The organism is Acinetobacter sp. 24-47-64 (assembly GCF_057737055.1).
Window position 1 is genome coordinate 748,764 of record NZ_CM173215.1, and the last position, 57,671, is coordinate 806,434.

Annotated in this window: 52 protein-coding genes, 1 other RNA gene and 1 pseudogene (2 of these 54 cut by a window edge); 33 read left to right on the forward strand and 21 right to left on the reverse strand. The window is 39.4% G+C overall.

Features of this window, described 5'->3' with window-relative positions; genetic code table 11:
• The 6 genes from dut to AC1M85_RS03650 form a co-directional block, all read left to right on the forward strand.
• On the forward strand, window positions 1-349 hold the 3' portion of the coding sequence (dut, locus tag AC1M85_RS03625; RefSeq protein WP_035267418.1) for a dUTP diphosphatase. It extends 104 nt beyond the left edge of the window; 349 of the gene's 453 nt are visible here — the last part of the coding sequence; its start codon lies beyond the left edge, outside the window; the stop codon is at window positions 347-349.
• Between the two features lie 195 nt (window positions 350-544).
• On the forward strand, window positions 545-1,969 hold the full coding sequence (locus tag AC1M85_RS03630; RefSeq protein WP_488213559.1) for a phosphomannomutase/phosphoglucomutase: 1,425 nt from the start codon (window positions 545-547) through the stop codon (window positions 1,967-1,969).
• A 22-nt stretch (window positions 1,970-1,991) separates the two neighbouring features.
• Window positions 1,992-2,897, forward strand: a complete 906-nt coding sequence (argB, locus tag AC1M85_RS03635) for an acetylglutamate kinase (protein WP_488213560.1) — start codon at window positions 1,992-1,994, stop codon at window positions 2,895-2,897.
• A 171-nt stretch (window positions 2,898-3,068) separates the two neighbouring features.
• Complete coding sequence (locus AC1M85_RS03640; RefSeq protein ID WP_488213561.1) at window positions 3,069-3,917, forward strand: class II glutamine amidotransferase; 849 nt, start codon at window positions 3,069-3,071, stop codon at window positions 3,915-3,917.
• A gap of 108 nt (window positions 3,918-4,025) precedes the next feature.
• A complete protein-coding gene (locus AC1M85_RS03645; protein ID WP_488213562.1) occupies window positions 4,026-5,108 on the forward strand; it encodes a hypothetical protein in 1,083 nt (360 codons plus the stop codon).
• Window positions 5,105-5,428 carry an RnfH family protein gene (locus AC1M85_RS03650; RefSeq protein WP_035267448.1) on the forward strand — a complete coding sequence of 108 codons (324 nt, stop codon included), beginning with the start codon at window positions 5,105-5,107 and terminating at the stop codon, window positions 5,426-5,428. Before AC1M85_RS03645 ends, AC1M85_RS03650 begins: the two co-directional genes overlap by 4 nt.
• Before the next feature lie 45 nt (window positions 5,429-5,473).
• On the opposite strand, the gene AC1M85_RS03655 is transcribed toward AC1M85_RS03650, so the two are convergent.
• A complete protein-coding gene (locus AC1M85_RS03655; protein WP_092768200.1) occupies window positions 5,474-5,872 on the reverse strand; it encodes an outer membrane protein assembly factor BamE in 399 nt (132 codons plus the stop codon).
• Window positions 5,873-5,984: 112 nt separating this feature from the next.
• Between AC1M85_RS03655 and fur the strand changes: the two genes are divergently transcribed.
• Window positions 5,985-6,422: a ferric iron uptake transcriptional regulator gene (gene fur / locus AC1M85_RS03660; RefSeq protein ID WP_035267453.1), complete on the forward strand. Its 438-nt coding sequence runs from the start codon at window positions 5,985-5,987 to the stop codon at window positions 6,420-6,422.
• Window positions 6,423-6,477: 55 nt separating this feature from the next.
• Here the strand turns inward: fur and AC1M85_RS03665 are convergent, their stop codons facing one another.
• Both AC1M85_RS03665 and AC1M85_RS03670 read right to left on the reverse strand, forming a co-directional pair.
• Window positions 6,478-7,602, reverse strand: a complete 1,125-nt coding sequence (locus AC1M85_RS03665) for a PilT/PilU family type 4a pilus ATPase (RefSeq protein WP_481597968.1) — start codon at window positions 7,600-7,602, stop codon at window positions 6,478-6,480.
• A gap of 34 nt (window positions 7,603-7,636) precedes the next feature.
• Window positions 7,637-8,674 (reverse strand): type IV pilus twitching motility protein PilT, encoded by a 1,038-nt coding sequence (locus AC1M85_RS03670; protein WP_092768204.1) that lies wholly within the window; start codon window positions 8,672-8,674, stop codon window positions 7,637-7,639.
• A gap of 122 nt (window positions 8,675-8,796) precedes the next feature.
• On the opposite strand from AC1M85_RS03670, the gene AC1M85_RS03675 reads away from it, so the two are divergent.
• On the forward strand, window positions 8,797-9,483 hold the full coding sequence (locus AC1M85_RS03675; RefSeq protein ID WP_481589484.1) for a YggS family pyridoxal phosphate-dependent enzyme: 687 nt from the start codon (window positions 8,797-8,799) through the stop codon (window positions 9,481-9,483).
• A 116-nt stretch (window positions 9,484-9,599) separates the two neighbouring features.
• A complete protein-coding gene (locus AC1M85_RS03680; RefSeq protein WP_488213563.1) occupies window positions 9,600-10,397 on the forward strand; it encodes a thioesterase family protein in 798 nt (265 codons plus the stop codon).
• A 107-nt stretch (window positions 10,398-10,504) separates the two neighbouring features.
• On the opposite strand, the gene AC1M85_RS03685 is transcribed toward AC1M85_RS03680, so the two are convergent.
• The 3 genes from AC1M85_RS03685 to AC1M85_RS03695 all read right to left on the reverse strand — a co-directional run bounded on the left by AC1M85_RS03685 (window position 10,505) and on the right by AC1M85_RS03695 (window position 16,590).
• Window positions 10,505-14,104 (reverse strand): AAA family ATPase, encoded by a 3,600-nt coding sequence (locus tag AC1M85_RS03685; RefSeq protein WP_488213564.1) that lies wholly within the window; start codon window positions 14,102-14,104, stop codon window positions 10,505-10,507.
• A gap of 9 nt (window positions 14,105-14,113) precedes the next feature.
• Window positions 14,114-15,361 (reverse strand): exonuclease SbcCD subunit D, encoded by a 1,248-nt coding sequence (locus AC1M85_RS03690; RefSeq protein WP_481614290.1) that lies wholly within the window; start codon window positions 15,359-15,361, stop codon window positions 14,114-14,116.
• A 95-nt stretch (window positions 15,362-15,456) separates the two neighbouring features.
• Window positions 15,457-16,590, reverse strand: coding sequence for a hypothetical protein (locus AC1M85_RS03695; protein WP_488213565.1), 1,134 nt, complete (start codon window positions 16,588-16,590; stop codon window positions 15,457-15,459).
• A gap of 365 nt (window positions 16,591-16,955) precedes the next feature.
• Between AC1M85_RS03695 and AC1M85_RS03700 the strand changes: the two genes are divergently transcribed.
• The gene (locus AC1M85_RS03700; RefSeq protein WP_180028763.1) at window positions 16,956-17,408 is read left to right on the forward strand and encodes an ABZJ_00895 family protein; all 453 of its coding nucleotides are present in this window, start codon (window positions 16,956-16,958) and stop codon (window positions 17,406-17,408) included.
• A gap of 64 nt (window positions 17,409-17,472) precedes the next feature.
• Window positions 17,473-18,384, forward strand: a complete 912-nt coding sequence (locus AC1M85_RS03705) for a TIGR01777 family oxidoreductase (protein WP_488213566.1) — start codon at window positions 17,473-17,475, stop codon at window positions 18,382-18,384.
• Here AC1M85_RS03705 and thiO read toward each other — a convergent pair.
• A complete protein-coding gene (thiO, locus tag AC1M85_RS03710) occupies window positions 18,381-19,487 on the reverse strand; it encodes a glycine oxidase ThiO (RefSeq protein ID WP_488213567.1) in 1,107 nt (368 codons plus the stop codon). The two genes, AC1M85_RS03705 and thiO, sit on opposite strands and share 4 nt — an antisense overlap.
• A 200-nt stretch (window positions 19,488-19,687) precedes the next feature.
• Window positions 19,688-20,698 carry a porphobilinogen synthase gene (gene hemB / locus AC1M85_RS03715; RefSeq protein ID WP_488213568.1) on the reverse strand — a complete coding sequence of 337 codons (1,011 nt, stop codon included), beginning with the start codon at window positions 20,696-20,698 and terminating at the stop codon, window positions 19,688-19,690.
• A 108-nt stretch (window positions 20,699-20,806) separates the two neighbouring features.
• Here hemB and AC1M85_RS03720 point away from each other — a divergent pair, with 108 nt between their 5' ends.
• Complete coding sequence (locus AC1M85_RS03720; protein WP_035266285.1) at window positions 20,807-21,304, forward strand: thioesterase family protein; 498 nt, start codon at window positions 20,807-20,809, stop codon at window positions 21,302-21,304.
• A gap of 52 nt (window positions 21,305-21,356) precedes the next feature.
• Here AC1M85_RS03720 and glpK read toward each other — a convergent pair whose 3' ends face one another.
• Window positions 21,357-22,841, reverse strand: coding sequence for a glycerol kinase GlpK (gene glpK / locus AC1M85_RS03725; protein ID WP_488213569.1), 1,485 nt, complete (start codon window positions 22,839-22,841; stop codon window positions 21,357-21,359).
• A gap of 132 nt (window positions 22,842-22,973) precedes the next feature.
• Between glpK and ssrA the strand changes: the two genes are divergently transcribed.
• Window positions 22,974-23,334, forward strand: a transfer-messenger RNA (tmRNA) gene (gene ssrA / locus AC1M85_RS03730).
• Window positions 23,335-23,430: 96 nt separating this feature from the next.
• On the opposite strand, the pseudogene AC1M85_RS03735 reads toward ssrA, so the two are convergent.
• Window positions 23,431-24,181: pseudogene (locus AC1M85_RS03735) on the reverse strand (tyrosine-type recombinase/integrase); the annotation flags it as partial.
• Window positions 24,182-24,441: 260 nt separating this feature from the next.
• Between AC1M85_RS03735 and AC1M85_RS03740 the strand changes: the two are divergent.
• The 7 genes from AC1M85_RS03740 (at window position 24,442) to AC1M85_RS03770 (ending at window position 32,982) form a co-directional block, all read left to right on the forward strand.
• A complete protein-coding gene (locus AC1M85_RS03740) occupies window positions 24,442-24,621 on the forward strand; it encodes a hypothetical protein (RefSeq protein ID WP_488213570.1) in 180 nt (59 codons plus the stop codon).
• Between the two features lie 707 nt (window positions 24,622-25,328).
• Window positions 25,329-27,263: a TonB-dependent receptor plug domain-containing protein gene (locus tag AC1M85_RS03745; RefSeq protein WP_488213571.1), complete on the forward strand. Its 1,935-nt coding sequence runs from the start codon at window positions 25,329-25,331 to the stop codon at window positions 27,261-27,263.
• A complete protein-coding gene (cobN, locus tag AC1M85_RS03750) occupies window positions 27,263-31,462 on the forward strand; it encodes a cobaltochelatase subunit CobN (RefSeq protein ID WP_488213572.1) in 4,200 nt (1,399 codons plus the stop codon). The genes AC1M85_RS03745 and cobN overlap by 1 nt, the downstream gene beginning before the upstream one ends.
• A gap of 10 nt (window positions 31,463-31,472) precedes the next feature.
• Window positions 31,473-31,976, forward strand: a complete 504-nt coding sequence (locus AC1M85_RS03755; protein WP_092768924.1) for a MotA/TolQ/ExbB proton channel family protein — start codon at window positions 31,473-31,475, stop codon at window positions 31,974-31,976.
• Window positions 31,976-32,281 (forward strand): DUF2149 domain-containing protein, encoded by a 306-nt coding sequence (locus AC1M85_RS03760; RefSeq protein WP_092768927.1) that lies wholly within the window; start codon window positions 31,976-31,978, stop codon window positions 32,279-32,281. Before AC1M85_RS03755 ends, AC1M85_RS03760 begins: the two co-directional genes overlap by 1 nt.
• Window positions 32,282-32,540: 259 nt before the next feature.
• Window positions 32,541-32,720, forward strand: coding sequence for a hypothetical protein (locus tag AC1M85_RS03765; protein ID WP_092768250.1), 180 nt, complete (start codon window positions 32,541-32,543; stop codon window positions 32,718-32,720).
• Window positions 32,668-32,982 (forward strand): transposase, encoded by a 315-nt coding sequence (locus AC1M85_RS03770; protein ID WP_488213573.1) that lies wholly within the window; start codon window positions 32,668-32,670, stop codon window positions 32,980-32,982. The genes AC1M85_RS03765 and AC1M85_RS03770 overlap by 53 nt, the downstream gene beginning before the upstream one ends.
• Before the next feature lie 295 nt (window positions 32,983-33,277).
• Here AC1M85_RS03770 and AC1M85_RS03775 read toward each other — a convergent pair whose 3' ends face one another.
• The 4 genes from AC1M85_RS03775 to AC1M85_RS03790 form a co-directional block, all read right to left on the reverse strand.
• Window positions 33,278-33,997, reverse strand: a complete 720-nt coding sequence (locus AC1M85_RS03775) for a PqiC family protein (protein ID WP_488213574.1) — start codon at window positions 33,995-33,997, stop codon at window positions 33,278-33,280.
• Window positions 33,984-35,633: a PqiB family protein gene (locus AC1M85_RS03780; protein WP_481591909.1), complete on the reverse strand. Its 1,650-nt coding sequence runs from the start codon at window positions 35,631-35,633 to the stop codon at window positions 33,984-33,986. Before AC1M85_RS03780 ends, AC1M85_RS03775 begins: the two co-directional genes overlap by 14 nt.
• 93 nt (window positions 35,634-35,726) lie before the next feature.
• The gene (locus AC1M85_RS03785) at window positions 35,727-36,461 is read right to left on the reverse strand and encodes a paraquat-inducible protein A (RefSeq protein ID WP_481596570.1); all 735 of its coding nucleotides are present in this window, start codon (window positions 36,459-36,461) and stop codon (window positions 35,727-35,729) included.
• A 35-nt stretch (window positions 36,462-36,496) separates the two neighbouring features.
• Window positions 36,497-37,129, reverse strand: coding sequence for a paraquat-inducible protein A (locus tag AC1M85_RS03790; protein ID WP_228143131.1), 633 nt, complete (start codon window positions 37,127-37,129; stop codon window positions 36,497-36,499).
• Between the two features lie 422 nt (window positions 37,130-37,551).
• Between AC1M85_RS03790 and AC1M85_RS03795 the strand changes: the two genes are divergently transcribed.
• The 7 genes from AC1M85_RS03795 to AC1M85_RS03825 are packed head-to-tail and all read left to right on the forward strand — an operon-like array spanning window position 37,552 to window position 45,050.
• Window positions 37,552-38,526, forward strand: coding sequence for an acyl-CoA desaturase (locus tag AC1M85_RS03795; RefSeq protein WP_488213575.1), 975 nt, complete (start codon window positions 37,552-37,554; stop codon window positions 38,524-38,526).
• Entirely contained in the window at window positions 38,523-39,809 is a 1,287-nt protein-coding gene (locus AC1M85_RS03800; protein WP_481591911.1) for an NAD(P)/FAD-dependent oxidoreductase, read from the forward strand. The genes AC1M85_RS03795 and AC1M85_RS03800 overlap by 4 nt, the downstream gene beginning before the upstream one ends.
• 8 nt (window positions 39,810-39,817) lie before the next feature.
• Window positions 39,818-40,606 (forward strand): DUF1365 domain-containing protein, encoded by a 789-nt coding sequence (locus AC1M85_RS03805; RefSeq protein WP_035269389.1) that lies wholly within the window; start codon window positions 39,818-39,820, stop codon window positions 40,604-40,606.
• 1 nt (window position 40,607) lies between these two features.
• Complete coding sequence (locus AC1M85_RS03810; protein ID WP_481610335.1) at window positions 40,608-41,804, forward strand: class I SAM-dependent methyltransferase; 1,197 nt, start codon at window positions 40,608-40,610, stop codon at window positions 41,802-41,804.
• Between the two features lie 20 nt (window positions 41,805-41,824).
• A complete protein-coding gene (locus AC1M85_RS03815; protein ID WP_488213576.1) occupies window positions 41,825-42,604 on the forward strand; it encodes a DUF1295 domain-containing protein in 780 nt (259 codons plus the stop codon).
• An 8-nt stretch (window positions 42,605-42,612) separates the two neighbouring features.
• A complete protein-coding gene (locus AC1M85_RS03820; protein WP_488213577.1) occupies window positions 42,613-43,662 on the forward strand; it encodes an SAM-dependent methyltransferase in 1,050 nt (349 codons plus the stop codon).
• 44 nt (window positions 43,663-43,706) lie between these two features.
• Window positions 43,707-45,050: a sensor histidine kinase gene (locus tag AC1M85_RS03825; RefSeq protein ID WP_488213847.1), complete on the forward strand. Its 1,344-nt coding sequence runs from the start codon at window positions 43,707-43,709 to the stop codon at window positions 45,048-45,050.
• Window positions 45,051-45,099: 49 nt separating this feature from the next.
• Here the strand turns inward: AC1M85_RS03825 and AC1M85_RS03830 are convergent, their stop codons facing one another.
• From AC1M85_RS03830 to AC1M85_RS03855, 6 genes are all read right to left on the reverse strand, one after another.
• On the reverse strand, window positions 45,100-45,783 hold the full coding sequence (locus AC1M85_RS03830; RefSeq protein ID WP_092768268.1) for a response regulator transcription factor: 684 nt from the start codon (window positions 45,781-45,783) through the stop codon (window positions 45,100-45,102).
• A gap of 10 nt (window positions 45,784-45,793) precedes the next feature.
• Window positions 45,794-46,294, reverse strand: coding sequence for a chalcone isomerase family protein (locus AC1M85_RS03835; RefSeq protein WP_488213578.1), 501 nt, complete (start codon window positions 46,292-46,294; stop codon window positions 45,794-45,796).
• Complete coding sequence (locus tag AC1M85_RS03840) at window positions 46,264-46,842, reverse strand: nuclear transport factor 2 family protein (RefSeq protein WP_171260728.1); 579 nt, start codon at window positions 46,840-46,842, stop codon at window positions 46,264-46,266. Before AC1M85_RS03840 ends, AC1M85_RS03835 begins: the two co-directional genes overlap by 31 nt.
• Window positions 46,843-46,982: 140 nt before the next feature.
• A complete protein-coding gene (locus AC1M85_RS03845; RefSeq protein WP_488213579.1) occupies window positions 46,983-48,248 on the reverse strand; it encodes an OprD family outer membrane porin in 1,266 nt (421 codons plus the stop codon).
• A 64-nt stretch (window positions 48,249-48,312) separates the two neighbouring features.
• A complete protein-coding gene (locus AC1M85_RS03850) occupies window positions 48,313-49,659 on the reverse strand; it encodes an MFS transporter (RefSeq protein WP_481594067.1) in 1,347 nt (448 codons plus the stop codon).
• Window positions 49,660-50,024: 365 nt separating this feature from the next.
• On the reverse strand, window positions 50,025-50,834 hold the full coding sequence (locus tag AC1M85_RS03855) for an IclR family transcriptional regulator domain-containing protein (RefSeq protein ID WP_488213580.1): 810 nt from the start codon (window positions 50,832-50,834) through the stop codon (window positions 50,025-50,027).
• Window positions 50,835-50,989: 155 nt separating this feature from the next.
• On the opposite strand from AC1M85_RS03855, the gene pobA reads away from it, so the two are divergent.
• Window positions 50,990-52,180: a 4-hydroxybenzoate 3-monooxygenase gene (gene pobA, locus AC1M85_RS03860; RefSeq protein WP_481590765.1), complete on the forward strand. Its 1,191-nt coding sequence runs from the start codon at window positions 50,990-50,992 to the stop codon at window positions 52,178-52,180.
• 77 nt (window positions 52,181-52,257) lie between these two features.
• Here pobA and pcaU read toward each other — a convergent pair whose 3' ends face one another.
• Window positions 52,258-53,082, reverse strand: coding sequence for an IclR family transcriptional regulator PcaU (gene pcaU, locus AC1M85_RS03865; RefSeq protein ID WP_481587829.1), 825 nt, complete (start codon window positions 53,080-53,082; stop codon window positions 52,258-52,260).
• Between the two features lie 272 nt (window positions 53,083-53,354).
• Between pcaU and AC1M85_RS03870 the strand changes: the two genes are divergently transcribed.
• From AC1M85_RS03870 to AC1M85_RS03890, 5 genes are all read left to right on the forward strand, one after another.
• Window positions 53,355-54,026: a 3-oxoacid CoA-transferase subunit A gene (locus AC1M85_RS03870; RefSeq protein ID WP_488213581.1), complete on the forward strand. Its 672-nt coding sequence runs from the start codon at window positions 53,355-53,357 to the stop codon at window positions 54,024-54,026.
• A gap of 20 nt (window positions 54,027-54,046) precedes the next feature.
• Window positions 54,047-54,700 (forward strand): 3-oxoacid CoA-transferase subunit B, encoded by a 654-nt coding sequence (locus AC1M85_RS03875; protein WP_488213582.1) that lies wholly within the window; start codon window positions 54,047-54,049, stop codon window positions 54,698-54,700.
• 23 nt (window positions 54,701-54,723) lie between these two features.
• Window positions 54,724-55,929, forward strand: coding sequence for a 3-oxoadipyl-CoA thiolase (gene pcaF / locus AC1M85_RS03880; RefSeq protein ID WP_488213583.1), 1,206 nt, complete (start codon window positions 54,724-54,726; stop codon window positions 55,927-55,929).
• Window positions 55,930-55,991: 62 nt separating this feature from the next.
• Window positions 55,992-57,350 (forward strand): 3-carboxy-cis,cis-muconate cycloisomerase, encoded by a 1,359-nt coding sequence (pcaB, locus tag AC1M85_RS03885; protein ID WP_488213584.1) that lies wholly within the window; start codon window positions 55,992-55,994, stop codon window positions 57,348-57,350.
• On the forward strand, window positions 57,347-57,671 hold the beginning of the coding sequence (locus AC1M85_RS03890) for an alpha/beta fold hydrolase (protein ID WP_488213848.1). It continues 458 nt past the right edge of the window; only the first 325 of its 783 coding nucleotides appear in the window; the start codon lies at window positions 57,347-57,349; the stop codon falls past the right edge of the window. Before pcaB ends, AC1M85_RS03890 begins: the two co-directional genes overlap by 4 nt.

The following is a 57,671-nucleotide window of genomic DNA, read 5'->3' on the forward strand; positions in this document are numbered from 1 at the left end:
AGATGAAGCGATCACTATTGAGCCTGGTCAGACTGTTTTAGTTAAAACAGGTATGGCAATTTATATCGAAGACCCAAGTTATGCGGGTTTGATTTTGCCTCGTTCTGGCTTAGGTCATAAACACGGGATTGTATTAGGAAATCTCGTCGGTCTAATTGATTCAGATTATCAAGGTGAATTAATGGTTTCAGTTTGGAACCGCAGTCAAAATGCATTTACATTAGAACCGGGTGAGCGATTGGCTCAATACGTATTGGTTCCTGTTTTACAAGCTGAATTTGATTTAGTTGACGAATTCAAGGCAAGTGAGCGAGGAGCTGGTGGATTCGGACACACTGGAAAACAATAGTATTTTGGATAAAAGCCTGTAAAATCAGGCTTTTATTTATATGTTGCAAAATATTAACAAAGATTATATAAATTGAAATTGGTACACGTTATATAAAGAATAACGATATTTTCTATTACTCAATATATTCAAAATTTATTTGGATCAACTCTCATCACGCTGTTCTGTCTCAGCAGTCAACGGTGTTAATTAAGAATGAATACCCAACCACTTATTTTTCCAAGACAAATTTTCCGCGCTTATGATATTCGCGGAAAAGTCAGTCAATTGGATACAAGAACAATTTATGCGATTGCGCATGGGCTCGCTGCTCAGTATCAATCACGTGGCCAGAAAAGTATTGTGCTAGGTTACGATGCTCGATTGACTGGTCCTACTTTTGCTTGGATTATTGAATCAGTCTTCAAAAACCAAGGGATGAATGTCGAAAACGTTGGATGTTGTTCAACCCCACAAATGTATTTTGCTGCTCGACATAAAAATGGCAATGGCATCATGGTGACCGCGAGTCATAATCCTAAACATGATAATGGGATTAAATGGATTATTGAATACGAACCGCCTTGTCCAGACATGATTCAAAATGTTGGGGAATATGCGGAAGGTTTCTATTTTCAACATGATCACTTTCCAACGCCACCTCAACTGACACATCAGATTGAATCAGAGTATTGCTTGGCTTATCAGCATGCTTTGCTCAAGGATATTCAATTAAAGCGTCCACTCAAGGTTGTATTAGATGGTATGCATGGTGCCGCTGGGCGTTGTGCTGATTTAGTACTACAAAAAATGGGATGCGAAGTCATTTCAATACGTTGTTGTGAAAATGGAGAGTTTCCAGATCATCCTCCAGACCCTTCACAAGCGAAGCATTTGACGCAGTTAAAAGAAAAAATTTTGTTGCATCAGGCGGATTTAGGGATTGCTCTCGATGGTGATGGTGATCGTGCCGTCATTCTGGATGAGAATGCTCACATTGTGTCTGCTGATCGCTTGTTGGCATTATTCGCATCATTGTGTTTAACTCAGCATCCACATCATGAAATTGTTTATGACGTAAAATGTTCAACGATGGTGTCAAAAACCATTGAACAATTACAAGGCATCGCAAAAATGATTCGTACTGGCAGCAGTTTCATGCGCCGTTATATTTCCCAATCCAAAGGTCGAGCTGTTTTTGGGGGAGAATATGCGGGTCATTATGTCTTCAATGATGGTCGTGGTTTTGGTTACGATGATGGTATCTATGCAGCATTACGGGTCATGGAGGCATTGAGTCAACTTAATATCACGCTATCTGAATATCTCGCTCAATTCCCAGATCGCTTTGGTACTGAAGATACCTATATTGAAACTCAAGATGCAAATCCGCAAGACGTCCTAGCCTTGATAGAGCAGAATTGTAAAAGTACTGGGGCTAAAATGAGTAAAATCGATGGTATTCGCCTTGATTTTGACTACGGATTTGGCATTATGCGAGCATCAAATACTGGTGAATACTTCACGGTACGGTTTGATGCAGATAGTCCATCAAAACTTTATGAAATTCGCCAGCATTTTGTAAAAATTTTAAATGAAAAATATCCTGTGCTTGCTCAAAGTATTTTGAATGCACACTAATGTAGGAATGAAGGAGAGGCGAATGCCACACCAACAAACTGGCATCGACAAAGCTCAAATTTTGACAGAAGCTTTGCCATACATCCAAAGATTTACAGGTAAAACACTTGTAGTGAAATATGGCGGCAATGCAATGACTGATCCTGCATTAGAAAGTTCGTTTGCCCGTGATATCGTGCTTCTGAAAACAGTTGGTCTTAATCCGGTTGTGGTTCATGGTGGTGGTCCTCAAGTCGATTCATTTTTGAAACAACTTGGGCGTGAATCAGACCGTATTGATGGAATGCGTGTAACTGATCCTGCAACTATGGAAGTTGTAGAAATGGTGTTGGGCGGAAGTGTAAATAAGTCTATTGTGAATTTGATCAATCAACATGGTGGTCGTGCAATTGGATTAACGGGTAAAGACGGTAACTTAATTCGTGCTCAAAAGTTGTTGATGGAAAAAATCCAAGAGGATGGATCTGTTCAACAAATTGATCTTGGGTTAGTGGGTGAAGTAGTCGGTGTAAAAACTGACGTTCTGGAAATGTTCACTCAAAGTGATTTTATTCCAGTGATTGCGCCACTCGGTGTTGATGAGGAAGGTAACACTTATAATATCAATGCGGATTTAGTTGCTGGTAAAGTTGCTGAAGCTTTGGGTGCAGAAAAGTTAATTCTTCTTACGAATATCAGTGGTGTATTGGACGAGAATAAAAACCTACTCACAGGATTAACAACACAAGAAGTTGATCGCTTGATCGATACAGGTGTGATCTACGGCGGTATGATTCCGAAAGTGGGATGTGCGCTTGATGCGGTGAAAGGTGGTGTAGTGAGCGCGCATATTGTGGATGGTCGTGTTCCACATGCGACTTTATTGGAAATTTTTACGGATCACGGTGTTGGAACATTGATTACCAATCGTTCTAAGTCGGCGCACTAACTCATAATCACATAATAAAAAGTCACTTCGGTGGCTTTTTTGTTTGATAAGAATAATCGTTTTATGTCCCATATATCCGGTATAAAACATATTCAATTGCCATATTCATATTTGCAACATCTATAAGGCTGATGCACAATAAAACTGATAACTAAAGCAAAATGAAAGATTATGTGCCAACTACTTGGAATGAATTGTGCCACCCCTACGGATATTACGTTTTCTTTTCGTGGTTTTTCTCAGCGCGCTGGAATAACGTCAGATCATTCAGACGGTTTTGGCATTGCTTTCTTTGAGGATAAGGCATGCCGCTTATTTGTTGATAACCAATCTGCAGTCGAGTCTCCAATTGCAGAATTCGTTCGTAATTATCCGATTAAATCGCGTAATGTCATTGCGCATATTCGTAAAGCAACACAGGGAAAAATTACTTTAGAAAATTCTCATCCGTTTATTCGTGAATTGTGGGGGAGACAATGGATTTTCGCGCATAATGGTGATCTGCATGATTTTCATCCAAGGTTGTCGGGACAGTTCACACCAGTAGGTAATACAGATAGTGAGCTTGCATTTTGCTATTTATTAGAACATCTCGTACAAAAGTTTAGTTATGTAGAGCCAAGTGTCCACGATGTATTTCATGCCTTAGAAGAAATTTCACCAACAATAGCAGAACATGGGACATTCAATTTTTGTTTATCAAATGGACAGGCTTTGTATAGTTATGCGACCACAAAATTACACTGGATTGTTCGTGAATATCCATTTCAACCTGCACGATTAATTGATATTGATGTTGAGGTCGATTTTAGTCAGGTCACGACACCTGAAGATCGTGTGGCTGTGATTACGACAGAACCATTAACAGATAATGAAGCTTGGTTTGCATATACGCCCGGCGAAATGATTTTATTTCAGGATGGTAAGCCAACACTACGTACCATAACTCACGTTGAGCGATTGGTCAGAGAAGCTCGTGACCCAAGTTTGAAGCGTGTTACTCGCGCGGATCAATATTAAAAATTTAATTTGAAGTGGCTAAGATCTACACTTATTTTTTTACGCTAGACTTTGATTTTAATGATTGAGCTAGGCAAAATAGCGTAAAACTTTTTAATGGAATACCTCATGCAGGACACCGCTATGTCACGATGGTTATCGCCGCTGATGGCATTTTGTTTGTCATTTATCATTATTGTGGGTCTAGCACCAAGCTTAGGCTTGCAAATTGATCGACAACTCGATTTTTGGTTACTTTGGTTTGCAACGATGTTGTTTTTAGCGTTGCCAATTATTTATTTAGAAATTGGATTGGCGAAACGAGCTCAAACTTCAGCGCTGAACGCATTATCAAAATTGACGCGTGAAGCCGATGCAAACCAACGTTGGAGAGTAGTGGGCTGGCTTGCTGTTATTTTTATTCCATTTTTAGCGGGCGGTATATTACTTAATACTTCTAATGCTGTAGCACAACAAAATGATTTTGGTATTGGTTCAAATATTTTGATGGGTATCGCAGCATTCATTGCATTTGGTTTATCATTTCTTCAACGTTCTGTATTGGTTGTACTTACTGCGATTACAACGATTGCAAGTTTAATCGCGGCTCAAGTTTTTGGTGTCCAAGTCAATGATTGGCAGCTGACTCCTGTTGAGTTTAAAGAGTGGGGTAATGCAACTATTCTCGCTTTAGTGGCTTCTGGTCTCGGGCTTGGATTATATTGGCAGACAAATCTCAATCAAGAGAAACAAGATGCTGCAACGCCAAAAACTTTACCGATTTGGCTAGCGCAACTGGTGGCTGTGGCTGGATTTGGATATTTTGCAATTAGTGCTGCAATGCCAGCATATATCGTTTTAATCGCGACAATATTTGCAGTAGCTTTACTCCTGCAACTTGGCAAGGAACAACTCGTACATCGTGGATTAGCACAAGCGGTGCAATATATTTTATTGCTTGCACCACTTTTAATTTGGGTATTCCCTGCAGCCGATCTATTTTTAACTCCGATTTTAATGCTTTGGGGATTAAGCATTTGTTTAATCTATGCAATTTTCGTGGGTTGGATCATGAAAATTAGTCATTTACGTAAAGCGCTGAATTTTAGTAATGAAGCTTTTTATAATATCTGGCGTGTGGCTGTGCGTATTGTGACACCTTTAGCAATTGTGGTTGCGATGATTTCTTACTTAGGTCAATTGTTACCATGATCCAAAATGCAAAAGTTTGGGTTGCTTATGCTGCTGTAGACCAGCAGTTTCACATTGAACTTGAATTTGTGGAAGGCATGTCTGTTGCGGATGCTATTACACAAAGTGGTATTGCGTCGTGTACGCAGTTGCCAGATGAGTATGCTGTTGGAATTTTTGGGATGAAAGTACAAGATCAATCTCATGTTTTGCAGGCAGGTGATCGGGTGGAAATCTATCGGGCATTAACGATTAATCCAAAAGATATACGCCGTAAGCGAGCGGCAGCGAATCCAGTTGGGCGCTATTGTCGTGGCAATCGCTTTAAACAATTGAAATGATATGAAAAACCCCTCTTTGAGGGGTTTTCTTTTATGTCTAATTCTTTATAGTGGTGGCGCGTTCAAAATCGCATCTTTCGAACCTGGTAAACCAGGTTGAGTTTCTGGGATAGTTTCTAAGCCTTCGATTTTATTCACGACGCCAGAACCATCGAAATATACTTTTAGATGCTGACCTTGAGTTGCAGGAATATTTGCTTTTTTAGCATATGTACCTGGGGTATAATTGTAGATGTAATCCCAACGTAAAGGATTCAAAGGATCTGAAATGGTTGGGCTACCAAGTAAAAAACGAACTTGTTGGTAAGTCATCCCGACTTGAATTTTTGAAGCTTGCGCTTGGGTTAATGGTGTTCCTTGAGGAATATCAACTTTGTATACACCAAAGACAGAACAACCACCCAGTAAAGAAGCGACGAATAACGTCAGCATGATTTTTTGCATTTTGCTACACTATCCCAAATTAATTATGATGCAATTGATCCAAGGATAGATCATACTGCATCTCAACTCTGTTGCATATTCCAACTTAAAATTTGTTGAGAGACCTTTTTATATGCCTATTTCAAATCAAGATTTACGCAAAGCTGGACTTAAAGTTACCCTTCCACGAATCAAGATTTTGGAATTACTAGAAAATTCAAGACAGCATCATTTGAGCGCGGAAGATATCTATAAGACCTTACTTGAGCAAGGCGAAGATGTCGGTCTAGCAACTGTATATCGTGTGTTAACTCAATTTGAAGCTGCTGGTATTATCCAACGTCATCATTTCGAGAATAATCACTCTGTATTCGAAATCATGCAAGATGATCACCACGATCATATGGTCTGCCAGAACTGCAACAAAGTAGTTGAATTCCACAATGATTTGATTGAACAAGAACAACATAATGTTGCTGAACAACTTGGTTTTGTTTTAACAGGTCACTCTTTGAATTTATATGGTTATTGCGATGCGCCTGAATGCCAAGAAGCATACCGTAAAAAATAAATCTTGATTTCATTAAAAAAGGAGCAATGATTGCTCCTTTTTTATTCACTATTAATTAATCATCTTGACCATCAAAAGTGAGGCGGGGGCCAGAATTCAACAGATAGTTTGGATCTTCTTCAGAGAGTTTGATTTGTAAGCGTAAATCGTTGGCAGAGTCAGCATGACGTAATGCTTCGTCATAAGTGATTTTCTTAGCTTTATATAAGTCAAATAGCGCTTGATCAAACGTCTGCATTCCAATTTCACGGGAACGCTTCATGACTTCCTTAATTTCATGAACTTCGCCTTTACGCACTAAGTCTGAAATCAGTGGAGAATTGATTAAGATTTCAATTGCGGGATGACGTGATTTTTTATCAGGAGTCGCAATTAACTGTTGCGCAATGATTGCCTTCAAATTCAGTGAGAGGTCCATAAACAGTTGGCTGTGACGATCTGTCTCAAAGAAATGAATAATACGATCTAAGGCTTGGTTAGCATTATTTGCATGTAAAGTCGCAAATACTAAATGACCTGTTTCAGCAAAACTAATCGCATAGTTCATGGTTTCACGTGAGCGGATCTCACCAATAAGAATAACATCAGGTGCTTGACGGAGTGTGTTTTTCAGTGCAATTTCAAAGGAGTCTGTATCAATGCCAACTTCACGTTGAGTAATGATACAGCCTTGATGTTGATGAATAAATTCGATTGGGTCTTCAATGGTAATGATATGACCTTTAGAATTTTGATTACGATGACCGATCATTGCTGCAAGCGAAGTCGATTTACCTGTACCAGTAGCACCTACAAATAAGATGATCCCGCGCTTAGTCATTGCTAAATCTTTAAGTACGGGCGGTAGTTTCAGCTCATCAATACTTGGAATGACAGTTTCAATCCGACGTAAGACCATGCCAGGTTGATCACGTTGCTGAAAAGCACTGACACGAAAACGTGCAGTTTTATCACGATTGGCAATAGCAAAATTACATTCGTGTGTTGCAGCAAATTCAATTCGTTGTCTTTCACTCATAATAGAGTGAATCAATTGACCTATGATTTCACCAGTGAGTTTTGTTTTAACTACAGGCACAATTTCACCATTAATTTTCATTGATGGTTCAATATCTGCACTGATAAATAAATCTGAAGCCTTGCGCGCAATCATCATGTCGAGCAGGTCATTAAAATCCATTATGATTCCCCTAAATCAAATGACGTTCACTTTTTTATAAAAATGATTCTGGTTGTTTAGCCGCAGTACGTGCAACTTGCGGGGTAATAATGCCTTTCGCGACAAGATTTTTGAGACTTTGATCGAGAGTGGTCATGCCATAATTTGCACCGGTTTGTATTGCAGAATACATTTGTGCAACTTTGTTCTCACGGATGAGATTTCGAATCGCTGGAATTCCAATCATAATTTCGTGAGCAGCTACCCGACCGCCACCTGTTTTCTTTAAGAGCGTTTGAGAGATGACGGCTTGAAGCGATTCAGAAAGCATGGCACGAACCATGTCTTTCTCATCGGCAGGAAACACGTCGATAATACGGTCAATTGTTTTTGCGGCAGATGTGGTATGCAGTGTTCCAAACACCAAGTGACCAGTTTCCGCAGCAGTGAGTGCAAGTCGAATGGTTTCGAGGTCACGCATTTCACCGACGAGAATAATATCTGGATCTTCACGCAGTGCAGAGCGTAGCGCTTCATTAAAACCATGTGTGTCACGATGCACTTCACGCTGGTTAATCAAACACTTTTTGGATTGGTGCACAAATTCAATTGGATCTTCGACGGTTAAAATATGGTCGTACCGGTTGTCGTTAATGTAATCCATCATCGCCGCAAGCGTAGTCGATTTACCTGAACCCGTTGGTCCTGTGACCAAAACAATTCCTCGTGGATAGGCGCAAATGTCTTTGAAAATTTGCCCCATGCCCAAGTCTTCCATGGAAATCACTTGAGAAGGAATGGTACGGAATACCGCGCCAGCGCCACGATTTTGGTTGAATGCGTTGACACGGAAGCGTGCTACACCAGGTACTTCAAATGAGAAATCGGTTTCTAATTTTTCTTCATAATCGCGACGTTGTTTATCATTCATGATGTCGTAGATTAAGCGGTGTACTTCTTTGTGTTCTAAGGCTGGTAAGTTAATACGACGAACTTCACCATCAACACGAATCATCGGTGGCATTCCTGCAGAAAGGTGCAAGTCAGACGCCCCGTTTTTCACTGAAAATGCCAGTAATTCTGTAATATCCATAAATTCCCCGAACGCATTAAAATCGTAATTATTTTGATAGAATAATAAGGCTTTCCTACAGCTTAACCAACAGTTAGCGTGCAAGAAAGTAAAAAAAGATAAATTAACTGAGATAGCTATACATGATGAGTCTAGAGCAAGCGAGAAATAGTGTCATTCAACAAATTGAACAAGCCTGTGAAGTTGCTCAACGACAATCTAACGAGGTTAAACTCCTTGCTGTTTCCAAAACGCATCCAGCGGATATTTTGAGAGAAATGTATCAGACTGGTCAACGAGCATTTGGTGAGAATTACCTGCAAGAAGCATTAGATAAAATCAAAGCGCTGAATGATTTAGACATCGAATGGCATTTTATTGGTCATGTACAACGCAATAAAACCAAACAGTTGGCTGAACAATTTGCATGGGTGCATGGAGTTGATCGCTTTATTATCGCAGAGCGACTCTCTAATCAACGCACAATCGAACAGGAGCCTATCAATATTTGTCTTCAAGTGAATATTGATGCTCAAGAAAGCAAAGATGGTTGTGCAGTTTCAGAGGTCGAAGATCTGGTTGCTCAAATGAGCATATTACCTCGACTTCGATTACGAGGATTAATGGTCATTCCAGCGCCTGGCAATGTAGATGCACTCTATGATGCCAAGACACTTTTTGATCAGATGAAAGAGCATCATGCACATCCTTCTGATTGGGATACCTTGAGTATGGGAATGTCGGATGATTTACAAGATGCGATTAGCGCTGGATCGACTATGGTTCGCATAGGGACGGCCTTATTTGGGGCGCGAGATTACTCAAAATGATTGGATTCAGTCTGCACTGAACTTTCGGGTTCAGTCACTGTCATTGTAAATACAACTTTTTATGTATAAAAATAAACCAATATATTTCACATAATCATAAAACAGGGAAGAATTGGATGAGTTCGTATTATCAGCTTTTAGAACGAAACGTGTGTGATGATGGATCAGTACTGGCTAAGTATAAGTCGACTATACATGCTCAAGGTGCATGGAATGCGCACGAACAGCATATGGCGCCCGCAACAGGGATTATTTGTGCAGAGTTGGATCACTTTTCTGCTCGGTCTGACCTACGGATTGGACGTATAAGTTTAGATATTTTGGGCCTGATACCCGCTGGGGAGTTTCAAATTGAAACTCGAATTATTCGACCTGGAAAAACCATTGAATTGATCGAGTCGACCATGTCTGCACATGGTAAAAGCTGCATTCAGGCACGTACTTGGCGAATGATGATGAGTGATACTCAGGCAGTCGCAGGATTAGAAGATCAAAAAGTTGCTGATCCTGACGAGGGGATCTTATGGGAAGAAATTAGAAACTGGCCTGGAGGCTATATTCAATCACTTGAGGCACGCCGTTTAGATCGACGGGCAGGCAAGGGAATTGTATGGCTAACCAATCCTTATGACATGGTTGAAGGACAAATACATTCAGACTTTGTGAAGTTGATGGGAATGGTCGATACAGCGAATGGAATTGTCACACGACAAGGTTGGCCATTTAACTATACTTTCCCAAATTTAGATTTACAGATACATCTCTATCGTATGCCAATAGGTAAGTGGCTAGGTCTGGAAACAGTGCAACAATATGGTGATGACGGTATCGGGTTAACTTCATCTATTCTTCATGATCTGAACGGACCTTTTGGACGAGCTGAGCAAATTTTAACTTTAAGAAAACTGGCTTAGATTAAAGCCGTCATTTGACGGCTTCAACTTATTATCATTAACCATTAACCATTAACCATTAACCATTAACCATTAACCATTAACCATTAACCATTAACCATTAACCATTAACCGACAATATTAATGGTACTCGCACCTGCACCTACAGGTTTGACTTGAATCTGTACAGGAATACGTTCATGCATTTCTTGTATATGAGAGATGAGCACGACCTTACGACCTTGGCTTTGTAAATGATCGAGGGCATTCATGACCATATGTAAGGATGCCGGGTCGAGCGTACCAAAGCCTTCATCAATAAACAGTGATTCAAGTTTCATTGAACCTGATGCCATGTTAGCAATCGCTAAAGCAAGGGCTAAAGACACTAAGAAAGTTTCACCACCTGATAACGACAACACAGGTCGAACTTCGCTGTTCATATCTAAGTCAATAATGGCCAAACTTAAACTGTCAGGAATACGATGCAACTGATAACGTGGCGCAAGCGGCTGTAATTGCTGATTGGCATATTCCACCAAAATATCTAAATGATGCTCTTGAGCAATCTTTTTAAACTTGGTGCCTTCCTTATGCCCAATCAAATCGTAGATACGACCCCAACGATATTCTTCTGCTTTAATTTGCTCAATTTGGCTTTGATACTTAGCATAGTTGGCTTGATTGGCGGAATTCATGCGTAACTGAGTTTCTGTATCGGTGAGCGCTTCTTGTTGAGCGAGCTTTTCCGTTTGCAAGTTCTCAAGTTGCTGCTCGAGCATGCTGAGATCATGTTCAGGCTGATGTTTTAAATGTGCCTGATAACGTTCTTCTAAAACTTGCCAAGCGGTTTTGGCATTCTCTAAAAGTTGTCGCTGCGTATTTAACTCATGGCGTATTTGTTGATGCTGCGCTAAATCAATGCTTAACCATGTGGCAATGTGATCTGTGGTTACGGTTGGATGGCTCAGTTGCCATTGCTGAATAGCCTGTTGTACTTGCTGTAATGCCTGTTCAAGATGATGTAAATCACTGAGCAACTGCTGCTGTTGTAGATTGGCTGCATTTAGCTGTTGTTCAGCATGTGCAGTTTTACTGCGTTGTGCATGAACCTCATTGGCATGGGCGACAGCAGTTTCCTCAAAATGTTTTTGCCAATCCGCAGCATAACGGTAGCTTTGACCGGCATAGTCTTGGGTCAGTTCCGCAAGTTTCGAGCGTAACATTTTGCCTTGCTCAATCAGTTGTTCAATCTGGTGAGTCAGGTGTTGTTCGTGCTTTTGCGCTGCTTCAAAGCGCAGCGTCATTTTTTCAAGTTCCTGCTGTGCTTGCAGCAGTGATGTCTCTACCTGTTTTTGCATGGTGAGCAATGCAACACGTTGCTGTAGCTGCTGTTGTAATTCAGCAACCCAATGTATTGGCATGTCTTGCTGATAGCGAGCAGGCAGTAACTGCACAATGGGTTGAATACCTTGATCAAGTTGCACACGACGTTGAATATTCAATTGTAATTGCTGTTGTTGCTGTTGCTCCTTACGCCATTGCTCAAGCAATTGACCAAGTTGTTGTTCTTGTGCCTGTTGTTGTTCGATATGCGATTGCAGTGTTTCGATCTGCTGCATTATGCGCTGCTGTAACTGAATCGGGTCTGCCGTGTCGAGATCTAAACCCAGTTGTTGTAATGCTGCTTGAATATGCACGATCTGTTGCTGAGTCGACTGCGTCAGCTGTTGCACACGTTGTTGTTGTTGTTCAAGTAAGGTCTGTACTTTGGATTGCTCAATCTGGGCTTGCTGTACCTCACGATTGAACTGTTCCAGTTGTTGACGAGCCTCCTGTAATTGCTGCTCGTGTAGTTGCAATAAACCTTGTTCTAAGCGTTGCTGACTTTGTAAAAACGGATGTTCATGGCTCCCACAGACCATACACGGTTGATTGGCTTTGAGCTGTTCACGTAAATGCTGCACGTTTTCGCTATGCAATAGACGCTGTGCCTCCAAGATGCTTTGTAGCTGGGTATAGGCGGCTTCTTGTGTGGCTTTTTCGCTCAAGCGTTTTTCAAGGGTCTGTTGAATAATCTGCAGTTGCTTTTGTTGTTCAGCGATTGAGCCTGTCAGGTCGTGTGTTTCGCTGATATGGGTAATGACTTGATCAAGCTGCTGCTGTTGATGTTGCAGTCGTAATACCGTGCTTTGGTGCTGTTCACGCTGTTGTTGGATGTTTTTCAGCGATTGTGTCAAAGCGTCAAGACTTTTATGTTGAGCCACATAGCTTTGCAGACGTTGTACAACGGTTTGCTGTTGTTGTTCTAAAGTTGCGAAGGATTGTTGTAATAGTTCTGGCTCTTGTTGATGAAGCAACTGATATTGCTCTACATAGTGTTTTAGCGCCTGCAAAGTACTTTGTGGTTCTTGGTCAAAGCATTGTAAAAATTGGCTTTGGGTTAACTCAAAGTTGATTTGTTGCTGTTTGTTTTGCCAAGCCAATACGCTGGTTTTTTGTTGTTCCACAGCATGTTTTGATGGTTCTAACTCATTGAGAACAAGTTGATCTTTATCTGCACTGAGTTTTTTATACTGTTCAGAAATACTGTGAATGTCATGATCCAACTTTAAGCCTTGTTCAAGATGCGGCTTTACATCCAAACGCTGCTGCTCAAATTGCGCTTGGGCATGTTCATAGGCTTTTAAGCGCTGTTGTTCAGTAGTAGCTTGTTGTTGTAAAGAGACAAACTCAGCTTGAAAGGCGAGTTGTTTTTGTTGGACCTCAAGTTTTTGAGGTTCTAAACGTGCACGCTGTACATATTGCTCACGAATGGCTTGAAATGCATCAAGCTGTTGTAACAATTGTTGTTGTGCTGCGGATTTATTTATGGCATCAAGCTGAACCTCATAAATCTCTTTTTTGCCATGGACTTCAGCATACAATTGATCACGCTCAAGATACCATTTACGTTCATTTTCAAGCAGCTTTTCTGATTGTGCCAAATGTACGAGTTGTTGTTTTAACTGCTGATGTTGTTGATTTAAGGCTGCAAGTTGTTCTTCACTCAGAATATCAATATGACCGAGTTGCTTTTCTAAATCAGTACGTTGCTGTTTAATTTCACTAAATTTATCAGCGGCTTTTTTACTGACTTCACTAAAAATTTGCGAATTGGTTAAATATTCGAGTAAGTCTGCACGTTCATGGTCTTTGGCTTTTAAAAATGCACCGACTTCAGACTGTGCTAACAGGACTGCACGGGTAAATTGCTCAAAACTGAGACCAATCAGCTTTTCAATCAGTGGCGTCACTTCCGAGATTTTTTGCGTTAAGGTCGCGCCATCATCTAAACATTGAACAAAGCGCTCGACTTTTAAATTGCCATCAACTTTTTTACGCGCACGGCTAATGTCCCACCGCGCCAAATAGCGTTTACCATCAAGGGCAAGAAATTCAAGTTCAGCAAAACCAGCGGTGGTACCACGACGCAGAATATTCTTCGAATCTTTAATTGAAATGTCTTTACCGCCTACATCTTTCATGCTGCCAGCTGCGCCACGTAAACGAGGGATTTCATCGTACAAAGCTAAACACATGGCATCGAGCAGCGTCGATTTTCCTGCACCTGTTTTACCAGTAATGGCAATCAGACCTGCCTGAGCCAATGGCGCTTGTTCAAAATGGATATGTTGTTCACCGGCTAAAGAGGCCAAGTTGTTTAAACTGAGTCGAATAATTTTCATGACCTGTCCTTAGTGCGCTTTTTGATCCAAATCGTGTTGTGCCGCTTCAAGCAAAGTTAAGAAATCACGCTTCACCGATTCATCCTGCTCATAGCCCATTTTTTCCCACAAGCTTAAAAATAATTTTTCAGGGGTGGGGGGCGCTAAATCGACTTTGTGACTTTCATCGTTTTGCTCCGTTGCTTTTTGATAAATTCGAGCTATACGCAGTAAACGATAACGATTTGGTGGCAGTGCCAGTTCAATCTGCTGACGTAAGTCTACAGGCGGTGGGGCATCTGTCGTATATTCAATCTCTAGAAAATGTCGTGCATTGAGATTGTCAATTTCGCCTTTTGGCAGGGCATGTACCGTAGTGATTAATTCAGACAAGGGTTCACGAATTCGAATCAAATCCACGGTACGTGGAATAACGTGCGCTTGATATTGAAAATGATTTTGTTCATCAGCTTCGGGGTCAATGGTGACTTCAACCACTTGATGTTTATAGTTGCGTTCACTAAAAGACAGTGGAATAGGTGAGCCACTGTAGCGAATATGTTCCTGTCCAACTTTTTGCGGTTTATGCAAATGACCGAGTGCCACATAATCAATCACATCATCAAATAATGCAGTGGATAAAGCCTCTTCGTTACCAATCACAATTGGACGTTCGGAATCTGAGGTTTCACCGCCTTGCATATGGGCATGTGACATCAAAATTAAGGCTTGATTGGGTTGTTTACGCGCTTTAGCTTCCGCAATAAGTTGTTGGTGTAAATAGGCAATCGCATTTTGGCTGTTGGTGGTATTTTCATTTAAGCCTGTAATTTCGGCACTGCGTAAATAAGGCAGGGTTAAGCACCAAGCAACGATATTTTTATCAGCATCATAAATAGGTACCAACAAACGATCGAGATCAAATTCACCATCCTGTTTGCCAATAATACCGACCGCTTTGGCATTGAATTTCGCTAGAAAAGGTTCAACCTGTTCAATGCGGTAACCGGAATCATGATTACCTGCGATCATTAAGGTTTGCATATGCGGGGCAATGGCATGGGCATCGGTAAGAAACTGGTATAACTGTTTTTGAGCAGATGATGCAGGATTGACTACATCAAAAATATCACCGGCAATCAGCAGGGCATTCGGTTGTTTTTGTTGAATTTGCGCAAGTAGCCAGTTTAAAAATTGTGTGTGTTCATAGTCACGATCATGATTGTGAAAAAATTGCCCCAAATGCCAATCTGAAGTATGAAAAAAACGCACTGCCATTACCGAACCCCAAAACATCTCAATTGTCATCTTATCCAATATCGGACTTTAAAACATCGAAATTTTTAACATCTCTATAAGACAGCTTTTAATCGCTATTTTTTATTCGATTTACTCTTTTTTCGTCTTTTTCTCTTGTTTCTATTTTTGATTCTCGAGTTGATCGAGATTTGCTTATGAGAAGAGGATGCATGCAGTTTAGCTGCTGTTAACAATTGATCTATTTTATGATGAAAAAAAGACTGGATGACTAAGGGTACCAATAGAATGCTTAGCCAAATACTCATATTGATGGGAATTATTTGATAGATATAATTTAAAGAATAGACTGAAACCGTAAAAATGAGTGCAAACCGAGCTTCTGTTTTAGAAATTTGATCTTCTGAAAAACGTTTGATATGGATCAGCGTATTTTGTTTGACATCTGAAAAATAAGAAGGCGTGTATTTATTGGGAAAATAGCTGAGAAGCAGCATTAAGTTTTGAAAAAGATATAAAGACGATAAACCGAGTAAAAAATATCGAAATAATAAAATTAAACGCTCAACCCAACGATGCTCAGATGTAATATCGCCCTGTGAATAAAGTTCTATAATTTGATCAATAGACAAAATTAAAATTGAACAACAAGTAAAGAAACTCAGTAGAAAACGGCTTAAATGATGATGCTTAATTTCAAAAAAGGCATGTACAATCGAATAGAGTAAAAATATTAACAAGATTATTGTGATGAATGTCGATAATACTGTATCAACACCAAGCATCTGTTTTTCGAAAAACCAATAGCAAATTCCAAGTGCGAATAAAAAACTAAGCCCTTCACCAAAAGGTGTGGTTAAACTCTGATGATGCTCTACAGAAAAAATCATTAAGTAAGCACCAAGATAGAAATAGACCCAAATTATTAATGGATTCGAGCTAGAACTCTGTATAGAAATAAATGAAAGTGCACTCAGAAATAGACTTAAAATTGAATAAATTAAGATTTTTTCTTTATTTTTAATGATTTGATAACTTTGATAAAAAACACCACAGAGTAAACTGATGATTGTAAGCGGTATGTGAAATTGATGATTAAGAAAAGCTTTAAGAAAAACAGTGCAATAGCAAATTAATACGATACCGATAAGAAAGCGAGTGAAGGGATAATTCAATACATCCCAAAAGTCTGATTTAAAATTTAGACGTTTTTTTAGACTAATTTTATGTTTAATTTTTTCTTTATACATTGCGACTAGGATTTATTCTGATTGTTATCTCATCTTTATGGATAAAAGTATATTTAGAAAATTTATTAAGTTCAAAAATAAAGCCGACGATTCGAGTGATGTGAAATCGTCGGCCAAAATACTTCAGTCATTCAAATTTAGGCTGCTAAACTAAATTTTTCTGCAAGAAGCATGATTTATAGGTCTCATTGGGGTATAAGGTCACCGTGTATCATTGCGGATGCCGGTGCAATGACTACGCGGTTGCTACTGACCTTGTACCTTATATAACGCATAAGGTTGTGATTCGGTTGACAAGAAAATTAAAAATATTTGATTTATTTTCGGTTATGCTTTGTGACAGGAATTTATTGCGTCTGAGAGTTATGGTTTCTTTAAGAAAATATTTTTTATGGTTCTTTTTACTTTGCTTAGGATTAACGCTGGTTGCAGGTATTTTGGCAGCGTTATTGCCTTCGGCAATTGCAGGAATAGTCACTGCACTTCCATATTTAATAGCGATGATTGTTGTTTTATATAAATTTATTGATCAACAACAACGTGCACCTTCGGATCAAGAACGTAAAAAATTCACATTAGGTTTTACGTTGATCTTTTGGGGCTATAACTTTCTTGGTGTTTTTTTAAGTATTTTATTTTTTTCGAGAAAAGACCCTGAAATTTGGCAGAACTTTTTACTCTATGTCCAAAATTCCAGTTTCTTAAGTCTCAGTGTAATTATGATTTTGATGCTAGCGATACCATTATATTTAATTACCTTTTGGTTTTATGGTCCACAAGCGAAGCGCATGGCGAATAAATTGGTGGTAAATAAGTAATCATGAATTGAGCTCAAAGGCATCTTTCACCATGATAGAGAGATCAGATCATAAGAGTATTTCTATGTATCATCCTTGCGTTTTGGTTACTGGTGCAACAGGTTTTATTGGATCTTATTTGGTTGCATATTTGCTAGATCAAGATTATCAAGTGATTGGTTTAAGCCGACAGTCCAATCCAAAAATGAAGCATCCACGTTTGACATGGGTTCAATCTTTCGATGATATCCAACACGCTCAAATTGACTATGTTATTAACTTAGCGGGTGAAAGTATTGGTGATGGTCGCTGGACGCAAAGGCGAAAACAAAAACTCATCGTCAGCCGAGTGAATACGACCGATGCATTATTACATTATCTGCTGACCCATCAGCAACATCCCAAGCGAATTATTTCTGGTTCTGCTGTAGGATATTATGGTATTGATCCTGATCAAGAATGGTCAGAAAAAAACAATGAGCAGGGATTATCTCAACCGATCTTTATGTCCGAACTTTGCCAAGAGTGGGAGAGGTCGGCTCTCCAACACAAAAATCAGTTTGATATTAAGGTCATTCGTTTAGGCGTGGTGTTTGGGCATGGCGGAGGAATTTTACAACAATTACTCTTACCGATTCGATTTAATCTGGTAGGTAAAATTGGTTCAGGTCAGCAGCCCTTAGCATGGATTCATATTCAGGACGTGATTCAGGCGATTGAATTTCTGATGTTGAATGACACTCCAAAAGAAGTTTTTAATTTCGTTGCTCCTGAACAAACGAATCAGGTGTATTTTGTTCGCACCGCAGCAAAAATTTTAAACAAGAAACCGCTTTTAAGTCTGCCTGATTCATTGTTTAAAATCATGTTAGGTGAGCAGTCTCAATTGGTTTTAAATGGACAATACGTTATACCAGAAGCACTTATTCAAGCAGGTTATACATTTCAGTATCCAGAACTCAAAATGGCGTTGGAGCAACTACTTCCATCACATTAAACTTGAAACTTCAAAGATGGGTCATAGGGTCTAGGATCAACGAGGGTGGTCTGATTCAGCATGAGTTGTCGTAGTAACTGCGCTGCAGCTGGCCCCATGCATAAACCATTTCTAAAATGACCAAAATTCGCCCATAAGTTTTTCATTTCAGGCATTAAACCGATATATGGAATTCCATCAGGTGAGCTAGGTCTCAAGCCTGCCCATTGTTGCACAATCGGGAAATTTTTAAGTTCAGGTATGAGTTGAATGCATGCTTGGTAAATGAATTGTTGTGTTTTCAAATTTGGGCGATGTTCAAAACCTAATTCCGCCATACTGGAACCACAGACGATATGGCCATCTCGACGTGGAATCATATACATGACATTGTACATACACATCGTGGGTAGCCAGTTTTCAGGGGTTTTGAATAGGATCATCTGCCCCTGAACAGGTTGAACAGGGATATTGAAATCGAGTTGTGATGCCCAATGTGCCGACCAAGCTCCAGTAGCGATAACATACTGATCAGCTTTAATTTGATGTTGATCATGCAGAACAATGGATTGCACTTGCTGATTTTGAATCAGTAATTTTTCTACCCACTTATGCTCGATAATCTTTACTTTTGAATGTGATTTAAGATAAGTCAGAATAGATTTTAAAAGACGAGGATTACGAACATTAGACAATTGTGGAAAATGCAAAGCCTGCTTGAAAGTATTAGAAACTCGTGGATTCAGATTTCTTAATTGAGTCTCGTCGAGTAAATCGCAATGCTGCATCGGCTCGTTATATTGCGCCTTATAACTGAGTCCAATCTCAAAATCATCTTCATCAAAAATTAACATGCCTGAATCGTGAATTTCGAAATCAATGCCACTCAATGGTTGAATTTTTTGATTCCAAGATTGATATAACGATTTACCATGTTGTGCCAATTGATTGACTGCTTTGGGATAACGCCAAGGATACATAGGTGACAAAATACCACCACCTGCCCAAGATGCAGCTTTAGCTGCTTGTTTTTGATCAATGAGGGTAATTTCACAACCTTGTTCGAGTAATTCAAGCGCTGTTAGTAAGCCGCTAATTCCACATCCAATGATGGCAACGTGCATTTTTATCCACCTTCAAAATGACGGGGTGTATTAGACCATATTCAAGCTCTAATCGTGCAAATAATCTCAATGATGTAAAGAGATCGATGAGATGTAAGATGTTAAATGAGTGAGTTAAAAGTTGGGTCTCGAATACAATGATGATGATTTTAGTAGAAAAAAAGCGCTTTATGGAAAAGCGCTTTTGATTCAATAGTGTATTACATATCTTTAAGCATTTTTGCAGCATCTTCAGCAAAATAGGTCCAAATTCCATCTGCACCAGCACGACGACAGCTCATCAATGATTCTAAAATCACACTTTCAGAAAGCCAGCCGTTTTGGATTGCTGCTGCCAACATGGCATATTCACCACTCACTTGATAAACAAATGTTGGAATGCCAAATGTGTCTTTAACTTCACGTACAATATCTAGATATGGCATCCCTGGTTTTACGATCACCATGTCTGCACCTTCTTGAATATCTAGTGCAATTTCGTGAAGAGCTTCAGCTCGGTTTCCTACATCCATTTGGTAGTTATACTTATTACCACCTTTTAAATTAGATGCTGAACCCACTGCATCACGGAAAGGACCATAGAAGCTTGATGCATATTTGGCAGAATAAGCCATGATATTGGTATAAATATGACCATTTGCTTCAAATGCTTGACGAATCGCAGCAATACGACCATCCATCATATCACTCGGTGCGAAAACATCGGCTCCTGCTTCTGCATGGCTTAAACCTTGTTTAATCAGACACTCAACAGTTTCATCATTCAGGACATAACCTGTTTCATCGATGATGCCATCCTGACCGTGTGTTGTATAAGGGTCTAAAGCGCCATCAGTGATGAGTACCATTTCTGGTAATTCTTTTTTTAGAAGACGGACAGTGCTTTGAACTAAACCATCATCTCTCCATGCTGCTTCAGCAGTTAAACTTTTGTCTTCTTGTGGGGTAACTGGGAATAAAGCTAATTTAGATACACCTAATTCTAAAAGTTTTTCAGCTTTGTTTAACAACAAATCAGCTGAAAGACGGTGAATATTTGGCATACTAGGTATTTCTTGGGTTTGATTTTGACCTGGTAGAACAAATACCGGATAAATGAGATGTTCAGCAGAAAGATGTGTTTCTCTCACCATCGCTCTGAGTTTGTCATTTTTTCGAATACGGCGCATGCGTGTTGCAGGAAAAGCAGGGCGATTAAACGTATAAGTCATCACAATCTCGATGTTTGGTATTTTACTTGGGTCTAATTGTAGCCCCCTTAAGGCGGTTTTTGGGAAAATGCTGATGGTTTTTTCTCATGATGTTAATTTGAGTTTTGTATGAACGATTCCCAAAAAAAATGGATGGGTAACCTCCATTTAGGTGCTAAACCAGATCTTGAAGTGGTATTAAATCAACTCACTCAAGTATTTAATACCTCTCCTTATTTCGCTTACAACGAAATGCAAATGCGTGTCGTAGAAGGTGAAATCCAAGGTTATATTGAGATGAAACCTAATCTCATTGGTAATATTTCTTTCCAAATTTTGCATGGCGGTGTAGCAGCAACATTACTCGATAGTATTGGCGGGATTGTTGCAATGGGCGAGCTTTACAAGCGTGCAGAGCCTGATATGTTGCCTGAAACTTTAAAGAAAGTTTCACGTTTAGCAACAGTGGATATGCGAGTGGATTATTTATCACCAGGGCGCGGAAAGTATTTTATTGCCACTGCTGAAGTCCTACGCATGGGTCGCAAAGGTTGTACGATGCGCATGAATATGGTGAATGATGAAGGTAAAGCAATTGCAACAGGTATTGCTTCATACGCATATTGAAAAATCTATGTATCTCTTATAAGAAAACCGCCCTTGTAGGCGGTTTTTTATACTAAACATCTGATCTTGAACGTTTTAACGCACTATTCCATTGATGTAAATGAAATTGACGTTGATCTTCAGACATTGTTGGCTCAAAGGCTTTTTCCAATTTCCATGATGCCGCAATATCAGACGGATTTTTAAATACACCTGCAGTTAAACCTGCCATTGCCGCAGCTCCCCAAGCCGTTGACTCCAAAAGTTGCGGTCTTAATACAGGAACATTCAGTAAGTCGGCTTGAAACTGCATCAACATATCATTTTGACTCGCACCACCATCTACACGTAATTCTTTTAAAGGGTTTCGAATATCAGATTGCATGGCATTCAAAACGTCAGCGACTTGAAATGCGATTGATTCGAGAGCTGCTCGCGCAATATGTGCTTTATTTGTCCCTCTAGACATACCGCATAATAATGCGCGGGCATCCGTATCCCAATGAGGTGCTCCTAAGCCTGTAAAGGCAGGAACAAGTACGACACGATCGGTACTGTTAACTTGACACGCCAATTGTTCAACTTCTTGGCTACTTTGAATAATTCCAAGTCCATCACGTAACCATTGCACAATTGCACCAGCCATAAAAACACTACCTTCAAGCGCATACGAGGTGTGTTCTTTACATTGCCAAGCTAAAGTGGAGAGGAGTTGATTTTGACTCAGTTGAATTTGATCACCTGTATTGAATAACATAAAGCAGCCAGTACCATAGGTATTTTTAGCTGAGCCTACGTCAAAACATGATTGACCAAATAACGCTGATTGTTGATCACCTAAAATCCCTGTAATTGGAATTTCTGCACCTAAGAGACCTTTTGCTGTATTGGCAATATGGCAATCAGAAGCCACGATTTTGGGTAGTATTGCTTTTGGGATATTAAATAGTGCGAGTAATTCGTCATCCCATTGCTGGGTATGCAGATTCATTAACATGGTTCTTGAAGCATTCGAGACTTCAATCACGTGTTCAGCACCTTGAGTGAGATTCCAAACTAGCCAGCTATCAATGGTTCCAAAAGCCACTTCGCCTTGTTCCGCACGAGCTCTTAAACCATCAATATTTTCAAGTAACCACACTAATTTTCCAGCACTGAAATAAGGATCAATGCGGAGTCCTGTGGTGTAATTTATCTTGTTTTGTAAGTCTTGTTGAATGAGGGAATTACACCAATCACTTGCTCTGCGATCTTGCCAAATAATCGCAGGGGCTTGAGGTTCACCAGTTTTTTTATCCCAAATCACTGTCGTTTCGCGTTGATTGGTTAGGCCTAAAGCTTTGATATCTTTAGGCAGTAATCGCGCATCAGCAATTGCTTGCTGCACTACAGCGATTTGTGAACTCCAAATCTCTTGTGCATTTTGCTCTACCCAGCCTGACTTTGGTGTTCGTATTTTAGTTTCTCTTTGAGCTGTTGCATGAACGTTTCCATGTTCATCAAAAATGATCGCACGACTTGACGTCGTCCCTTGATCCAGTGCAAGTAAATAACTCATAAAATATGCAATTTTGAACTTGAAAAAAGGGATTTTATCTCAATTATTGAACTAAGCGCATGTGTATGTTTAATTGTTGTGAAATTAGAGGTCGTATTTTCGAACTTTTATGCTATGATTGCGTCGTACTTTGGGGATGTTCCTGGCTTCGACGCTGGTGATGAAACTCATAGATGCATGCCGAGAGCGCATTTTCTCTCGTAAATAAAATTTGCATTTTAAATAGTCGCAAACGACGAATCTTACGCTCTAGCTGCCTAAGGGCAGCTTGTCCGCATCTCTGAATACTTGTGGTTAGAGATCCCGACTGAAGCGCACGCACACAAGTCCGTATAACATCAAGCCTTGGGGTGTTGTACTAAACTTAAAGGATCGCTCTCTTAACCCTGTTCGTCGGGTCTTTGAGGGTTAAAGCAATAGACGATATCTAAGCATGTAGTAATCTCGAGTGTAGTGCTTGCGGACGCGGGTTCGACTCCCGCCATCTCCACCAAAATTCTTGTTATAAAAAAGCCACTTTTTTAAGTGGCTTTTTTATTGCTACATATTTGCCACATTTTCACTCCAGATGATTTTGATTTCGAAGTTTTTAAGCTGCACTTGCCACGCTAAGTTTCGTAATTTCTTGCCAGTTCTATATTCATGCAACCATTTAAAATAGCGTTTGATCAGCATGTATAAGCTATGCTCAAGTTGATCAGAGACAAACATTGGATTTAGACATCCATGAGCAACATCATCACATAAGTATGTCTCGCATTGTATGCAGGGCGATGACGTATAGAACACGATTTCATTGCTTCTACAAGACGCTCTCTCGGTGGTTTTTTATTAAATAATGATTCCTTCATCTTGGGACATAGCATTACATAATCTGTTTGGTAGCCTTGATCCTTTTTAAATTGAAGCAAAGCTTTTAAAGCCAAAGTCAAGCGTTCATTCAAATAGACCTCACGAGAAGTATGTGTTTTGGTCACTTTCTTTTCTAAACCACGTACATGACTTTTGTTAACTTTGAATGTGCCATTGAACCAGTCAATAACACTTTTTCTGAGAGCAATCATTTCTGAAGGTCTACAGCCTGTCCAAAAAGCAAATTCAAAATACTAGCCACAAAATTTATCCTCATCATGTAAGCTTTTGTCGAGCCAAGCTAGTAAGGCTTCCATCTCCTTACGTGTGAAGAGGGCAGGTATTTCTGCCTGAACCTTACGATTCTTAATTGTATGCATAGGATTTGGAGAAATCAGATTATGCTTAACAGCCAATTTAAATACCCCGCTTAGCGTAGTTGCACAGTTATTAAATGTTTTCGCTGTTTGAAAATCACGATCGATGATAGATCTGTTTCATAAATCACAAAACGATCTATCTCTTGCTGATTATTTGTACCGAAAAATTTAAAAATCCATACAAAATTTGCGGACTAAAATCATCAACTGAAAGAAACTTTTTGATACACATTTCAAGCGATACACAGGCATCTTATAGTCAACCCTTGATTTAATGGTTGAACTACTAAAAATGCTTGTGCCTGCTAAAGGTAGACTATTCAAGTTAAGTGAAGAAAATCAGGCTTTACTCCGTCTGAGCTATTGGCGTGTCAGAGCCTACTGCTTCAAGAATCGTCCGCCACGTAAAGGATTGCCTGATCAAGTCCAATCTATTTAATTTACCCGAGAGTCTGCCTGAAGGCGAAGGTATCGATTGGAATGTGGTGATCGTAGATGCCACAGAAACTCCAACACAAAGATCTAAAAAAACAGAAGAAAAGCTATAGTGGCAAGAAGTAGGCACATACATTTAAAGTTCAAGCCATTATCTATTATAGAACACAGCAATTTCTGAGTTTATGCACGAGTCGTAGTGCTGTACATGATTTCGAGCTTTTCAAACGCAACTTGAATCCGATTCCTAAAGGTGCTTTTATTCATGCAGATGAAGGCTATCAAGGAATCTATGCAATGTATCCAAATAGCTCATTGCCTCTAAAAGCAAAGAGATGCTGCAAACTAGATCCCGAGCTAAAAGTTTACAATTGAGAAATCAATAAAAGAAGAATTGGGATTGAACATGTATTGGGCAGTTTGAAAGCCTTCAAAGTCCTTGCGGCGCGATATCGTAATCGAGTCAAAAGACTAGGTTTAAGATTCAATTAAATTGCTGGAATCTATAACATGGAACTGCATAAAAATGAATTATGAAAGAATTCTATAATTTTAATAAACTCTTAAAATGTAAATTTAAAAATTCTTAGATTCTTAAATGAAGTGCGACAGAGATTAATTCTTAGTAGAAAGAGGTTTTAGTTTTTTGTCAAATTTGTACTTATCAACTCCAAAAGAGTCTCACATTTATTGGCTATTTTGGGCTCAAAGATTTTCAACTGAATATATTGAAAAATAGAAATTTATAAATTAAAAAATTGCATTATATAATGTTATAACATAACATTATAAGCAATAAAAAATAACCTTAAATATCACTATGCGTATCTTTTTAGGAATGGGTCTCTTTGTAACTCATGTTGTCTTTGCAGAATCAACAGACACAAATCATCATCCAGCACACAGTATGAATACGATTGTGGTCACAGCATCTGCAAAAAAAGAAAATATTCATGAAGCAATGGCGAGTATTGATGTGATTGATGGTAAGCAACTTAATCAACGATTTATAAATGATGTTTCAGATGCTTTGAACGATCGAGTAGGTCTACAAAATGTAGGTATCGGGCTAAATCGGAAAGGGGTTTCGATTCGAGGAATGAACCCGACACACACCTTATATTTAGTCGACGGACTAAGAATTAATAGTTCATCCTCAGCCATTGCTCACTCTGATGGTGAATTAAACTGGGTTCCAACCGAAGCGATAGAACAGATTGAAGTGATTCGAGGACCGATGTCTTCACTCTATGGATCAGAAGCTTTAGGTGGAGTAGTGAATATTATTACTAGAAAACCAATCGAAAAATGGACAGGCTCTGCTTCGATTCAATCGTTATGGAATGAATCTAATTTGGGTGGTGATCAGTATAAAACCAGTGCTTACTTGTCTGGTCCACTCATTGAAAATAAATTAGGTGTCAATTTCTGGGCCGAATTTAGAAAACGTGATGCGCTTGAAGATCCTACCAATTCTCGTTTAAGCAAACACGATGAGCAGAAAAATACCAAAGGGCATCTTGGTCTATTTTGGCAAGCAACAGATCAACAACAGATTGAATTCATAAGTGAGTACGGCCATGAGGATCGACAAGATTTAAGAGGTGGAACACGTAATCAATATTATCAAGTTGATGATGAAATTGAGCGGGCTCGATTCGGGTTAAAACATGAAGGTGAATGGGGTTGGGGTAAAAGTATTGTTAAGCTTTATCAAACACAATTCAAACGAGAAAGTGAGCGCAGTGATGGCGGAGATACGACATCTCCACAAAAATTAACTGATCAAGTGGCTTCGACACAGTTTCAATTTGATTTATCTAATCATCATTTAATACTGGGTAATGAGCTTCGTAAGGAAAAGTTGGAAGATCCAACGGTCAATTTAAAACAAAAAGACAGTATTACCCATTATGGAATTTATCTACAAGATATTTGGCAAATCTCTGATCAATTTAAAGTTGGATTTGGGGCACGTGGCGATGAGCATTCAGATTTTGGATGGGAACTGAGTCCGAAGTTTAATGCGTCTTATCAACTCAGCGATGCATGGACAGTCAAAGCTGGTGTGGGCAAAGGCTATAAAGCGCCAACTTTAAAGCAACTATCTAAAGAGTTTGAGTCTAATGCTGCAATGGGTGGTATGGGTATTATTCGAGGCAATCCTGATCTTAAGCCTGAAACCAATACCGCTTATGAAGTTGGATTACATTTCCATCGAGATAATTTTGAAACCTCATTAGGGTGGTTTAGAAACAATGTCGATGATTTGATAGATACACAGCGTCAGCCTACATGTTCAGTCGCAGGGAAAATTTGCTTAGATTATGTCAATGTGACAAAAGCAGAACTACAAGGTATTGAATGGAGTGGTGCTTATCACATAGAGCCATATTTACATTTAGAAGCCAATTACACTTATTTAGACGCAAAAGATAAAAGTAAAAATATCCCTTTAGCCGATCGTTCAAAGCATCAATTAAATAGTTCAGTCATTTGGCAAGTGAACGACAAACTGCAAACCAAATTACGCCAGCAATATCGCAGTAAACAATTTCAAGCTGTGAATACACCACACAGTCAAGGATATATCTTCTGGCACATGTATGCAGATTATAAAGTGACTCCGAATTGGACAGTCCAGACAGGAATTGAAAATCTGACAGATAAAAAAATTGGCATGCAACCTGATCAATTACAGACTTTTAGTGATGCAGGACGTCGTTACTTTGTTGGTATGAATGTGAGATTTTAATGATAAAGAAATCTTTCATTCTGCATGCAATAGATCCAACTCATATTCAAAAAAGTTTGGATCTAAACTCCATCCTGCGTATTTTGAGCATCTTCTTATGTGTTTATCTCACATTAAATGTGGCTTTTGCACAAACAGCAGATGCTCAAACTAAGGTATTGGTGTTACATACCGATTTTGTGGCAAATACTAAATTTGAAAAACTTGTGCCAATTGCAGCGAAACAAAATGTGCAATTACAGCATTTACAAGTAAATCAAAATCAAAAAGCTGTTCAGCAATCTATTCAGCAGGCGGATGTGATCATTTTAGATGTTCCGCGACCGCCAGATCGTAAACAGGTTGAAGAGCTTGCACTTGAAAGTTTAAAGGCTCAAGACAAAGAATATATGACCGTTGGTGGTGGAGCACCGCAGTTCCAGAAAATTCCAAAATTATTTGGATTTAAATTATTAGATCTGTATTACAACGGTGGAGAAATTAACTTTTCACATTATTTTGAAGCAGTACATCTTTGGAATACTGAAGGTAAAAAAGCCACATTTAAGACGCAAAAATTACCAGAAATTTCGATTTATCACACCAGTGCACAAGACTATTTTGACAATGTGCAATCCTATTTAGATTGGTATCAACAGAATCTAAAACATCAGAAAAAATCAACTATTCAAGGACAAAATGCCTATTTGGTTTATGTGCTTCATCCAAGCAATATCACCAATTTAACGTCTGAAAAAATTGATCAACTCATAACGCTTACTGAACGAAAAGGTGTTGTTCCTATTGTCTTGCTTTGGAATGAGTCGAAAACCAAAACCAAACTTTCAGATTTTTTTAAAGTTGTACCAATCACCGCAATGGTCAATATGACGCATATTCAGAATGGTCAGGACTTAGTTGCCGAGCTACAAAAAATGAATGTGCCTATGGTTCAAAGTTTGAGTTTTAATGGCAATTTTGAAGAATGGAAAAACTCGAAATCAGGCATACCTCCGCATTTAGCATCTATCTTTTTGAGTCTTCCCGAAACTTGGGGATTTTCTGATCCTTTAGTGCTGTCTTTAAATGAGGGTGGTCGCGAGCAATGGATTGAACCACAGGTCAATATATTACTTGAACGTGTAATTGCCCAATCCAAATTGAAGATTAAACCCAATAAAGAAAAGCAAATTGGGGTGATGTTTTGGAATTATCCTTATGGTCAAAATAATTTATCTGCATCAAATTTAAATATTCCGCTGAGCATCGAAAATATTCAAAAAAGTTTAAAAGAACGTGGATACGACACCGAACTGATCAGCGAAAAACAAATTATTTCAGATGCTCAAACTTTATTATCTGCATATTACCAGCATGAAAAATTAGCTGACCTACAACAGAAAGAAATGCTCAGCTATTTTCCTGTTCAGTATTATCTTGATTGGTTAAAAACCTTGCCTGAACAGCGTCAACACGAATTAAAAGAAAGCGCGGATATTCAAAAATTATCTAAACATTGGGCAGTCGTGAAAAGGGAGGGCGAGTTTTATTTTGCAATTCCAAGTCAGCGTTACGGAAATTTATTACTACTTCCTCAGCCTACTCGTGGTTCTAAAGTAGGTGAGAATTACCACAGTCAAGACGCTGTTCCAGATCCATTATATTTAGCGACTTATCTGTATTTGCAACAAGCAACCGATGCATTGATTCATTTGGGAACACATGGCACACAAGAATGGTTGCCTGGAAAAGACAAAGGCTTAGCAGCGAATGACTATCCTTTATTGACCGCAGGTGCTTTACCGATTTTTTATCCTTATGTTCAGGATAATATCGCAGAAGCCATGCAAGCGAAACGACGTGGTCGTGCAGTTATAGTGAGTCATCAAACTGCGCCTTTAGCACCCTCTGGTTTATATGATGAATTACGAGATATTCACGATTTAATTCACCAATATGCTCAGCTCGATGAGGGTTTAGTCAAGCAGCAAACTCAAGGAAAACTGATCGCTTTAACAGAGCAAAGTGGTGTGCTTAAAGATTTAAACCTGACTCAGGTTCAGGCTCAGAATAATTTCCCTCAATTTTATACTCAGCTTCATGATCATTTGCATCGCCTAGCGCAACAAGCTGTACCCATGGGCTTGCATCGTTTCGGTTTGTCAGCCCAAGAAGATCAAAGATTAATGATTGTTTTACAGCAGTTAGACTCAGACTATTTCAAAGCATTAAAGCTGGATAAAAATGAAGTGTTTAATGCCGATGTTGAAACAATTCGTCAATCTCTAGCTTATCGTTATTTGGCGCATTATGTTTTAAATCCGGCTGAATCCACAGGTTTAGGATGGTTTAAATCTAAGGCTTCAAATGTTGAGGTTGATGCAGATATTCAAAAGATAGGGCAAAGTGGAAAACTAAAAGCGTATATCGAAACTGCACAAAAAAATTATGAATATTTGAGTGCAGATAGAGAAATGCAAAGTTTGTTGAATGCTTTATCTGGAGGCTATGTTTTACCGGGAACGGGGGGAGACCCGATTCGTCAGCCTGAAAGTGTCAGTGGACGCAATTTATATGCTTTTGAAGCCAATAAAATCCCGACTAAAGCGGCTTATGAAATGGGACAAAAAACCTTTGAGCAGATGATTGCGCAGTACCAACAAAAGCATCCTCAGCAGTACCCTAACAAAGTTGCATTTAGTTTGTGGTCTTCTGAAACGATTCGTCATTTAGGTGTTTCGGAAGGACAAGTTTTGGCAGCGCTTGGTTTAAGACCTGTGTGGGATCAAGCAGGTAAAGTGGTGAGTTTAGACATTATTCCACAACAAGAGCTCAAGCGCCCACGTGTGGATGTTGTGATTCAAGCCACCAGTGTTTATCGAGATCAATTTGATGGTTTTATGCGTCTACTTGCTAGTGCAATGGCAAAACTTTCAGCGCTAAATGAACCCAATAATCAGCTTTATCAAAATTCACAACAGATACAGCAATCATTAATTGCTCAAAAAGTTGATCCTGAACGAGCTAAAGCGTTATCACAACTTAAAATTTTTAGTAATGAACCTGGAGAATATGGCTCAGGTTTAACGAAAAAAACCTTGTCCTATGATGATTGGGAAAATGATCAAGAATTAGCTAATACCTTCTTAAATAATCTGCAATATGCCTATGGCGATAAAACGTGGGGTGAGCAAGCACCAGTCAATCTATTCGCTGAAAATTTAAAAGGCGTTGATGTTGCCATTATGTCACGTTCTTCAAATGTGCATGGCGTGTTATCGACAGATCATCCATTTGAATATTTAGGTGGATTATCTTTGGCAATTCGTTCCGTTCAAGGGAAATCACCGGAATTACTCATTACAGATTTACGCCAAAATAAAGCTGAAGTCACCTCATTGAAAGCTTATTTGTCAGATGAATTACGTACCCGTTATTTAAATCCTGAGTGGATTAAAAGTATGCAAAAGGAGGGTTATGCTGGCACATTGGAAGTAATTAATGTGACCAATAATTTATATGGCTGGAATGTGACTGACCCTTCAGTTGTCCGTGCTGATCAATGGAAAGATATGTATGAAACTTACGTTCAAGATAAGCGCGAACTTGGTGTAAATGAATGGTTCAAACAACATAATCCATCTGCGCAACTCCAAGTATTAAATCGTATGGCGGAAGCGATTCGTCAAGATTATTGGCAAGCTGATGATGAGACAAAACGAGAAATTGCAGAAAAAATTCAAGCGTTGCAAGAACAAGTGAATTTGCCTTTAGAGTCTGAAAAGCTTAATGAATTTACCCAAAGTATTTTGAAGCAAAATGACAGTGTATCACTAGAAAAAAATGCACAGATGACTGTAGTAACTGATCAAGTAAATCTTGAAAATTCATCTGAAACAAAACGCACAGCCGATGAGCAAAATACTCAAAATCAGCAAGCTATAGGACAAGGTTTAAACCCAATAACACAGACTTTGAAAGCGGCCGATGCCAATCAGTTTGCTCAAGATCAACATCCATCTTCTATAGAAATACAAACACCCAAAATAGATCAAAAAAATACTCAGAATCAGGCACAACAGAAAGTCAAAGGTCAGGCTTTGGAACAAGTCCAGAAAAAGTCGGAAGTACAAGATTATGCTTGGGTTGGTGCCTTCATACTGAGTTTATTGATTGGATTTGGTTTTTTTAAACAATTTATGCAACAGCGAAAAAAATAAGAGGAAATTTATGCAAATTTTAGAAGTCGAAAGTTTGATTTATCAGGCTTCAAAACTTTTCTTATGGCCTGTGATGTTGCTCATCCTTATCTCATTGATTTTTTCATTGGTTTCTTTGGGTAGCTTTATTATGGAATGCGTGTTCAGAACCTCTAAACGTTATCGATCGATTTTGATGAAATATGCAGAACAAAATCAATTTCAAGCCTCGACTGATGATTTAGAACTTTGGATTATTAAACGTTTGGAATGGCTAAGAATTGTATCCCGAACTGCACCGATGTTGGGACTGATCGCAACTATGATTCCAATGGGTCCTGCATTACTCGCTTTATCTTCAGGTCAAGCTGAACAAGTGGGGCAGAATATGGTGATGGCATTTTCTTCAGTAATTTTATCTTTAGTTTCGGCTTCTATATGTTTTTATATTTTGGTTATCCGACGTCGTTGGTTGCTTGAAGAATTACGTGAGTATGAAAAAGAATTTGAAAGTCTTCATCAAGGGGAAGCTTAATGCGATTTTTGGAACAGGATGAAAGTGATGATCCTATGCTCTCTGTTGTGAATTTGATTGACCTTTTTTTAGTTATTATTGTGATTCTAATGATGTTGGTAGTACAAAACCCGCTAAATCCATTTTCAAATAATAATGTCGTTGTAATTGAAAATCCTGGTGAAAAAAATATGAAAATTTCATTTAAAGAAGGACAAGAACTTAAACAATATGAGTCTACAGGTCAAATTGGTGAGGGCGAAGGAAGTAAGGCAGGGGTGACCTATAAACTGAATGATGGCCGAATGATTTACGTGCCTGAATAAAATGTACGTGTGATACAGACTCATCTATTAATCTAAACTTTAACATTTGATCTATTTTTCTAAATATTAATACATAATTTGCGGACTAAAATCATCAACTGAAAGAAACTTTTTGATACACATTTCAAGCGATACACAGGCATCTTATAGTCAACCATTGACTTAATGGTTGAACTACTAAAAATGCTTGTGCCTGCTAAAGGTAGACTATTCAAGTTAAGTGAAGAAAATCAGGCTTTACTCCGTCTGAGCTATTGGCGTGTCAGAGCCTACTGCTTCAAGAATCGTCCGCCACGTAAAGGATTGCCTGATCAAGTCCAATCTATTTAATTTACCCGAGAGTCTGCCTGAAGGCGAAGGTATCGACTGGAATGTGGTGATCGTAGATGCCACAGAAACTCCAACACAAAGACCTAAAAAAACAGAAGAAAAGCTATAGTGGCAAGAAGAAGGCACATACATTTAAAGTTCAAGCCATTATCTATTATAGAACACAGCAATTTCTGAGTTTATGCACGAGTCGTAGTGCTGTACATGATTTCGAGCTTTTCAAACGCAACTTGAATCCGATTCCTAAAGGTGCTTTTATTCATGCAGATGAAGGCTATCAAGGAATCTATGCAATGTATCCAAATAGCTCATTGCCTCTAAAAGCAAAGAGATGCTGCAAACTAGATCCCGAGCTAAAAGTTTACAATTGAGAAATCAATAAAAGAAGAATTGGGATTGAACATGTATTGGGCAGTTTGAAAGCCTTCAAAGTCCTTGCGGCGCGATATCGTAATCGAGTCAAAAGACTAGGTTTAAGATTCAATTAAATTGCTGGAATCTATAACATGGAACTGTATAAAAATGAATTATGAAAGAATTCTATTGTTGAATGTCTTTATCTAAAAAATTATATACCAATTTATCAAAGATAGATGTTTTAAATACAACTCAGAGCTTTGCTGTATTCAAAACAGATTCAAAAGAAATCTCAAGTTTTTATGAAAATTAACTACATACCCCACCAGTAATCGGCTGATTCCTATTTTCTAAGTGCTTGACTGAACTTGCAATACTGATTGAAAGTTGATCAATGGCTTTTTGCGAAACAGTGACTAAAGTGTTTAAGTCTTTATTTTTTTGTGGAATTTCTTCATAAAAACTCATCCGACAACTGAGTTGATGACGTTGAGGTAATGTTTGAGCGTTTTTGGGTATGGATAAGGGGCGATTAGGATCATCATATCTTAAAGTCCAAGTCGCATTCATGAGCATAAAGCGTTGCTGATTTGATTTTTCGATGAAATCAAAGTTAGAAAAATCTAAGGCAATTCGATAAGCTGCTTGTCCACCAGTCATACCACTATTATAACGATCCACTGCACCTAATGTTTGCTGTAAACGCGCAGAAACAGCATCTCTCAATTCAGCCGATAAAGTAGATGTCCAACGATCATCGAACAATACTTTAGCCTGCCCATTTTCTTGTTGAATTACCAATGGAATTCGGTTTAAACGATCGGATAATCCAACAGGAAGCACCTCAATCATCTTCACTTTTTGATTTGACGAAGATGATGTTAGCGTTTGAGTGCTCAATGAATAGAACTTAGGCGTAGGGGATGAAGAGCACCCACTGACGATGAGTGCAAACAAACCAACACTCAAGCTTGAAAGGACTTTTAGGTAGCAGCGTTGCTGAGATTTCAATAATTTATTCTCTGTCATCTTTCTTCGGCTCCGCTGTTTTTCCACGAATCAATGACTCAGGATTTTGTTCTATTTGATCTGCCATTAACTGCAATGAAGCTGCGGCACGGGTAATTTGTTGTAAAGCACGACGTAGATCTTGTTGTAATGGTGCATCACTTGCCAAGATGGTTTCAGAAGACTGAACTGTTTTACGAACATCATCCAAAGTGGCTTGTAAATTAGGCGCAACTTTGCCATCCAGTTGATCGACCAAACTTTTTGAAGATTGTATAGTTTTATCTAAGTTTGCCAAGGTTTGACGAACGTCCTGACCAATTTCAACCAATGGAAATTTAGATACATTATCGGCGATTTGGGACACTTGTGCTTGAAGGCCTTTTAATTCTGTAGGAGTTGTTGGAACTTCAACTACACCATCATTTCGACGGATTGCAGTGGCATATTTAGCTTTAGGGAAAAGATCAAAGCTAATGTAGTTTTGACCTGTAAGTAAATTGCCAGTGCGCATTTGAGCTCGCCAACCACGCTCAACAAATTGCTTGAATACTGTACCTTGCGGGTCCAACTCATGACCTCCAGCAATACGTGAAGGATAAACTTCAGCATCAACACGCATTCGAATTTGCGAGTGATTATTGTAGAACTCAGTGTTGATTTTTTTCACAGTACCGACTTCGACACCCATGAAATCAATTGGAGCTCCTACTGATAAACCTCGCAATGACTCATTGAAATACATTACGATCCGTCTTGGATTAAGATCAGGCTCTTTAAGCGCAAGCTTTTCAGAGTCAAATAATTCAAATTTCATTTTATTCGGAGCAGGAGCTGCATCAGAATTTTCAGGATAACCGAATGCGATCCCTCCCGAAATGATGCTTGCCAAAGATTGTGTGTTTAAACTAAAGCCCGAAGCATTCAAATTGACATCTACACCACTGGCTTGCCAGAAACGCGCATCTGTGGTGACAAATTTGTCATAAGGTGACTTAATGAAAGTTTGAAGTTCAACGCTTTTTCCATCATCAGCCAGTTGGTAAGAGGTCACTTGTCCAACGTTGATTCTTCGATAATAAATAGGTGAACCGAAATCGAGCGAACCTAAATCTTGTGCCTTTAAGAAAAAGATTTTTCCAGGAACATCGGAAGTTACAACTGGTGGAGTTTCTAGCCCTTTAAATGAAGTGGTTTTGACATCTGATTTACCGCCATCTACTTCAATATATGCGCCAGAAAGTAAAGTATCGATACCTGAAACCCCACTTGCACCAATACGTGGTCTCACTACCCAAAAACGTGAATCTTCCGTGGCAAAATTACTGGCATCTTTCCGAAGTTCAATTTTAGCAATGATATGAGACCGATCTTCCGAAAGGTCAATTTCACGCACTAGACCCACATTAACTTGACGATAACGAACTGTAGTTTTGCCAGCTTCAATGCCTTCTGCAGTCCTAAAAGAAACCTCAATAACAGGACCAGTATTCAAATACGCCTTGAGAGCTAATGAAAATGCAATGAGTAATGCAACAATTGGAATAATCCAAATGAGAGAAGGTTTCCATTTGCTACGTTTCTTATCAGGTACACCGACCTGACTCAGAACTTGTTCATCATGAGGATGACCATTACTCGATTGGTTTTCTGACATAGTTATTGATCTTATTAAATCGTAATGTGGTTGTTGTTTGTACGCTTCATCATATGAATATCAAGCAAGAAGTGAAAGGGTTTTATGTAAATCTCAATGTTCTGAAGCGTCATTTTTTTTTTCATGCTGACTCAGAATTGAAACGTAATAGTTGTCCCAAATGATTCTAGGATCAAAACTCAGTGAGGCTAACATGGTCAAAACCACCACTGCACCAAAAGCGACTGCACCTGTGCCTGCTAAAATAGTTGCCAATGATTGAATTTGGATTAGTGCTGCGAGCATGGCGACAACGAAAACATCAATCATTGACCAACGGCCAATAAACTCCACGACTCTATACATGATCGAGCAATGCTTCGGTGAGAGGTGAATTTTTTTTGAGGCTTGTAAATGTACAGCACTGAGCAGGAGAGCAAGGATGACCAATTTCAGTAGTGGAATAAATATACTGGCAATAAAAATAACGGACGAAACGAAATAGTCACCACTTTTCCAGAAATAGATGACTCCACTCATAATCGTGTCTTGTTGACGACCAAGAATAGATTCTGTAATTGTCATCGGTAAAACATTAGCTGGTATATAAAGAATACTCGCTGCAATTAAATAAGCTAAAGTTCGTTCTAAACTTCGGGTTTTTCGGGTATGTAAGGGGCTATCACAACGAGTACAGCGGGATTTTCGTGCTTGTTCCATGGCCGACAAGGACGTCATGCGGTTGAGTGTTCCACAGCAATGACAAAGTGTGAGCTCAAGATCAATTGCACGCGGTGCAAGCGTTTCTAATGAGGCGGGTTTCTGCACAGGGTGTGGCGAATGCTTCATCTGATCGGGTTGATTCGTATGAGTGGAAGTAATGGTCATGAGATTTGATTTCCATCAATTACATTCCATAGATCCTTGATTTTGATTGATACTAAATAGACCAACAAAACACTTAAAATGGCAAATGCCCATAAGGCAATTCCAGGAATCACAACCACCATCCCCACTAATTTCACTAAGGTGACTAAAACGCCGATCAGAAAGACTTCAACCATTCCCCAAGCTCTCAATTGAAATAGTGATCGTAATGCGAGTTTAAGTGATGCATACTGTTGGGTTGCAATAACATTTTTATTGAACATGGCCATCAAAAGAATATATCCCATCAGAAGTAAGTAGGCCAAAGGGACAACAAAAGTGGTCATCAGAATAAGAAAGCCTACAAAAGCACGATCTGCCTCGAACATTGCCCAAGCCGCACCCAATAATGTGGTTTCTGAATAAATGCCTTGGAGTTCAACTTTGACAATTGAAAAACTATTGGCAATCGCAAAGATAATTAACGCAGTACAGACTAAGGCCAACAGTGTGTTAAATGTTGGAATTTTACGATAGAGCTCGGAACCGCAAGCCGAACAATAGGCACGTTCATTCTTATATAAATCGGATTTGCGAAAGAGAGTATCGCACTCTTCACAAGCAACATAATTTTGATTGATTTGCACCATTCTTAAATCAGGGGCGAGTTTAGAATCCGATACAGTTTCTACATGCGTTTCAGACATCGTTGTCTCAACTTTTTCATCAATATTCTTGGTTTTTTATTTCTCCCTATAGTTTATATCGAGATTCAATAGGTTTGCCTATGATTATTTTGTTGAATCGAGATACATACCTTTTGGTTTGGCTTATCAGTGTGCAGTCATGTAACTCAACGAGGGTATAAAAGGGGTTGAAGTGCTCATTGATCAGCATTTGTGTAGTCAAAATGAGGGTGAGTTAAGTTTATATGATGAAATTAAATTAATATTAAATTCAATTATTAAGCGTGAAATTCAAGATACAGCGTGTGCTTCACATAAACTTCATATATCAAGAACTACACTTTATTTAAATCATAAAGATCGATTGCTTAGTTTGGGATGACTGTATGTTGAAAAGCCTCATGCAATGGCTGGATAGTTGGTCCGTAAGCGTACCACATGATGCATTGACCTCTGAGAGTAAACAGATTCAATGGCTCAGAATAATTCCTTTTATCCTACTGCATCTTGCTTGTCTGGCAGTGTTTTGGGTCGGGTTTTCTTGGTTTGCTTTTGCATTTATGTTGTTTTTTTATTTTATTCGCATGTTCGCAATCACGGCTTTTTTTCATCGTTATTTGTCACACAAAACTTTTCAAACTTCGAGATGGCTGCAATTTATCTTTATTTTAATTGGCACAATGAGTGCGCAGCGTGGACCATTATGGTGGGCAGCACATCATCGATATCATCATCGTTATACAGATACTCCTCAAGACCCACATTCATCAACGCATGGATTTTGGTATAGCCATGTTGGTTGGTTTTTAAATGAATATAATTTTTCAACGCGTAAAAGTGTCATTAAAGATTGGCTGAAGTTTCCGGAGCTGATTTGGTTAGATCGTTTTAGTTTGATGATCGTCTTAATAACGGCTATCGGAATTTATGGTCTTGGGGAATGGGTTGCTTGGATGTGGCCGCATTGGGGAACCAGTGGTTTACAGTTATTAGTATGGGGAGGCGCAATTTCTACTGTTCTGCTTATTCATGCCACATTATGCATTAACTCACTGGCTCACCATTATGGAAGCCGAGATTTTGAGACGAATGATCATAGTCGCAACAACTTATTTTTATCTCTAATTACACTTGGTGAAGGCTGGCACAACAATCATCATTTTTATGCAGGAAGTACGCGCCAAGGGTTCTATTGGTGGCAGATCGATGTGACCTATTACATCTTAAAATTTATGTCATGGTTCGGCTTGGTTTGGGGAATGAAACCCATACCAGCTCGAGTCTATGAAGCAAGTAAAATTACGCGTTCGAAAAAGGCCAAACTCCAACATTCTCAAGTTCAGTCAAAGGAATCAAGATGAAAATTGCAATTATTGGATCGGGTATTTCAGGACTTTATGCAGCTTGGAAGTTGAGTAAGTTCCATGAAGTGACCGTATTTGAAAAGAATAATTATTTTGGGGGACATACTGATACTCATCAATTAAAGATCGATGGTGAGCAAGTTGCAGTGGATAGCGGATTCATTGTTTTTAATGAACACAACTATCCTTTATTTTGTGAGATGTTGAAGGAGCTTGGTGTACAAGCTCAAAGCAGTGATATGGGGTTTTCAGTTAATAATCAGGTTACAGGACTGCAATATAATCCTTCCAAGAAATTCTCATTATTATTCAAACCACAGAACTTTTTAAAGACCCGTTTTAGAGCGATGCTGTCAGATCTATTCAGGTTTTATGCAGCGAATAAAGATCTTGATGTAGATGGGACCGACCCGCATTACACTATTGAGCAATATCTCAACGAGCATGGATACTCGGATGCGTTTAGGCAAGAGCATCTCTATCCGATGTGCGGTGCATTATGGTCTTGCCCAGTAGAGCAAGCAGGTCAAATTCCATATAAATTTGTAGTCAGTTTTTTTCAACATCATCGTATGTTGCAACTCAAAGATCGACCACAATGGTTAACCGTAAAAGGCGGGTCTTCTAAATATATCCGTGCAATTCAAACTCAAGCAAAGCATATTCAGTTTAAAAAAGTAGAAGTGAAGTCAGTCAAGCGCTCAGCAAATGACGTGAGTATTGAAACGGTACAGGGAATTGAACAGTTTGATTGGGTAGTATTTGCAAGTCATGCAGATGACACACTGAAGTTGCTCGCTGAACCGACAGTTAAAGAAATAGAAATATTAGAAAATTTTCAGTATCAAGACAATCATATGGTGGTGCACTCAGATACTAGCATTATGCCAAAATCAAAACGTCAGTGGGCGAGTTGGCATGTGCATGTCACACCGAATAGGGCGGGTCAAGTCACTCCATTTCAGCAAAGTAGTGTCCATTATGGATTTAGTTACTGGATGAATCAGCTACAAAATTTGAAATGTGAAACTCAGATTTTTGCGACATTAAATCCTAATTTTGATTTAGATCCAAACAAAGTCTGGGTTCAGCGTAACTATCGTCATCCTGTATTTAATGCGGAAGCTATTGCAGCTCAGTCAAGATGGTCTGAAATAAACGGTTTAAATCGGACCTATTTTTGTGGTGCTTATTGGGGATGGGGCTTTCATGAAGATGGTGCAAGAAGTGCGTCATGGGTGGTTGAAGCCTTATTAAACTCATCAAATCAAGCCGCTTAGGAGTACTTATGCAGCTGTATCCGCTTGCAATTGCAGTTGCTGACATTCGTCATCGCCGTTACTTGCCTAAGCCTTATGCTTTTCAGAGTCAGCTGACGTATTTGTGGTTTGATCCAGAACAGCTCGAACACTTCGCGCAAACTTCGATACTTTGGTCAACGAAAAAATGGAACTTTCTGAGCCTAGATTCTGATGACTTCTTGGCAAACTATCAAGGCACGATTCGAGAGAAGGTTCTGCATGTGTTGGAAGAGCATACTTTAGAAGAGCCGACGGAGCTCGCTGAAATTCGGGTGTTGGCTTTGCCGCGCACGCTTGGCTTCAGATTTAATTCGGTGGTTTTTTATTTTCTATTTAATGCCCAGCAAAAATTACAGTTCATTCTCAGTGAAATCACCAATACACCCTGGTTAGAAAGACAGGTATATGTTCACGATTGTCGCACCGGGGGGGAGCAGCATTCCGAATATACGAGCTTCCACTTCCAGTTTGACAAAGCTTTTCACGTGTCACCCTTCATGCCAATGGATCTGAAGTATCAATGGACGTTTAGTTTGGCTGAAAAACAAAATTATGTGCTTATGCAATTGTTTAAAGAGGAAAAATTACAATTCGATGCATCAATGCGTTTTGAGTTAACTCCCATCACACTTCCTTCACAACTTCATCGCTATGCTGTTTTTAAACTATTTGAGCCGATCAAGATGGTTGCAGGTATTTATTATCATGCCTTTAAGCTTTGGATAAATAGAGTTCCATTTTATCGGCATCCCAATAAAACGAAGGATAAGCTGTGATATGAAATCATTGTTAATGGGAGAGCAATCTTCACTACCGCTGGTATTACGTCATTTACTGAAATTAAAACACGGCCAAATTCATTTTAAAGGGATTTGGGAGGGTTCAGTCGGTGAGGTGAGTGATCTAGACGCAGTGATTGAGGTCCATGATGCAAAGTTGATGGATCTACTTTTTCGTCAGGGGGTTCTTGGTGCAGCTGAAGGTTTCATTCAAGGATATTGGACGACACCAGATTTAGTGAAGATTGTGCGAATTCTTGCGAGAAATCGCGATATTTTAGATCGTATGAACCAAAGTGCCTTAGCAAAGGCGAGTCAACTCTTGCTCAAAACTTGGTATGCATCGCGTAAAAACTCATTGGAAGGTAGTCGCAAAAATATTGCTGAGCATTATGATTTAAGTAATGACTTTTTTAAGTTATTTCTTGATCCGAGCATGATGTACTCCAGCGCGGTATTCAAAGATCCATCTATGACTTTGGAACAAGCATCCGATTATAAAAAAGAAATCATATGCCAAAAATTGAAACTTCAACCGATGGATCATTTGGTTGAAATTGGCAGTGGATGGGGTGGTTTTGCGATCTATGCTGCGCAAAACTATGGTTGTAAAGTGACTACTATTACCATTTCTCAAGCTCAATATGACGAAGCTAAAGCTAGAATTGACGCTGCGGGTCTGTCTCATCGTGTTGAAGTTAAATTAAAAGATTATCGTTTACTTGAAGGTAAATTCGATAAATTGGTTTCAATTGAAATGATTGAAGCCGTTGGTGCTCAATATCTATCGACATATTTTGAAAAGTGTAGACAGCTGTTAAAACCTAATGGTTTGGCGCTTATTCAAGCCATCACCATTGAAGATGCGAGATATGAAAAGGCATTGAGTACGGTCGATTACATCAAAAGATACATTTTCCCAGGTAGTTTTATTCCTTGTATCAGCGTGATGACCAACGTTGCATCAGAACAAAAATTACGTCTAAAGCATCTTGAAGATATTGGTTTAAGTTATGCACAAACGATTCACTGCTGGCGTGAACGTTTTCTACAACAGCGTGAGCAAGTTTTAGCACTGGGCTTTGATGAAAACTTTATTCGCATGTGGGATTTTTATTTATGTTATTGCGAAGGAGGTTTTCTCGAAGGCGTCATTAGTGATGTGCATTTATTGTTTGAAGCAAGTCCATACTAAATCAGTGAGAGGACATCTCGATGTTGCTCAATTTATTTGTGATGAATGTTTTCCTGATGCTTTGTGCATGGATTTGGGTGACATTTAATCATCGTGCAGGTTTGGTCGATGTCATTTGGAGCTTTGGAATAGCTTTAAATGTCCTCATCGCAGCAAATGTAATGAATGAAGCCCCTACATCTGTTCGCATTTTTCTAGCGATCGCGAGTGGTCTTTGGTTTCTCCGTTTAGCATGGCATTTATTCAGACGATATATCCGAGAAGATGCTGAGGACACGCGTTATGCCAATATGCGCCGTGCGATGGGAGACTTTCAACATTTAGGTTTTCTTCTCTTTTTTCTATTTCAGACTGGGTTGATCTCCTTATTCTCATATCCAATGATCAAATTGCTCAGTATACCTGCGATGCAGTGGAGTAACTCGACAGAGCTGCTGCTGCTAATTTCAGGATTAATCATGCTGGTTGCATTTATTGGTGAGGCACTCGCAGATCATCAGTTGTATCAATTTAAATTGAACCCGAATAATCGTGGCAAAACGATGGATCAAGGGTTATGGAAATATTCACGCCATCCGAATTACTTTTTTGAATGGATACATTGGTTTGCTTATCCAATCTTAGGTATAGCGGCGGGAACGCCTTGGTTGTGGATCTATCCGGTGTTGATGTGGCTCTTTTTGTACTACATCACGGGTATTCCATTTAGTGAACAGCAAGCGCTCAAAAATCGTGGTGCAAACTACAAGATGTACCAACAAAAAACATCAATGTTTCTTCCTTGGCCACCGAAAAAGTAGGTAATTACATGGATTCAATCGTTCAACAATCGTTAAAACTCATTGAAAGTGGCAAAGTTCCAGATCAAGTTATTCGTCTTGGTATCCAAGCACTTTGCAAAAAACGTCTTGAGCAAGAAGGTCGTTTTGACCCTGTATTCGCTTCACAGCGTTATATGGATGTATTAAGAGACTTGAAAAAAAGTAAAATCGCGATTGATACAGACAAGGCAAATGAACAACATTATGAATTGCCTACAGCATTCTTTCAGGCCGTGTTGGGCAAGCGTTTAAAGTACAGTGCCAGTTTATTCCATGATGCTAAAACCAGTTTAGATCAAGCTGAGGAAAATGCCCTGCAGGTCTACTGTGAACGTGCGCAATTACAAGATGGTCAGGACATCTTAGAAATAGGCTGTGGTTGGGGATCACTCAGTTTGTATATGGCAGAGCATTATCCAAATGCCAACATTACGGTAGTATCAAACTCCAATACTCAACGTCTTCACATTCAACAACAAGCCAAAGAAAAGCAATTTAACAATTTGACAGTCATCACATGTGATGTAAATCAACTCGAGTTGGAGCAAAACTCTTTTGATCGTGTTGTATCCGTTGAAATGTTTGAGCATGTTCGAAACTATCAGCGATTATTTGCCAATATTAGCCAATGGCTCAAAGCAGATGGTTTATTGTGGTGTCATATTTTCTGCCATCGATTTATTCACTATCCATTTGAAGTTAAAAATGATTATGACTGGATGTCTAAATATTTTTTTACAGGCGGTTTAATGCCTGCTGTTTCGACTTTCCTGCACTTTCAGGATCATTTACAGTTAGAAAACCAATGGCAATGGTCTGGACAACAGTATGAACATACAGCCAATGCATGGTTAAATAATATGGATCAAAAAAAGGACTTACTTAAACCACTATTTAAGCAAACTTATGGTCAAGATGCGGAAATCTGGTGGCAACGTTGGAGAATCTTTTTCATGGCTTGTGCAGAACTGTTTGGTTATGACAAAGGTCGTGAGTGGGTGATTGGCCATTATTTGTTTAAGAAGCGAGCTGTTTGAAGTTCAAACTAATTTTAGCGATAAGGTGAAGAGGGTACATGTCCATGATGAGGCTATTTAGGGATAAACGCGATCATCCTTTGGGTGAGGTGTTTAACCGCTATTATTGGCTACAAATTGGTCTTATTGCCTTGTCTATTGTGATTGGGATTGGTTGCAGTGCTTGGGTCATTAAAGGAACATTGCTGACCACAGCGCTCGAACAGGAGATGGAGCATTACTGGCAGCGTATGGAGCGTAATCCAGAAGCTGCTTTACCCGACACTAAAAATTTATATGGATATCGTTGGTCCGATGACGAGTTAGCCCCCTCTGAATTTCGTAATTTAAAACTCCAATCGGGTGTACATCGACACTATATCGATGGTAAAGACCGGATGACAGTTTATGGGACACGCAATGGTAAACACGTTTTTTTAGTGTTTGGTGAAAGTAATGTTAATAAGCTTATTTGGCTGTTTGGTTTAGCGCCACTCATGGTCAGCTTATTTTTGCTATACAGTGTGCTGTGGTGGTGGAATCGCCGTGCACGCCGCTATTTTTCGCCCATCACACGCTTAGCCAATGCACTCGAACATATCGATTGGGAACATCAGAATAATCGAGCATCACCATTTAAAGAAATTAAAACAGATTCTAATTTGGAGGCTGAATATCTCAAGCAAGCACTTGAAAAATATCATCAAGTTTTAAGCGAATTCATTCAGCGTGAAAGAGAGTTTACTGGCGATGTTAGTCATGAACTTCGAACACCGCTCACAATATTGAAGGGAAATGTACAACTTTGTCAGGCCCGTTATGGTGATAACAAATCTTTTACTCGATTGCAAAACACAATAGAAGATATGCAGTTATTGGTCGATACACTTTTGGCGATTGCTCGAAATACCACAAGCAATTTACAAAGTGAAAAAACACGCTTATCAGAACTGCTTCAAGATGTTGTAAGTGACTTGAATAGTGTCAGTTTGGCAAAAGGAATGAGTATCGATTTAAACATCGAAGTTAATGAGGTCAAACGTCATTTATATCCATCGATGACAAAAATGGTGTTTAGCAATATTTTAAGAAATGCATTGAATTACTCTCAAGGTACAAGCATTAATGTCATTCTCGAAAAAAATAAAGTGTTGGTCGCAGATAATGGTATCGGGATTGATTTACCGAATAACTCTAAGGTGCAAGAACTAACGAATCAGCAGCTGCAACTCGATATCAAAGGTCATGGTATCGGGCTACAACTAGTTCAAAAATTATGTAAACAACTTGGCTGGAGAGTAGAGTTATTTGATCGTGAATACTATTTGATGACTCATCCAAAAGTTGACTTGTCACTCAGTTCAGGACTGATTGTGGTCGTTTACTTGAATGATCAGCCTCCAAAATAGTGTATTTGGAGGAATTTGATCTGAAGTGCGAATTCAGTAGTAACTAGTTTTATTCAACTGCGATCTTTAGACCTACCCCTGAAACGGTGTGTATTAATTTTTGTTCAAAGGGCTTATCGACCATTTTTCTTAAATTATAGATATGGCTTCTGAGTGCATCGCTTTCTGGTTCTTCATCCCCCCATAACTCAAGCATGATCTCCTGTTTAGTGAGCACTTTAGGTGAGTTTCGCATAAGTAATTTTAAAAGTTTGAATTGAATAGGTGGCAGTTCGATCATTTGACCTGCACGAGTGATTTGCTGTAAAGCAGGGTCTAATGTGAGATCGTGAATTTTGATTTGGCTGTTAGATACTTCTCCTAATGAGCGTTTGATCAGTGCACGAACACGATAAACCAATTCATTAAAATCAAATGGTTTGACTAAATAATCATCTGTACCTGCTCGGAAACCTTTTAATTTATCATCCAAAGTATCACGAGCAGTCAGCATCAGTACCGGGAGGTCGAGTCCTTGTTCGTTGCGAAGCCATTCACACAGGTCATACCCTGTACCGTCAGGTAAATTAATATCTAACAGTAGAATATGATAAGGATGTTGCTTGAGCAGTTGACGTGCCACATCCAAATTACGCGCATGATCAACCACAAAATTATGCTCTTCTAAAAATTCACATAATGTTGAAGCAAGTTCGTAATGATCTTCGACCATTAAAATAAAATGTTTAGTCATGTCGACACGATTAGTCCAATAATTGCTTTTTTAAAGTATCACTAAATGGAGACGAACCCAGCCAAATTTTAAAATAATCATTGGCATTCATGTATTGAATTTTACCCAAAATTTTTTGATTTAGACTCAAAGTTAAAGTCTGGGTCGTATGGGTATAGCTTAGACTGTAAATATCACCAGATCGAACCGGTCGATACAATTGTGTGATCTGGTCAAGCTGTTTCAACGTATTGGCTTGTTTGACATTTCGTTTGAGAAAGTGCGTTGCAGCCCTTTTAAAAGCCCATTCTGGAATATTTTGAGTATAAGCAAAGTCCATGCGAATATCTTGATTCTTCCAAGTGCTTTGACAATTTTGAGCGAAATAAGTTGCTTTACCGACATTTTTTTGTCCGACTTTGAGGTCTCCTTGACCACACTCACGTACACTTTGTGCATGCGCGAGTGGTAAGAAGAATAGACTCAAAGCAGAGAGAGCCATTATTGCGATTTTTTGAAAGGTAATAACCATGCGTATAACCCTCCAGCATATGGTAGTGAGCGAAATAAGCCATCAGCTGGGTCCCAAAAGTCTTGCTGGAACACAATTTTGTCTTGCTCATTGAGTTTTATTTCACTGATTCCATGTGATTCCATGCTTCGAGTCGTGCCGAAGATTTTAAAATCATATGCCATACGCCAATGCACATAGGCTGAGTCGTCAAAATGTGATGTGTTGAGCAATTTGACTGAAACATTACTGACACGGTTATTCATACCTTTGAAATGTTCGACTAGATTTTCACGCTTACTAAATTGTGAAAGTGTGTCATTGATATATAAACTGTCAGCATACAGATTGCTTGCTCGGTTAGTGAATTCAGGTGTACCTAAAGTATTGAATGCACTGGTAAAACGAACCCCTATATCTTGAGCTTTGGCAGGCGTCATGGTGATGCCTTGAACTGTCGATCTTGCTTGAGCATAATCATCAGAGTAACTTGGAATGCTTGCACAGCCTGATAAAAAGAGTAGAGGAAGGCTCAATGTCGCAGCCACAATTTTTTTGACGTGTTTCATGATCTCAATCCACTAATTTATTCTTATTTTTTAATCTACTGGCAATCTTGTGAAATGGATGTGAAATTAAAATATGAGCTGTGATCGATGAAAGGTATTTGTGTTAAAGGGAGTTCCGTTGAACTCCCTTTAACTTTGTTTTATTTAAATTTCCAAGTGTAATCAATGTTGACACGCATTTCGTCATCCGACTTAAATGCCATACCTACTGGTGGGATATCGTTACGGTAGCGACTATAACGTGTACGAATATTTAAACCTTCGAGTTTACCCGTTGGAACACGATAGCTGAGCTCGAAATCAAGAGCATCTTGTTCAAACGTCTGATTGTCGGTGTTACGAATTTCAATATCATCGCCTTTACTATAACGAGTCATAAACTTTAGACCTTTCAATGAAGTGTCTTTAAAGTCATAGTCATAGCGTGCGTGATAGACTTTTTCATTAATGTTGGTGAAATCAGCACTCATACTATCTAAGAACACTGCTGGCTCTGAACCCGCTAAGGTCGGAAGAGCTGTATCACCAAAAGACTGCATATAGCCCAAACTGAAAGTATGATTGTTACGGTTAAGCCCAAAAATACCGCTCAAATGTTGATTTTCAATATGTCCTGCACGAGCTTGACCAGAGTCTTCACTCACAAACAGGCGTAAATCCCCTAATAAATGCCCAATACCTATATCATGTTTGCTTTTTGCACTAATGAAATTTTGGTGATAAACATCATGAAGATTGGCATGAAAGAGTTGCGCAGTAATTTGATCGTTAAATTTATATTCAGCACCAAACATGTGTAAGCCAGATGATTCGGCAGCAGTCTTAAATCGATTATTAGGATTGCCAACTTTAATTTTTTCATAATCTGTTGAATCACGTTGATTCACACGATCCACATACAGGGCATGAATTTTCAAATTATCCACTTCATTGATTTGAAGATGTGTACCTCGATAATTTTGCTGGAATAAACGAGCTGGTGAAGAGAACAAAACAGGGAACATTGGTGCGAGTGTACCCCCATGTAAAGTCGATTTGCCCACTTTCGCTTTTGCCGTCCAGCGAATTTCTCCATACTGATCAGCTTTACCTGATGGACTGCTTGGCAGTAATCCCGAAGCTGCATAATCGTCGGCATCACTGCCTAAAAGATTAAAACCTGCCAGTGCCATAATGTCTAAACCTAGTCCTACGGTACCTGGTGTATAGCCTGAATTAGCTTTAAAGATAAAACCTTGAGCCCAGTCTTTCTGATCTTTACCTGATTCATCTTGTGTATATGCGCGATCAAAATAAAAATTGCGAGCTGTTAGATTGACTGATGATTCATCTATAAATGAATTTGCTTGCGTTGTTGATAGAAATCCAGACGCAATTACCCCTAAAAAGATTGCAGAAAATCTCATTATTGTCCCTATATGAAAAGTGGAGCTAGACGTCTTGTCTAGCTCTAAAGTATTAAAAAAATGATTATGCAGATGTTGGTTGTTGGAAATGCAATTGTGCAGTTTCTTTATTTTTGAGTTTTGAAATGCTTAATACCATGATAATGGCTGCAACGAATGCCAACGCATAATAACCGTAAAGTACAAGTGATGAGATACCACTGTCGAGGAAAGCACCTGCTACCAGTGGAGACAAAATACCGCCTACACGACCAAAACCAATCGCATAACCAACACCAGTCGCACGAACATCAGCATCATAGATTGCAGGAGACATCGCATATAGACCTGCGACACATCCGTTTGACATCATGCCAAGGAATAAAGCGAGAATGAATGCGATCATGAGTGAACCAGTACTGTTCACAAATAACCAGATCAAGATTGCAGTTAAGGCAAGGAAAGCCGCTTGAACATAGTAAATACGGATACGTGAACTAATCAGACCTAACAGCGCAGCACCAAACATACCGCCAGCACTAATCAGGACACCTGCTGTTACACCTTGTTCAGTGGTCATCCCATTTGCAGATAAGATTTTTGGTGTCCAACTCATGACGAAGTAGAAACCAAACATAACGAAGAAGAAGCTAAACCAGATACAAATCGTTTGAAGTGCCAATTTAGGGCTGAACAAACGTGCCAAACCACTCTTTGCTTGTTCGCTGGTCATAGTAACCGTAGGAAGTTGCTGTAATGGGGTAATATTGATTTTCTTTGCTAAAACATTAATACGTTCTAGAGCATTTTTTGGCTGTTTAACCAAAAGGTAATCAAGTGATTCTGGTAAGGTGAAATAAGACACGACCAACATGAATAAAGTCGCTAGACCACCTGTTAAGAAGACTGCACGCCATCCGAAATTGCTGATAAGCGCAATTGCAATAATCCCACCAACGGTTGCACCAATCGCGTAACCTGTACATTGTAAGCTGACTGCGAGACTTCTCCAACGCAGAGATGCGTACTCACTTGCAATAACATTACTACTTGCGAGAATACCGCCGATGCCTAAACCAGTCACAAAACGCATCATGCCAAGTTGCATTGCAGTCTGAGCAAATGATGCTGCAACCATACTTACTCCAGAGATAAGTAGGCAAAGTAAGATGAGTGGGCGGCGACCGATTTTGTCAGCCCAAGGTGCAAGAAATAGTGAGCCAGCACCCATACCAAATAGGCCAGCACTCAATAGTGCACCAAGTTCAGCGCCAGTCAGTCCCCACTCGGCAGAAACAGATGCAGCAGTAAAGGCCATGACAAGAACGTCAAAGCCATCAATAACATTTAATAAAATACAGATACCGATAACAAACCACTGAAACCCATTCATGGTCTTGTTATTCATTTCCTCACGCGGGTTCTGAACCATTTACTTTCTCCATGGAATAAGACCTCATTGAAAAGCACTACGTCTGGCATGTGATTACATGTCATAAACGTAGGCAGACTTCAGAAGTCATCCTAGTAATGTTTAAGGTGTTCATCGCAGTCAGAACCCGTCCATATTCTGGTATTGATGAAATAATCAACACGTCTGCAATGTGCATGAATTTAGCATTATTGGATCCAAATTCAAGCAAAAAAATATTAACTTAGATATATTTTAGATTAAATGGATCCATATTTGCGAAGAAGTACTTGAAAAATATACTAAAGTACTAGGGATTAAAAAAATGAACGCCTCAGTTAAAGAAAGGAAAAAAATCTTAAAAGTTCATTCGAATCTTCCGAATTTTATAAAATAGCGCGCAAATCATGAGCTACTTGTTTAAGCTGGGGCAAAATATTTTGGATTAAATATGTTTCTGTAATTCTGTGGCTGGATCCGATACAGTTGAGTGCGGCTACAGTATCACCTTGCATGTTGAGAATAGGGACAGCTAAAGCAATAATTCCCAATTCATGTTCTTCTGTAGAAATGCAATAGTCTTGTTTTTGAACAGTTGCAATAGTGTTTATAAACTTTTGATGATCTATGATGGTAAAAGGCGTTAATCTCTTGAGTGGATATTGTGCAAGCCATTGATTAAGTTCATCATGTCTCAATCTTGAGAGTAGTATTTTACCTGTTGAGGTGGCGTAGGCTGGAAGGCGATTACCTAGATGAATACCCAACGGACTCATTTTAGATGATTCGTTCTGTTGAGGAACACTTTTCGCAACAGGTACTACTTCATGTTCATCGAGTACCGTGACTGAATAGCTCAGTGCAGTTTTGATACTGAGTAAATTCAGCATAGGTTGAGCGACTTTTGGCAAATATGCAGAGCTTAGATAAGCACTTGAAAAGCGTAAAACTTTGTAGGTGAGCCAATAAAAATGTTCATCTGTGTCTAAATAACCTAAAAATTTTAAAGTTCTTAAATATCGTCGTGCTGCGCTGCGACTCAATCCTGTACGTTCAGCAATTTGGGTGACATTTAATTTTTGACGTTCAACACCAAAGCACTCTAATAGATTCAAACCTTTAGCAAGGCCTGCAATATAATCATCATATTGAATTACTTCTTTATTTTTAGCATTTGAAATCAATTCATTGCGCATGATATTGCTCTGATTTACACCCTTTAATTCTGATATCTTGTCCGATGATCGGTCATTTGTCACTAAATTCGGTCGTATTTAGGGCTAAAGTCTAGTACCTCAGTTGGAATTTCATTAGGTTTTACAAAAGGAAAAAAATTGAGGGTGTTTGCAATATGGAAATTTTAAAAACCAAAGTCGCGATTATTGGTTCAGGTCCAGCAGGTTTATTACTCGGTCAACTGCTATATAAAGCGGGTATTGATCATATTTTAATTGAACAGCGTAGTGCTGAATATGTTGCCAGTCGTATCCGTGCTGGGATTTTAGAGCAAGTTTCAGTAGATTTATTGACTGAAGCTGGTGTAGATCAGCAACTCCGTGAAAAAGGGTTACCTCATCAGGGTATTGAAATTCTAACCAATGGTGAAAAGCACCGTGTTGATTTAACGCAGTTGACGGGTGGTAAACAAGTTACGGTATATGGCCAAACTGAAGTCACCAAAGATTTAATGCAGGCTCGCACAGCGGCTCAACTCACTTCATACTATGAATCAGCTAACGTTCAAGTACATGATTTCTACGGTCAACCAAGTGTTACTTTTGAGCATAATGGTCAGCAAGTTAAAGTTGAATGTGATTTTATCGCAGGTTGTGATGGGTACCATGGTGTGTGCCGTGCCAGTGTGCCAGAAGACAAAATTAAAACTTTTGAGAAAGTCTATCCATTTGGCTGGTTAGGGGTATTGGCAGATGTACCTCCTGTTGCGGAGGAACTAATTTATGTGCAATCTGATCGTGGATTTGCATTATGCAGTATGCGTTCTAACACGAGAAGTCGCTATTATCTACAAGTACCGTTAACGGATAAAGTTGAAAATTGGTCAGATGAGCAATTTTGGGAAGAGTTAAAAAATCGTCTAGATCCTGAAAGCCGTGAAAAGCTCGTGACTGGTCCATCAATTGAGAAGAGTATTGCGCCATTACGTAGTTTTGTCACTGAGCCAATGCGTTTTGGTAAAATGTTCTTGGCGGGTGATGCTGCTCATATTGTACCGCCAACAGGAGCTAAAGGTTTAAACCTCGCTGCATCTGATATTGCGTATCTTTCTCAAGCTCTCATTGAATATTATCAAACGGGTTCTGAGCAGGGGATTGAGCAGTATTCTGAAAATTGCTTAAAACGTGTATGGAAAGCAGAGCGTTTCTCTTGGTGGATGACTCATTTATTACATCGTTTTGAGACAGAAACCGAATTCGAGCATAAAATCAAACAAGCTGAATTAAGTTATATTCTTGGTTCAGAAGCAGGGCAAACTACGCTTGCTGAAAACTATGTTGGACTACCACTCCAAAAAGCGAGTTAATCCTCGAAGTCAAGCTTAATCCATTGGCTAATTTTTAGCACACACCAAATTGCTCCACAATTTGGTGTGTTTTTTTATTAAACAAATTGTCTAAATTCAATCGAGGTTTGCTGTAATAAGGGCAGAATATACTGAATTAAATATTCCTTACTGGTTTTACCTGTCGGTGACACAATGTTCAATGCTGCGACAACATCAGCACGATGATTGTGAATAGGTACAGCCAAAGCATGTACGCCTAACTCATGTTCTTCAGCTGAGTAACAATATTCATCAGCTCTAACTTCTGCTAATAATTTTATAAATTTCTCATTATCGGTATACGTATATTTGGTGAGTGCTTTGAGTGGATATTTTTCCAACCATTCTTGTTGTGCTTCCTTGGATAAATAACTTAATAAAATTTTCCCTGCAGATGTCGCATGAGCGGGTAGTCGATTACCTAAATGTAATCCATAAGGATTAACACGATCAGTCTGTTGATGCGCTGCACTACGTGCAATCGTAATAGCTTCGTAGCCATCTAATACCATCACGGAATAAATGAGAGAGGTTTGCTGAGTGAGTAAATTCAACAATGGCTGAGCAATTTTAGGCAGCTGTGCACCACTTAAATATGCACCTGAAAATTTTAAAACTTTAGGTGTTAAATAATAGTAATGACCATCAAATTCTAAATAACCTAAATATTCTAAAGTCATTAAATGTCGCCTTGCAGCGGCTCGAGTCAACCCTGTTTTTTCTGCAGCCATGGTCACATTTAAACGGTGACGGTCATTTGCAAAACAATCTAGGATAGCCAGTCCTTTGCTGATACCTGCAATAAAGTCTTCATGACGAATCCACTTTTTATTATCTGGATTTTGAAGTTGTCTGTTCCTTGAGTCTGATTCTGTAGACACAGCATTTTCCTTGCTATTTTAAAAATTGAATTATTAATGCTGATTTAGAATCTTGAGCAATATACTCAAGATATTGTTCGATCATCGAACAAAAAATCTGTAAATCGTACAAAAACCTTTTTTCAAGGTAGCTCAAGCTTTTTAATTTATCAAGAATGGAGTGTCGGAATCCAAGCGATTTAGTTGCATATTTCAATCTCCGTCCAGATTGAAATTGCGCTAATCGTGGATTCCCCAAATATTAAAATATGTTGTACAGAGGGAGTTGTTGGATGATCGATAAATCGTCACAGTCTTTAGTTGAAGCTTTATCCCAAATTAAAGACGGTTCAACCATTATGATTGGTGGGTTTGGTACCGCAGGTCAGCCTGCTGAACTCATCGATGGCTTAATTGAACTCGGTATTAAAGACTTAGTGATCGTCAACAACAACGCAGGTAATGGTGATTACGGCTTGGCTAAACTGTTACAAGCAGGCGCTGTACGTAAAATCATCTGTTCTTTTCCTCGTCAGTCTGACTCTTATGTCTTCGATGAACTCTACCGTGCAGGCAAAATCGAGTTAGAACTTGTACCGCAAGGCAACTTGGCTTGCCGTATTCAAGCGGCGGGTATGGGCTTAGGTCCAATCTACACACCTACAGGTTTTGGTACTTTGCTTGCTGAAGGCAAACCAACCATGAATTATGAAGGTAAAGACTACATTTTAGAAAATCCAATCAAAGCTGACTTTGCGTTTATTAAAGCGCATAAGGGCGATCGCTGGGGGAACTTGGTGTACCGTAAATCTGCACGTAACTTTGGTCCAATTATGGCCATGGCAGCAGATATCACCATCGCACAAGTATCAGAAGTCGTGGAACTCGGTGCCTTAGATCCTGAACACATCATCACCCCTGGGATCTTTGTACAACACGTTGTACAAGTTCAACCTGCACAGTAATTTGAGATTGGAGAAATAAAATGAGTTATCAAAAATTAACCCGTGATCAAATTGCTGAACGTGTTGCACAAGATATTCCTGATGGTGCTTATGTCAACCTTGGGATTGGTTTACCAACTAAAATCTCGAGTTACTTACCTTCTGACAAAGATGTCTTTTTACATTCTGAAAATGGTTTATTGGCCTTTGGTCCACCCCCTGCGGAAGAAGACCGTGACCCTGAGTTAATTAACGCGGGTAAAGAGTTTGTAACCCTGCTAGAAGGCGGAGCTTTCTTCCATCATGGTGATTCATTTGCCATGATGCGTGGTGGTCATTTAGACATCGCAGTCTTGGGTGCTTTCCAAGTCGCTGAAAATGGTGATCTTGCAAACTGGCATACCGGTGCACCTGATGCCATCCCTGCTGTGGGTGGTGCAATGGACTTAGCCGTGGGTGCGAAAAAAGTCTTTATTACCACCGATCATGTGACGAAAAAAGGCGAGCCTAAAATCGTTGCTGAGCTGACTTATCCTGCGACAGGTTTGAAATGTGTGGACCGCATTTATACGGACCTTTGTGTGATTGATGTGACGGCAGATGGCATGAAAGTCATTGAGAAAGTTGAAGGCTTATCTTTTGAAGAGCTTCAATCGATGACGGGTGCCAAACTCATTGATGCCACTCAGGCTTAAGACTGGTTTTAGGATCTTACACTATGAAAAACGCATACATCATTGATGCCATCCGTACGCCTTTTGGTCGTTATGCCGGTGGTTTAGCACCTGTCCGTGCGGATGACTTAGGTGCAGTGCCATTAAAAGCGTTAATGGAACGTAACCCTTCTGTGGATTGGAATGTCGTCGATGACGTTTTATTTGGCTGTGCCAACCAAGCCGGTGAAGATAATCGTAACGTCGGTCGTATGTCGGCGCTTTTAGCAGGTATTCCTTATACAGTACCTGCAACCACAGTCAACCGTTTATGTGGTTCATCACTCGATACCGTAGCAATGGCTGCGCGTGCCATTAAAGCTGGTGAGGCTGACGTGATTGTGGCAGGTGGTGTTGAATCCATGTCACGTGCTCCATTTGTGATGGGTAAATCTGAGAGTGCATTTGGTCGTAGTCAAAAGATTGAAGACACCACCATGGGCTGGCGTTTTATCAACCCGAAGCTTAAAGAAATGTATGGTGTTGAAACCATGCCGCAAACGGCTGAAAACGTGGCTGAACAGTTCAATATTAGCCGTGCTGATCAAGACCAATTTGCGTTATCCAGCCAACAACGTACGGCTGCTGCACAAGCACGCGGTTTCTTTGATCAAGAAATCGTGCCTGTGACTATTCCACAGCGTAAAGGTGATGCAGTTGTGGTGGCAAAAGATGAACATCCTCGTGCCTCAACCACTTTAGAAGCGTTAACCAAGTTAAAACCTGTTGTAAAAGCAGACGGTACAGTAACCGCAGGTAATGCATCAGGCATTAACGATGGTGCTGCTGCGATTCTGATTGCTTCTGATGCAGCTGTAGAAAAATATGGTTTAAAGCCTCGTGCCAAAGTGATTGGTGCAACCACCGTTGGGGTTGAACCTCGCATTATGGGCTTTGGTCCTGCACCTGCGATTAAAAAGTTACTGGCTCAAACAGGGTTAACACTAGAGCAAATGGATGTGATTGAGCTGAACGAAGCGTTTGCAGCACAAGCATTGGCGTGTACACGTGACCTAGGTTTAGCCGACGATGATGCACGTGTAAACCCAAATGGTGGTGCTATTGCATTAGGTCATCCATTGGGTGCATCAGGTGCGCGTTTGGTGACGACTGCACTGAATCAACTTGAAGCAACTGGTGGCAAATATGCATTGTGCTCTATGTGTATCGGTGTGGGTCAAGGCATCGCTTTAATTATTGAAAAAGTTTAACAGCAATTTTTGGACAGACGCTTTATGGTGAAACACATGATGAAGCGTAATAGGGATAAGTTATGAGTCAGTTATATGCAAGTTTGTTTTATCAGAATGATGTAAATATCATATTTAGTGATGAAGCACTCGTAAAATATATGTTGCGTGCAGAGGTTGCACTGGCTCAAGCTCAAGCTGAAGTTGGTGTTATTCCCTTAATTGCTGCTGAAACGATTCAACGTGTTGCAGAACAAGAAATTCATTCCATTATTAATTTTGATCATTTGGCACAGTCCAGTGGTCTCGCTGGCAATATTGCAATTCCATTCGTAAAGCAATTCACTGCTGCTGTGAAAAAAATCAATGAAGATGCTTCTCGTTATGTGCATTGGGGTGCGACCAGCCAAGATATCATTGATACGGCCTTTATGCTGCAAGCTCAAGATGCGTTACAGCTGATCGAAATGCAACTTATCCAGGCTATTCAGGCAACTAAAAAACTGACGATTCAATACCGTGATCAGGTGATGATCGGACGTACATGGTTGCAACAAGGTTTACCTCTTACCTTTGGACATAAAACAGCACGGTGGCTCTCTAGTTTAGATCGAGATTTAAAGCGTGTTCAGCAGTTACAGCAACATGTCTTAACAGCGCAGTTAGGTGGTGCGGTAGGTACTTTAGCTTCATTAACTGAATATGGTTCGGCTGTAGTGAGTACCTACGCACAAAAACTTGGTTTAAATACACCCGTATGTACATGGCATGGGGAACGAGATCGTGTAGCCGAAATTGCACATGTACTTGCAACGATTACAGGAAACTTGGGCAAGATGGCCCGTGACTGGTCACTCATGATGCAAACAGAAATTGCAGAAGTGTTTGAACCGAGTGGTGCTGGGCGTGGAGGGTCATCGACGATGCCTCATAAGCGTAATCCTGTTGCAGCTGCTTCAATTCTAGCCGCTGCAAATCGCGTCCCTGCATTAATGTCAAGTATCTACCAAAGCTTAGTACAAGAACATGAACGAAGTTTAGGTGCATGGCATGCTGAATGGCTAGCGTTACCAGAGTTATTTCAACTGACGGCGGGTAGTTTAAGTAGAGCAATCGATGTATTTACGGGATTAGAAGTAGATCCTGAAAATATGTTCAGAAATTTAGAGTGCACGCAAGGATTAATCATGGCTGAAGCACTGATGATGTCACTCGCACCTCAGATGGGTCGATTGAATGCACATCATCTTGTGGAAGCTGCTTGTAAGCAAGCAGTTGCCGAACAACGACACTTACTCGATGTTGTACAAAATAATCCAGAAATATTAGCTATTTTTGATCTAGATCAACTCCGTCAGATTTTTAATCCGCAACATTATCTAGGAAATACTCAAGCACAAATAGATGCGGTACTAGAGAGCGTTCAAGGAAGTACACCATAATGACATTAATCAATAATCGTAATGGTCAGCAGCTTGCGGTCTATCGTTTTGGTGACGATACAAAACCAAGCATCATTTTTTCAAACTCACTGGGCACTGATCATGGCATGTGGCAAGCCCAAATTGATTATTTTTCCAAAGATTATGATGTGATTTGCTATGACACACGTGGTCATGGAAGAAGTAGTGTCATTGAAAATACCACAATCATTGATTTGGCCAATGATGTCCTTGATGTACTCAATCATTTCTCTATAGAAAAAGCGCATTTTTGTGGTATCTCCATGGGGGGAGTTACTGGGATTCAATTAGGCATAATTG

Bases quoted from the DNA above. Each gene is read 5' to 3' on its own strand.
- AC1M85_RS03630 (WP_488213559.1), top strand. From the start codon at position 545: ATGAATACCCAACCACTTATTTTTCCAAGACAAATTTTCCGCGCTTAT.
- argB (WP_488213560.1), top strand. From the start codon at position 1,992: ATGCCACACCAACAAACTGGCATCGACAAAGCTCAAATTTTGACAGAA.
- AC1M85_RS03640 (WP_488213561.1), top strand. From the start codon at position 3,069: ATGTGCCAACTACTTGGAATGAATTGTGCCACCCCTACGGATATTACG.
- AC1M85_RS03645 (WP_488213562.1), top strand. From the start codon at position 4,026: ATGCAGGACACCGCTATGTCACGATGGTTATCGCCGCTGATGGCATTT.
- AC1M85_RS03650 (WP_035267448.1), top strand. From the start codon at position 5,105: ATGATCCAAAATGCAAAAGTTTGGGTTGCTTATGCTGCTGTAGACCAG.
- AC1M85_RS03655 (WP_092768200.1), bottom strand. From the start codon at position 5,872: ATGCAAAAAATCATGCTGACGTTATTCGTCGCTTCTTTACTGGGTGGT.
- fur (WP_035267453.1), top strand. From the start codon at position 5,985: ATGCCTATTTCAAATCAAGATTTACGCAAAGCTGGACTTAAAGTTACC.
- AC1M85_RS03665 (WP_481597968.1), bottom strand. From the start codon at position 7,602: ATGGATTTTAATGACCTGCTCGACATGATGATTGCGCGCAAGGCTTCA.
- AC1M85_RS03670 (WP_092768204.1), bottom strand. From the start codon at position 8,674: ATGGATATTACAGAATTACTGGCATTTTCAGTGAAAAACGGGGCGTCT.
- AC1M85_RS03675 (WP_481589484.1), top strand. From the start codon at position 8,797: ATGATGAGTCTAGAGCAAGCGAGAAATAGTGTCATTCAACAAATTGAA.
- AC1M85_RS03680 (WP_488213563.1), top strand. From the start codon at position 9,600: ATGAGTTCGTATTATCAGCTTTTAGAACGAAACGTGTGTGATGATGGA.
- AC1M85_RS03685 (WP_488213564.1), bottom strand. From the start codon at position 14,104: ATGAAAATTATTCGACTCAGTTTAAACAACTTGGCCTCTTTAGCCGGT.
- AC1M85_RS03690 (WP_481614290.1), bottom strand. From the start codon at position 15,361: ATGGCAGTGCGTTTTTTTCATACTTCAGATTGGCATTTGGGGCAATTT.
- AC1M85_RS03695 (WP_488213565.1), bottom strand. From the start codon at position 16,590: ATGTATAAAGAAAAAATTAAACATAAAATTAGTCTAAAAAAACGTCTA.
- AC1M85_RS03700 (WP_180028763.1), top strand. From the start codon at position 16,956: ATGGTTTCTTTAAGAAAATATTTTTTATGGTTCTTTTTACTTTGCTTA.
- AC1M85_RS03705 (WP_488213566.1), top strand. From the start codon at position 17,473: ATGTATCATCCTTGCGTTTTGGTTACTGGTGCAACAGGTTTTATTGGA.
- thiO (WP_488213567.1), bottom strand. From the start codon at position 19,487: ATGCACGTTGCCATCATTGGATGTGGAATTAGCGGCTTACTAACAGCG.
- hemB (WP_488213568.1), bottom strand. From the start codon at position 20,698: ATGACTTATACGTTTAATCGCCCTGCTTTTCCTGCAACACGCATGCGC.
- AC1M85_RS03720 (WP_035266285.1), top strand. From the start codon at position 20,807: ATGAACGATTCCCAAAAAAAATGGATGGGTAACCTCCATTTAGGTGCT.
- glpK (WP_488213569.1), bottom strand. From the start codon at position 22,841: ATGAGTTATTTACTTGCACTGGATCAAGGGACGACGTCAAGTCGTGCG.
- AC1M85_RS03745 (WP_488213571.1), top strand. From the start codon at position 25,329: ATGCGTATCTTTTTAGGAATGGGTCTCTTTGTAACTCATGTTGTCTTT.
- cobN (WP_488213572.1), top strand. From the start codon at position 27,263: ATGATAAAGAAATCTTTCATTCTGCATGCAATAGATCCAACTCATATT.
- AC1M85_RS03755 (WP_092768924.1), top strand. From the start codon at position 31,473: ATGCAAATTTTAGAAGTCGAAAGTTTGATTTATCAGGCTTCAAAACTT.
- AC1M85_RS03760 (WP_092768927.1), top strand. From the start codon at position 31,976: ATGCGATTTTTGGAACAGGATGAAAGTGATGATCCTATGCTCTCTGTT.
- AC1M85_RS03770 (WP_488213573.1), top strand. From the start codon at position 32,668: ATGCCACAGAAACTCCAACACAAAGACCTAAAAAAACAGAAGAAAAGC.
- AC1M85_RS03775 (WP_488213574.1), bottom strand. From the start codon at position 33,997: ATGACAGAGAATAAATTATTGAAATCTCAGCAACGCTGCTACCTAAAA.
- AC1M85_RS03780 (WP_481591909.1), bottom strand. From the start codon at position 35,633: ATGTCAGAAAACCAATCGAGTAATGGTCATCCTCATGATGAACAAGTT.
- AC1M85_RS03785 (WP_481596570.1), bottom strand. From the start codon at position 36,461: ATGAAGCATTCGCCACACCCTGTGCAGAAACCCGCCTCATTAGAAACG.
- AC1M85_RS03790 (WP_228143131.1), bottom strand. From the start codon at position 37,129: ATGGTGCAAATCAATCAAAATTATGTTGCTTGTGAAGAGTGCGATACT.
- AC1M85_RS03795 (WP_488213575.1), top strand. From the start codon at position 37,552: ATGTTGAAAAGCCTCATGCAATGGCTGGATAGTTGGTCCGTAAGCGTA.
- AC1M85_RS03800 (WP_481591911.1), top strand. From the start codon at position 38,523: ATGAAAATTGCAATTATTGGATCGGGTATTTCAGGACTTTATGCAGCT.
- AC1M85_RS03805 (WP_035269389.1), top strand. From the start codon at position 39,818: ATGCAGCTGTATCCGCTTGCAATTGCAGTTGCTGACATTCGTCATCGC.
- AC1M85_RS03810 (WP_481610335.1), top strand. From the start codon at position 40,608: ATGAAATCATTGTTAATGGGAGAGCAATCTTCACTACCGCTGGTATTA.
- AC1M85_RS03815 (WP_488213576.1), top strand. From the start codon at position 41,825: ATGTTGCTCAATTTATTTGTGATGAATGTTTTCCTGATGCTTTGTGCA.
- AC1M85_RS03820 (WP_488213577.1), top strand. From the start codon at position 42,613: ATGGATTCAATCGTTCAACAATCGTTAAAACTCATTGAAAGTGGCAAA.
- AC1M85_RS03825 (WP_488213847.1), top strand. From the start codon at position 43,707: ATGATGAGGCTATTTAGGGATAAACGCGATCATCCTTTGGGTGAGGTG.
- AC1M85_RS03830 (WP_092768268.1), bottom strand. From the start codon at position 45,783: ATGACTAAACATTTTATTTTAATGGTCGAAGATCATTACGAACTTGCT.
- AC1M85_RS03835 (WP_488213578.1), bottom strand. From the start codon at position 46,294: ATGGTTATTACCTTTCAAAAAATCGCAATAATGGCTCTCTCTGCTTTG.
- AC1M85_RS03840 (WP_171260728.1), bottom strand. From the start codon at position 46,842: ATGAAACACGTCAAAAAAATTGTGGCTGCGACATTGAGCCTTCCTCTA.
- AC1M85_RS03845 (WP_488213579.1), bottom strand. From the start codon at position 48,248: ATGAGATTTTCTGCAATCTTTTTAGGGGTAATTGCGTCTGGATTTCTA.
- AC1M85_RS03850 (WP_481594067.1), bottom strand. From the start codon at position 49,659: ATGGTTCAGAACCCGCGTGAGGAAATGAATAACAAGACCATGAATGGG.
- AC1M85_RS03855 (WP_488213580.1), bottom strand. From the start codon at position 50,834: ATGCGCAATGAATTGATTTCAAATGCTAAAAATAAAGAAGTAATTCAA.
- pobA (WP_481590765.1), top strand. From the start codon at position 50,990: ATGGAAATTTTAAAAACCAAAGTCGCGATTATTGGTTCAGGTCCAGCA.
- AC1M85_RS03870 (WP_488213581.1), top strand. From the start codon at position 53,355: ATGATCGATAAATCGTCACAGTCTTTAGTTGAAGCTTTATCCCAAATT.
- AC1M85_RS03875 (WP_488213582.1), top strand. From the start codon at position 54,047: ATGAGTTATCAAAAATTAACCCGTGATCAAATTGCTGAACGTGTTGCA.
- pcaF (WP_488213583.1), top strand. From the start codon at position 54,724: ATGAAAAACGCATACATCATTGATGCCATCCGTACGCCTTTTGGTCGT.
- pcaB (WP_488213584.1), top strand. From the start codon at position 55,992: ATGAGTCAGTTATATGCAAGTTTGTTTTATCAGAATGATGTAAATATC.